The following is a 55,784-nucleotide window of genomic DNA, read 5'->3' as shown; positions in this document are numbered from 1 at the left end:
GCGCCAAGGGGTGCCAAATGCCCATCTCCAAGTAGGTGACCGGCTCGGCAAACTGCACCTGATCCCGCATCCCCGGCAGGTAGCGATCCGCCAGCATCAGCAAAAAGTTCTCCAGGTTCTCGCGGGATCCCCCCAGCCAGTACTGGAAGCTGAGCATGAAGTTGCGGGCATCCTGCGCCTTGTCGAAGGGCAGATACTTCAGCACCTTGGGCAGCGTCTGCAGCAGCTTCAGCATCCCCTCCTGGAAGTTGGATCCCTGCTGGCGCTTGCGCATAAACTGGGCGATGGCGCTCTTGGACTGGCCTAGCTGCGCCATGGAAAAGGATCCCATCTTGTTCAGGCGCATCACCTCCGGCATGGAGGGAAACACCACCACCGCATCCAGCCGTTCCCGCAGGGGCTCTACCGCCTGCACCACCTTCTGGGCAATGTCTTCGATAAAAATCAGGGATCCGATAAAGACATTGGCCGTTTCCAGATCCCGCCGAAAAGCCTCATAGCCCGCGGGATCCCGCAGCTCCTCCACCAGATAGCCGGACAGCTCCACCGCCAGCTTGGAGTTGTGGGCGTTGATGTGCTGCACTGCTGCGGTCAGGGCACTCTGATATTGCGGCTCCAACACCACATACACCACCTTCATCAAGCGGCGATCCCCCACCTCGGCAGGGGTAACGTGGCGGGTGATGGGCTTAACCAGAGTAAACATGCGGTCGCTCTCCGTCGTGCAATGCAAAAATTGGGTAAACCGGGGAAAGGATTCTGTCCTGCTAACGCGAAAGGACTCCGTCCCGCTGACGCGATAGGCAGGATCCCCTATTGTCTGTTTCCCGTTCTACCAGAGAAACGGATCCCTGCTGGGAGCATGGCGGCAGGGTCGTAATAATTCGCAATGATCGCTGAGGTACTGTAAAGGGGAAGAGGATCCCTTCCCCAGAGAGCGTCCCCTTCTAAGGATCCAATGGACTTCTCACCCCGCGCCCGCCTTTATTCAGCACATGGGTGTAAATCATGGTGGTTTTGACATCTTTGTGGCCCAACAATTCTTGGACGGTGCGGATGTCGTAGCCGTTTTGCAGGAGATGAGTGGCAAAACTATGGCGGAAGGTGTGGCAAGTAAACTACCCGACTCCGTACCGCTTTAGCGATACAGAGTAGGCTTTTAGTAGCCCTGGGCCTGCTCTGCTCTACCAGAGAACAAAACAGGCCCGAACCTCTAGGCTGGTTTACAGCAGCCCCAATCGACCGTTACCAGTGCCTTAAATAACCGTTTCTGGTGCCCGCAATGTTATTATAGCACAAGGCAAGTGAAGTCGCACATTCCTCCCGACACTGACTTTATGAGTACAGTGCGAGGCTCCTGCGATTTCTAGCTGACTTGCTCCAGGAGCTTTCTGGGTCTAGGTATAGGTGTGTTAATGCTCATTCAGCCAGATAAAAACCCTTTGGAGGTAATTATCGCTCAAAATGTTGACTATACAGACAAATTAGGGCAGCATTACACTAGGCGATGGACTAGGCGATGGAAAAGTCTGCTTCTTAGGTGATTATCAGTCATCTAGCTGCAGAAACACATGTTAGGCGACAGGGAGCTTTTAATGACGACCGAGTTGCTCTATCACCAACCAGTGGCACTGATCGCCATCGCGCTGCTTGCATGCACGGTGATCGCTGCGGGCTCGGGGTACAAACTCGGTCGCAGAGGACGCCAAGCACAAAACGAGCTGACGCGAATTCAGATCGGGAGCATTCAAGCGGCAACCCTGGGACTGCTTGCCCTTCTTCTTGGATTCACCTTCGCCATGGCGCCGTCCCGATTCGAGTACCGGAAGCTAGTTCGCAAAACGGCGGCGTTGTTTGCCGAGACGTTATGTGAAAGTGCGGCTCTGCATTCTACAAGTCAACAATTAATAATGTAATAATCTGAAAGGAAATCGCAATGCCATATCAAGCCGAAATTAGTCGAGCCAATCCGAGTTGTTTCTTGTTCCTCATTGACCAGTCGGGATCGATGTCAGACCCGTTCGGTGGTAGTGGGCCAAACAAAAGAAAAGCGGATGGTGTCTCCGATGCAATCAACAAGCTGCTTCAAAACTTAGTCATCAAGTGTGCCAAGAGCGATGGAGTTCGAGACTATTACTATGTTGGCGTAATTGGTTATGGTGCTTCAGTCGGTTCAGCCTTTATGGGCTCTCTCGCTGGCAAGGATTTATCACCCATTAGCCAAATCGCAAATTCACCGGCTCGAATCGAGGAGCGTAGCAAGAAAGTGGATGATGGAGCCGGCGGGCTCGTGGAACAGACTATCAAGTTCCCAATTTGGTTTGATCCCGTCGCTAACGGAGGAACTCCAATGTGCCAAGCATTAACGCAGGCCAAGACGATCGTTCAAGACTGGATTGCCCAGCACCCTTCCTGCTTTCCTCCCATTGTGATAAACATAACAGACGGTGAGGCGACAGATGGAAACCCTTCTGATGCTGCAAACGAAATCAAATCATTAGCGAGCTCTGATGGTAACGTTTTGCTATTCAATGTTCACTTGTCTTCTCAGAAGGCTAATCCTATTGAATTTCCAGACTCCGATAGCGGACTGCCCGATGAGTTTGCCCGCTTACTCTTCAGTATGTCGAGCATACTGCCAACACACATCCAGAATGCAGCAAAACAGGAAGGATATCATATCTCGGAGGCAAGCCGTGGGTTTGTTTTCAACGCTGATATCGTTTCGGTAATTCGTTTCTTGGATATTGGAACGCGTCCAAGCAATCTGCGCTAGTTTTGGAACCTATGAGACTCTCACTACACCATTTCTGGCTGCAAAAGCTTGGCAATGAAGAAGCCGATTACGAGGACGCTTTCGCCCCCAAAATAGATGGCATAATCGATCAGGAGACTTTTGCAATAGCTATTGCCGACGGTGCAACTGAGAGTTCTTTTGCATCCGATTGGGCTAAGATGCTCACTCGTGCTTTTGTCAAAGAACGCTTCACGAACATCCAGGCTCTGCAGGCCCGCACGGAAATATTATCGAAGCGATGGCACACTTTTGTAAACCGTAGACCATTGCCTTGGTTTGCAGAAGAAAAGGTTCGCCTTGGAGCCTTCGCAACGCTGCTCGGCGTCGAACTCACCTCAAACTCAAACGATTCAAACGAATCGGGATCTTGGTCAGCAATAGCAGTCGGTGACAGTTGTCTCTTTCAAGTCCGCAATGATGATCTTGTCCTCTCTTTTCCCATTTCCAGCGCAAGCGAATTTGGAAGTTCTCCGACTTTGCTTTCCACCAATTTGGCCCGCAATTCGCAACTCTGGGAGAAAGTCAAGCGCCAAACTGCAGAATGGCAATCAGGCGATCTCTTGCTACTTGCCACAGATGCCCTCGCGTGTTGGTTCCTCACCGAGCATGAGAACAATGAAAAGCCCTGGAACATTCTCTACGGTTTTACCGAGAATTCGTCGCCTCAGGAATCATTCAAAGCGTGGGCGAATGATGCGCGTCGTTCTACCCGCCTGAAAAATGATGACATCACCTTACTCTTAGTGAGGCTCTGAATTTGTTATGCGATTACCAAGAGGCGATGAATACTTAGCTGCAGTTCAAAACCCCAGCACAGCTTTCAGCGATCCGGAATTAAAGGTTTCCATCCCAGATACTGATCAGTTCGGAATTCCTAAGCCTTACTCCGGAGGGTTCACAACCACATTTCATCTCCGAAATCATTCGCAACATTGGGCAGTCCGCTGTTTCACCAGAACCATTCCAGATTTGCAGAGACGCTATGAAGCTATTGGGCGGTTCCTGCAAACCTGTACAGACGGTTTTTTTGTAAAGGCCATTTGTCTTAATGAAGGAATTAGAGTTGGCAACCAGTGGCATCCCATCATAAAGATGCAGTGGCTCGATGGCGAAACTCTGAACACCTTCATCGACCGCAATATCTCTACGCCTGGAGAGATTTCTAAGCTCATTCCAGAGTTTGTCGATTTGGTGAAACGTCTCGAAAGCCTCAAAGTAGCTCACGGGGATCTCCAGCACGGTAATATTCTCGTCAAGCAAGGGAAGCTCTACCTTATTGATTATGATGGATTCTACCTCCCCGAACTCTCCAGCCTTAGGACAAATGAGATCGGACATCTTAACTATCAGCATCCTTCAAGAACCGCTGCTCATTACAATTCAACGATAGACCGGTTTTCGGCCATCGTGATATATCTCGGTCTTTCAGCGGTCGCCGCTTCGCCCCCTCTCTGGCGCAAGTACGACAACAGCGAGAATATCCTATTTCGCTCAAATGACTTTGCAGATGTCGATTCATCTCCACTTCTCATTGACATTTCTAAAATCTCCCAACTTGCCCCTCTTGTGGAGAGATTCAGGGGCGTTTGCAGGCTCGAATTCGATAAAGTTCCGTCTCTTGATCAGTTCATTTCTGGCAACTTCACCTTTCCAAAGATCACAGTCCGCCCTCCCGCTCCAGCCGTTACTGTTCCCCAAAGGCGCAGCCAGTATCCAGTCATTGACGCTTCTCTTTCTGGCTCACTCTCAGAACATATCGGCGACCGGGTGGAAGTAATCGGACTGATTACCGATTACCATTCTGCACAAAATAAGCACGGACAACCTTACATATTCCTCAACTTCGGTTCTTACCCACACCAAACCTTTACACTTGTTTTGTGGTCTACTTCCCTGGCTGCGTTCCGCCGTGATAAAGTTGATCCTCTTTCTCTCGTTCACAAGTGGGTCAAAGTTACTGGCGTAATTGGTAGGTATCGGGACAGACTGCAGATGACAATTGAACTTCCGTCTCAAGTTCAAATATTGTCAGGCGAGGAAGAAGCTCGCCAATGGCTTGGAGTCAAGCCGTCTGTATCGCCATCTCCACAGATTCGACGCCCAATTTCACAACCTGACGAATCACTTTTTAATACTATCTATTCGGGCAAACGTGCTACTCCTAGTGGTACTCAGTCATCGACCACATCTCCGTCAAAGAAATTTGATTCTTCACTTTTTAATACTATCTATTCGGGCAAACGTGCTACTCCTAGTGGTACTCAGTCATCGACCACATCTCCGTCAAAGAAATTTGATTCTTCACTTTTTAATACTATCTATTCGGGCAAACGTGCTACTCCTGGTGGTACTCCGTCATCGACCACATCTCCGTCAAAGAAATTTGATTCTTCCCACGGCATCCTTGGCGGATTAATACTCGGAATCGTCGGTGCATTAGTTTTGGGTTTCTGGGGTTTCGTGGCAGGCGCCGTGCTCGGTTACCAAATTGGCAAGCGATTATGAAAGGACAACACACTCTATGAGCTGGCGATTCAGAAAAATCTTCCGTTGGGGTCCATTCCGCACCACTTGGACAAAACGAGGCTGGGAATCCTGATGCTTTTGGGGCTGATGGGTTACCCAACATAACAAGTCACTGCACCCGACTTGATGCTAATCTTTGAACAGTACCCAAACCTACTGGCGGCGGGTGAGTTTAGCCGTTAGCCAGCGCGACTTAATCTCAAGTGTAATAATATCCAACATCGAGGAGTTGGAAAGATGAACACAGTGATTACCATTCCTCTGGATGCAGATACAGCGAGACTTTACAGTCAAATTCCTGCTGACCTGCAAAGAAAGTTTCAGTTGTTACTTAACCTTTGGCTGCGCGACCTCATCGTACCACCGCGTCCCCTCCAGGTTGTCATAGATGAAATCAGCCAAAAAGCACAGGAGCGTGGCTTAACTCCTGAGATACTGGAATCTCTGCTGAATGTCGAATGAACCATGCTTTGTTTTTGATACCAATGTTGTTATCAGTGCGCTCCTGTTGAGATGTTCTGTCACTCGTCAAGTCTTTGACAGGGCAACACAGAGAGGCAAATTGCTTATCTCACGTGTGACCGTTGAAGAATTGAGCGATGTCCTGCGGCGCAAAGGATTTGAAAGGTATATAACCGAGGAAGAACGGATGGAGTTCTTGAGCACTTTTGTTAGAGATGGCGTCTTGGTGGAGATTGTAGAGCGCGTGGCGACGTGTCGTGATCCCAAAGACGACAAGTTTCTTGAACTGGCTGTTAATGGCAAGGCAAGATGTGCGTGCCGTTAGATGTACCCAGAGACAAGATAATGAGCAAGCTCAAATGCCCTCATTGCGGGAACCCAGGGATCCCTGTCCTCTGGAAGGTGTGCCTCGGCTCAACTGTGCCTGCGACCTGCAAAGCGTTATGAATCTTTGTTTGAGTCGTAATTGAGAGGAAATAGGTGAGCTATAATTCATAATGGACTTTTCTTTTCATTGCAGGTTGGGTAATGCAAAAGCAGGAAGTCCTTACATTACTGGCAAATCACCAGAACACTCTGAAGGACTTTGGCGTAAAGTCTCTAATGCTCTTTGGTTCAGTAGCAAGGGATGAAGCGCAAACAGACAGTGATATCGATCTGCTAGTAGAGTTTGACCGTCCAGTTGGATTGTTCACTTTTGTACGCTTGAAACGATATCTAGAGGAAATTTTAGAGAGTCCGGTTGATCTAGGTACGCCTGACTCCCTCAAGCCCTATCTGCAAGAATCCGTTCTCCGGGAGGTGGTTCGTGCCTTCTAGAGATTGGCAGAACAGAGTAAGATCGGAAATAGAGGCAATTAAGTTAGATGAGGATCCCTCTGGGCCAGGATATATGGTTGTTTCAGACTGCAGGAAAGCAACTTGGGGATCCCAGGTTCCCCTAGTCTGCTTTGGGAGACAGATAAGGGGTATGTTTGTGTTGGCCGGTTAGAGATCGAAGGCAGGGCAAATGTCCCAGACTTATTCGGAATGACTATCGCGAACGGAGCTATTGTACTGGCTACCGTCTCATCGCCATTTGAATTGACTATAAGTAAACACACAAGCTCTCAAGCACGGGGGGGCAACGGTGGGCATTGGATCCCGGGAACCAGGGATTCCAGCAAGCCGCTACAGGCATCCCAGAGCAGCTCGATCACGTAATGGAATCCAGCCTCACCCCCGTAGTAGGGATCCGGAACTTCTTCGTCAGAATGAGAGCGGCAATAGCTGCACATCAGGCGCACTTTCTCGGCATATTTTCCCTGGGGATCCAAGCTGAGAATGTCGCGGTAATTTTGTCGATCCATAGCCAGGATCAGGTCAAACTCGCGCAGGTCGGCAGGTCGAATCTGGCGGGCCTTGCCTTGTAGCTCTAGGCCATAGCATCGGGCTGCTTGTTGCATGCGCCTATCTGGGGGGCTGCCGATGTGATAGGCTGCCGTACCTGCTGAGTCGCAGATAATTGCTTCCTTATGGCCGCTGCTGCGCAAAAGGTGATTGGTGATGCCCTCAGCAGTGGGAGAGCGACAGATGTTACCCAGACAGACAAACAGAAGCTTTTGGCTCATGGCAACCTCCCCATCGGATCCCATGTGTGGGCCCACCACAGGATGTATCCGCCTGCAACAGCGGGACGGATTCCCTTTCTATTTTCCACCAAGAGCCGCTGCAATGTTTTGCCGGCGGCTATCGTAACATCGCAGATTTAATTGAACCGACAAGGGATCCCCAGGCATTGCTGCAGCAGCTTCAGGTATTCTTGTCCCTCCATGAGAAAGGCACCAAAACGGGCCAGGTGCGGGTTCATCAACTGAGCGTCGAATAGGCGAAAGCCCCGCTCCCGTAAGTGCTCCACCAACTTCACCAAGGCCACCTTCGAGCCGTTGGGGATGCGGTAGAACATCGACTCGCCGATAAACGCCGCTCCAAGGGCAATACCCAGGATCCCGCCTGCCAAGGTCTCTCCCTGCCAGGTTTCAAAGCTGTGGGCAAAGCCAGACCGGTGCAGAGCTGCGTAAATCTGCTTCAGCTCGGGGCTAATCCAGGTTTGGGGACGAGCGGCACAGCCCTCTACCACCTGCTCAAAAGCGCAGTTCAGCCGCACCTGAAAGCGACCGCTGCGCACCAAGGGCCGCAACGAACGGGGGCAGTGAAATCGCTCATCGAGGGGGATCACCGCGTGCCGGTCGGTGCCGTACCAGGCTAGGGATCCCGTCTTTTCGTCGGCCATCAGGAAGTAGCCTTGGGCATAGCCTGCCAGAATGGTGGCCAGATCCACCTGCATTGCCTCAGTTGCGCTCCTCAAGATTGCCATTCTGCAGAGAGGCTGGCAAAATCCCCCCCATTGGCCCTGGGGTGACAATCCACACAGGCGCTCACCCGCACAGGAGTGGGAAACTCCACTTGCAGATGCAGGGCACGGAAATAGCGAGAATCTGCCAAGCGATAGGGCACCTGTTCCCCTTGTCGCAGGAGCCGGGAGTTGGGCCGCAAATAGCCCCAGGCCAGTTGTAAAGCCACACCGCTCAGGGGCTGGATCTGCTGGCCATAGTGGTTGGGATCCTGCAGCAGCCGTCGCCAGGTTTCGGTGGGCAACACTTGGGCGGGCAACGCCACATGGCAACTGCCACAACTGCGCACATATTGAGCTTGCTCCAGTTGGGCTTGAGTCAGGCCCTGCTGCGCTTGTGCTCCCAGGTTCTGCGCTGATTCCGCCAGCAGGGATCCCATAAACCCGGACAGGATGACTACCATGCTCCAGATCCAAAACCGCCGGCGTCGTCGTTGCAAAGGAGCCATGCTCTCACACCCACTGCCCATGCTTTCCCACTCTAGATCAGGTGGCCGCTCGCCACAGTGGGACGGAGTCCATAAGATCCGGCCTCAACTGCTGGGATCGACTTGATCGACTTGGCCTATTTTTGGAGGAGCTTGAGAGATCGCGGATCTGATACATTTACGCTGAACACTGCTGAACATCACTGTTCAACTATGCAGCGATAGCATTCTGTTTGTTTCCATTCGCGTTAGCGGGACGGAGTCCAAACAGAATGGCGGTATCCCGCAAAGCTTTGAGTAGAATACCCAAAGCGCAGTTTCCGTGTCGTCTTACTACCAATTTTCTGCTTTGCTTTGGCTACCATGTTGGCAGACTCGAAAGTAAACAGAAAGATCAACTGGTAGTAATCCGTACTGAACATATTATACATTATTTTCAGTATAGTTGAGCTTATTATTGACTAGAGTCATGCTCCTGCTGCATTTTCCGCATTTCTTGAGGCATCTCCCGCAGCTCCTCTTGGGCTTGATCCGTGCAGCGCTCGATGGCGCGGGTGCGCCTGTCAAAGCCGGCGACGGTCAAGTTTTTGGATCCCTCTCTGGATCAACCTGGCCAGAACCAGAAGGGAATCTGTTTGGGTTTAAAATAGCGGGGCTGCAGACTTTCCCGCCAAGCGCTCATGAACCTACCCAGCTTACTCTGGCCGGATCCCGACGGGATCCCAGTGCCCTCTCAACCGGGGATCCTTGGCATTTTGGCTTCCGGCAATGGCAGCAATTTCGAAGCTATTGCCCAAGCCATTGAGGCTGGGGAACTGCAGGCCCAGATTGCTGTGGTCATCACCAACAATCCCAAAGCTTATGTGCGGCAGCGGGCCCAAAAGCGAGGGATCCCTTGCGTCTTGCTCGACCACCGAGACTACCCCTGTCGCGAAGATCTGGACGCCGCCATTGTCCAGGTGCTCTGGCAGCATCACGTGGAATGGGTGATCATGGCCGGGTGGATGCGCCTGGTTACCCAGGTGTTGTTGTCCGCCTACCCGGATCGCGTCTTGAACCTGCATCCCAGCCTGCTGCCCAGCTTCAAGGGCCTGCGGGCTGTTGAACAAGCCCTGAAGTGCGGCGTGAAAATTGCCGGCTGCACTGTCCATCGGGTCACCTTGGAAATGGACAGTGGCCCCATCGTGGCCCAAGCAGCCGTGCCGGTTCTGCCCGAAGATACTGTGGAATCCCTTTACCGGCGCATCCAGACCCAGGAGCACCGCCTCTACCCACTGGCCATCCGCCTCTGCCTGGCAGAGGGATCCCTGCTACCCAAGTCTTCGGGGAAGCTACACAATTGAGGTTAAGTCCAACGCTGGCGCATCCCATGGCCGAGATCCCGCCTCTCCTCGTCTTCGACAGCCCGGTGATCCTGGCCGGTCGTCTGGCTCTATGGCAAGAGTGGGCTCGATTTGGGGTGTGTGTGCTGCCACAGGCAGTGATGGCCGAGCTAGAACGCCTGAGCCGGCAGGCTATTGATCCCCAAGAAGAATCGACAGCCCGCGAGTTTTTGCGCCACTGGCCCAGTCTAGGGTTTGCCGTCTCAGAAGCCCGTGCCTTGGTGGGTGGCGCCGGTGCCGGCGATCAGTCCATGAGGGTACGTTTGGAAGAAGCGATTGCCGAATGCGCCTATGCCCTGGCCCAGCAGCAGCCGGGAACGCTGGTGGTTTTGGTCAGCAACGACCGGCCTTTGGTGGGGCGAATTCAGGGTCTGGGTCTCAACAACCTCTGTGCCATCTCTCTGGCAGAGCTGAACCGGTGGATGCGTCAGCAGCAGCGCCCTCAGGCTGTGGTTATGGCTTTGAATCGGTTACCAGGGCCACCCATTCCTGCCGCCCAGTTGACGTCCTCTACCCTCGCTCCACCTGCCCGTCCCTTGAGTTCCTCTCCAGCTTCCGGGAACCCCCCCGCCCAGGCGCGGCAGCGGTCTGGAGCTGCTCAGGTGGGGCCGAGCACAGCCCGCCTCTGGCCCTTTTTGAAAAGCCTACAGAATGCCCTTGCGTTGTTGCTGGCCCTGGTTTTCCTCTCGGCAACCGGGTTGCTGGCCTGGCGCCTGCTCGATCCAGAAGGAAGTGAAGGGATCTGGCAGCGGCTACCTCTCTCTCGGATCCCTTGGATTCGGGATCTATAGCCAGTTATTCCGAACCAACTTAAGACCCTTTCCGGTCTTCAGCCGGCCGCAGTCATTTTATAGTCGTTTCAGTTATTTCAGGTTAGGGTGAGACTCCTGGGCTGCTGATCGCGCCAGCGGGACGGAGTCCTTGAAAAGCCCTCTGGCCCTGTGCATTTAACGTTTGTTTTAGTGTTGTTTTAGGTGTGAGTGCAGTGTCCTAGTTGGAATGAAACGACCGTAATGAGGGATGAAACTGTTCCGTCGCATTGCCTGGGGGTGGTCGCGGAAGCGGCGTGGAAGGCTTGGGCGGCACCGCTGAGCAGCTGGGAAGCGTCTTAACCTAACTTGAAATGACTACAATGGGATCGACTCCAGCTCTTCTCCCAAGATGGGATCCCTGAAATACAAAGTTTGCTGCCAACCAGGATGAATTGGGTTTTGGCGCAGGTCAGCAGTGACGGGATGGCCAAAGTTACTGCTCAGCAATTGTAACGTTAAAGCCCTTATTTTTCAGGGTTTCCGCATGATAGCGGGCATATTCCAGTTGTTCAAATGCTGCCAACTGCACAAACTTCTGGCCATTCACATCTTTGACAAAGGCCCCATCAGAAACTTCTCGAGCACGTGCCAAGCTCTCTGCCCCTGAGTAGGTAGTGAGCACCAAGAAGGTTCCCTCGCCGCGGTTCGGCCCCAGAGAGTCTACGCTGTTGTCGCTTAGGGGCACCACGTTCTGGGATCCCGCAGAAGTAGGCGATGAAGGTTGGGACGGGCGCTCCAGGCTGGCTGCCAACTGCTCCACCGTTTGCAAGCTGGGGGGAGAGGGTTCCTTGGAAGCCAAGGCCAAGTCGGTCTGCAGGCTGTCCAGCAGGTTAGGAACGCCTTGAAGAGGATCCACCTGTACGTCCTTCAAGTCCGGGGTGGCCGTCAAGCCCAGCGCCAGCCGATCCGGATCCAAGCCACCGGAATAGAACTCCTCTCCCACCTGCCCTTCCACCGGTTCCAGTGGGATCAGGGGCAACTGGGCCAAATCCAGCTGGGCAGGGATCCCTTCTTCCGTCCTGTGGGCAGCGCTTTGGGGCAGGGACAGTTCTTCCGGCCAGATCAGCCAGCGCACCCCAAAGCCAATCCCCGCGCAGGAAAGCACCCACAGCAGCAAGACCCAGAGGGGCGAAAAGGCCCCGGAGGGCCGCGGCATCTCTTCCTCTTCCAAGTCTTCCACCACCTCTTGAATGAGTACAGGTGAAGGGCGCTGTACAGAGCTGGTATTCCCAAGCTGACCTGCTCGTGGGGGCGGGACAGAGTCCATGCGCTGCAAACGCTGCCAGAGGCGGAATCGCTCCAGTTCTTTCAGCACATCCAAATGCAGATGGCTCAGCGCCTCCTGAAGAGCAAGTTGAGGAACTGGATGTGAATGGGACTGCTGTGCCGGAGACAGGGGTTGGGTAGGGTCTGGGGGAAGCGGAGAAGGACTCATAGACAGCCCACACTCAACTTGATGTAAAGTCGGAGAGCAAACAATGCCGATCCACTGTTACAGCCGGAAACAGCCTAACAGGAGAACCCACCTTGGGAACAAGGATTGCCAGCGCCCCATACCTTGCCATAAACCACCATGCCACAGGGCTATGGCAGTCTTCTAGGGCTTTGCCTCCAGATAGAGGGCACGCACATCTGTCGGTAGGTTCTGAAGCAAGATCTGGCGGGCAGAGGCAACGATGGCATCCACGTCTTCTGGGGCGAGGTAATATCCGTCAGCCTTGAGTTGGTCGGCAATGCGAACCGGTGGCCAGCCAAAGCGATCCCGCAGCAGCAGAATGAAGCGCAGATCCCCCGGCAAGGTATCCAAACCAGCAGTCAAATAACAGGCCAGTGCCGGTGAAAGAGAGGACTTTGCCCCGCCTCTGGTGGAGTTGAGGCCGTGAGAAGCTTGAGGGTGGGTGGGGATCCCGTCAAGGGATTGAATCAGCTCACGGGTTTGCTCCGCCAGCCAGGGTCGCAGCACAGGATCCCCTTCGCCAGCCGCTTCTTCCACAAGGCTGTGGACATCTAGGCGCTGTAGGCGCAGGTAAAGCCGCAACCAAACCTGCTCTCGATAGGCAGCCCACTGCTCGGGCGGCAGATGTTCGGCAAGGATCCCGTCCACCCACTGGCAGTAGCGGCAAAACAGGCTGATGAAGTAGCGGGCCACCTCCGGCTGCCGTTGAAAGGCCCGCAGCAACTCCAGATCGCTGTAATGGGCCACCCCCCGCACGATAGGGGCGTTGCATTCCGGCCAAAAGGCGGTAGCTTCGGGCATGAGAATTTCTCCCGCAGAAAAATCCCTAGCTATTCTCCAGGATCTCCCGGCAGGCGGATAACAACTGCTCCTGCTCCGGCAGGGTGCGCAGGCCAATGCGCAGGTAGCGATCTCCCAGCTCGGGAAAACTCAGGCAATCCCGCACCAGAATCCGGTGCCGCTGCAGCAGCGCCCGCTGAATTTGCGTGGCAGAGCCAGGGCAGCGCACCAACACAAAATTGGCTTGACCAGGCCAGGGATCCCAGCCGGGCAGTGCTTGCAAACCCCTGAACAAATGCTCTCGGGCCACGGGTAGCCAGGCCAAGGTGCGCCGGCGGAAGTCCTCATCGGCCAAAGCTGCCGCCACTGCCACTCCCGCCAATCCGTTGACGCTCCAGGGATCCCGCCACTGTCGCCAGCGCTGCCAGTGATCCGGGTGCCCCACCGCAAAGCCAATGCGCAAGCCGGGCAGTGTGAAGAACTTGGTGAGGGAACGGATGACGATGGTGTTGGGGTGAGCCGCCAGGTGGGGGATCAAGGTTTGGCTGCGGGGCATTGCCGACGGGCTGGAGTTTAAGCTCAGGGTGGGCTCCCCCGGCAAAAAGTCCATAAAAGCCTCGTCCACCACCACCCGGTCGAACTGGGGCAGGAGAGGCAGGATATCTTGCTGCGGGATCAGCCAGCCCGTCGGGTTATGAGGGTTGTTCAGCCAGAGCACCCGGTTTCCCTTGCCTGCCACCGGAAGGGGTTCCTGCAGAAGGGTAAAACCGGCGGATCCCTGGCCGGGGAAAAAAGGCAGCGGCTTGATGGTTACCCCTGCTGCCCGCAGAGCCCGCGCATACTCCCCAAAAGCAGGCTGGGGCAGCCATACCTCCCGCCCTTGCGCATCCCGGGCTGCCCAGGTGAGCAACTCCGCTGCCCCATTGCCCACAAAGATCCACTCAGGATCGACGGCCCAATGGTTGGCCAAACAGATGCGCAAGTCCCGATAGTCGGGATCCGGGTAGCGGCTGATTACAACCGGGTCTGCTGCAGACAGCGCCTGAGTCAGAGCTTGCAAGACCGATTCCGGTGGGCCCAGCGGATTCAAGCTGGCCGAAAAATCCAGAATCTCCTGGGGAGAGCAGCCAGCGATTGCTGCTCCCCAAGCCCAATTGCCACCATGTCGAGGCTGCTCCACGCCCTACCCAGCAGCCGAGTCCCAACCCGGCGAAATTAAGATTTCCCCCCTGCTACTGCTTCGCGGAATGACTTGCCCACCCTAAAAGTGGGGACGATGCTCTCTGGGATCACCATTTTTTGGTTGGTTTTCGGGTTGCGACCTTCTCGCTCTTTGCGCTTGCGAGCCTCAAAGGAGCCGAAGCCCACCAGGGTCACCTTCCCCTTGGGTTCACCGTTTTCATCGCGGGATGCGACCTCTTCGACAATGATCTCCAGTGCGGCGGAAATGACAGCCTCCGCTTCTTTTTTGGTTACATTGGCGCGATGAGCGACGGCATCAACAAGTTCTGCCTTGTTCATCCTGATCTCCTTTTGAGTTAGGCAATAAAGTTAGAGCGTTCCCTGGATCGCGGATTTGCTCAGGCGTTGCAGAGCGGCCACGGCCCAGAGTGTTCTCAGTGTGTGGGAGCGGGGCTTGCCCTGCAATGCGCCAAGGCACCACTGGCGCGAATGGCAGGATTGTGGCAGTTGAGCTCCAAATCACTGACATATTCTACAGCTAAGTTAGGGCAGAAGCCTGCTGGGCAAGGGGTTTTAGGGGATCTTAACGCAATTTTCTGGGAGACAAGAGACTGCATATACCCAGTTGGCTCGGATCCGACAGAAAGCTAGGGCTCACGACTCGGGTCGGAAGTAGGCCCGCATCACCTCTCGAAAGATGGGAGCGGCCCGTGATCCACCCCCACCGCCGCTGTTTTCCAGAAAGACCACGACCACCAATTCGGGCCGGTCGTAGGGAGCATAGCCAACATACCAAGCGTGGGATCGCCGCGGCGGATCCTCTGCGGTGCCGGTTTTACCAGCCGTTGGGGGAAATCCTGGCCCCAGGTTGGCGTTGCCGCCAGTGCCGTAAACCACGACATCTCGCAGCCCCTGCTGCAGGATCTCCAGGGTGGCAGGGGAAAGACCTACCTTTTGGCGCAGCGGCACAGGGCTTTCCGGGATCACCTGGTGCGAGAGCAAGGGGCGCACCCGCCAGCCCCCATTGGCCACTGCCGCCGTTACCACCGCCATTTGCAGCGGCGTAGCGGTAATAAATCCCTGGCCGATGGACATGTTGACCGTGTCGCCCACATACCAGGGCTCGCGCCAGTGGCGCTGCTTCCACTCAGCATCCGGCACCAGACCCGCGGCTTCCCCTTTGAGGCCAATCCCGGTCAGTTGTCCCAACCCAAAGCGGCGCGACCATTCTTGCAAAGGGGCAGCCTTGGTGCCGAGGGCGATTTGGTAGAAAAAGGTGTCGCTGCTGTAGGCCATCGCCTGCCGGTAGTTCAGCCGCCCGAAGCCGGCCCGGTTCCAGTCCCAAAAGCGCCACCCTCCCACCTGGATGTAGGGGCCGGTCTGCAGCACCGTATTCGGGGGAAAGGCTCCCGACTCAATCCCGGCAGCGGTGGTGATGATTTTGTAGGTGCTGGCGGGGGGATAGGGCCGCAGGCCGCGGTTGAGGAAGGGAAAATCCTGCTGCTGCAGGCTCTCCCACTGGGCTTGGGTGATGCGGCTGGAAAAGAGGTTGGGATCAAAGGTGGGATAGCTGGCCATGGCCAGGATCGACCCATCGCTGGGATCCATGGCGATCACCGCTCCTTTTTGCTGGCCGAGGGCTCGCTCTGCCGCCTGCTGCAGCCGCACATCCAAAGTGAGCTGCAGGGTGTTGCCCGGTTGGGGCGCTTGTTCCCCCAGCACCCGCAGCACCTCTCCCATGGCGTCCACCTCCACCTGTCGCCCGCCCCATTGGCCGCGCAGATGGTTCTCGAACAATTCCTCCACTCCCATTAGGCCAACGATATCCCCCAGGCGATAGCTGGGATCCGCCCGCAGTTGTTCCTGCGAGATCTCGCCGGTATAGCCCAGCAGATGAGCGGCCAAGTCGCCGTGGGGATAAAACCGCACCGTCTCCGCCTCCACCATCACTCCCGGCAGCTCGCGGCTCATCTCCTCCAGTTGAATGACCACCTGGGGGCTGGCGTTGCGCAGGATGCGCACGGGAAACGGGGAACGATATCCAGCCTGTTCTAGCTTTTGGGCGATCTCCTCAGGGGCGATGTTCAAGTAGTCTGCCAACTTGGGGATCATCTCCTGCCAGCGCTGCCGAGACTGCACCAGAGGCCAGAGGAAGACCGAGTGGGACAATCGGCTGCCCGCCAGCAATACACCGTTGCGATCCACAATGCGCCCGCGTTCTGGCGGCTGGGGCAGCAGGCGAATGCGGTTGGTATCGGCCAACTGGCGGTAATACTGGGTGCGCGCCAACTGCAGGTAGGCCAGACGGGATCCTAGCCCTCCGAACAGCAGCAGGCTGGCCAGCAAGAGCAAGACAACGGCCCGATAGCCTTGCCCCACCGTTTTGGTCGGCAGGGATCCCAGCCAACGAGGACTACCGCCGTCCGGCGGGGGTGGGGGAAGCACCCGGCGAGGGGCAGGCGGCCTGGAATGGGGGGAGAACAGGGCTTTTGGATCCCGTCCGGTCAAGGTGTGGGGGCTTCGCGTGGCGTCGCTGACAGGGTAGAGTTTGGCCATGAACTTGCCACATGAACTTGCCAGAAGAATTGCAACCGATACACCCAAAATCGAGAGGAGATGCCCGCTCTCGGGCAGGCAGTCTCAGCATCCATCCAGTATCCCTGGCTGCGGCAAGCCTCGTCCAGGAGTGGCAGCGTGGATAGAGCAGAACAACAGCGGCTACGCCAGGCTGCCTGGCTGATGGTGGGCAATGGCCTGCGCCTGGGGTTGTCCGGGGCCTATTTCATCCTGTTGGCCCGTCTGTTGGGGCCGGAAGCCTTCGGGGTTTTCTCCGCCATCTTGGCCTGCAGCAACCTGGCCGCCCCGTTTGGCTATTTGGGCCAATCGGAACTGCTGATCCAGCGCCTCAGCCGGCAGGGATCCCCGACTTGCACCCAGGGGATTGGCCCCAGCTTATGGTTGGCGGGATTGGGCTGTGGGGGGATGGCGCTGGTGTTGTGGCCCCTCTTGAGCGTTTGGCTGGCCGGGACGCCAGCAGCGGTGGTGGGGGTATTGCTTTTGAGCGATCTGCTGTTCATCGCGGTGCCAGAGGTGTACAGGGGGATCCTGATCGGGAGAGAGCAGGCTGCTGGGGTAGCCCTCATCGACACGGGCATGGCGCTGGGGCGATTGGGGGCAGTGTTGTTGGCGGTGGCCTTGGGCTGGGGATCCCTGGCACAATGGGCCATTCTGTACAGCCTGATGGTGTTGGTCGTGCTGCTGCTGATCGCGAGGGGGATGGGGCGGTGGAGCGAGCCTTCTCCCCCCTTGGCCCTGAGCTGGCGAGATCTGCGGGAACGGCTGACAGCGGGCTGGGACTTTGCGGTGGGGCTGGCCGCGGTGAAAACCTTCACCGATTTGGACAAGCTGCTCTTGCCCCGTTTGGCCTCAGCAGCGGCGGGGGGTCTTTACAGCGCTGCCTATCGGGTGATCAACTTCTCGCAAACGCCGATGATTGCTCTGCTCACCAGCCATTTTGCCGAGCTGTGCCGCCAAGGCCAAAAAGGACTCCCACAAGGCTGGCGCTACGCCTGTCACCTTTTCCCTTGGGTGGTGGGCTACGGCAGTTTGGCTGCTCTGGGGCTGGCCCTGGGATCCTACGGGATCCCCTGGGTGCTGGGATCGGCTTACCGGGAAACGGCCCTCATCCTGCGCTGGCTCAGCCCGGTCATTTTGCTGGAAGGGATCCACCTTTTGCTGTCTCACCTGCTCACCGGGGCAGGGTTGCAAAAGCCCCGCAGCCGTCTGCAACTGCTGGCTCTGGGGCTGAATGGGCTTTTGAATGCGGTTTGGATCCCAAGGTGGGGTTGGCAGGGGGCGGCCCTAGCGACCTTGCTGTCGGAGATGGCCTTGGTGCTGGCTTTGCTGCTGTTGATTGGGGGGCGATTGCACGCTCTGCAGAGATCTGGGCCTAGGGAGCCTTAACAATTTTGTAGGTGGCTTTGGCATCGGGGCCAAAGGTGATCACATCCCCCGACTTGAGCTGGTGGGTGGTCAATTTCTGGCCGTTGATCAACAAGCCATTGGTGCTGGGGCGACCTTCCAGATCCCCATCCAAAATGCGGTAGCAATATTCTCCCTCTCGCTCGGCGGGAATCCGCAGCAGCATGGCGTGGTAGCGGGAGGCATACTGAGAGTTGAGACAGATGTCGTTCGCCAAGTCCCGACCGATGAAGTATTTGGCGGATCCCAGCACCTGGGTACGGCGGCCATCTCGGTCTTCCACGATCAAGATGTGCTGGTGGGTACCGGAAGGAGAAGGCACAGATTCAACCATACTTCCGCTGTCAATACCAGTGTTTAACCGTACCTCAAACTATACCGAAGTTTAGCCTTCTTCCTGCTATCGCTGGGTCTGCAGAATCGCTCATCCAGCGCCCCAGAACTCTCGACCGATCCAGTGGGCTAGCGAGGAACATTCTGGAGCAATGAGCCGACCCATCCGGGGAAGAGGGTGTAAGCTCCTACCGCCCATTGGGCCATGCCCACCACCACCTCTGACTTGGACTGGCGAGCGGCATCCCAAATGGCTTCGGCAACTTCTTCCGGCTGGCTGACCCAAAAACTCTCCAGCGCCTGTTGCATTTGCTCGCGGGCTTTGCCACCTGAGGTTTGGGCTTGGCTGTCGGGAGAGGACGCTGGCCCCACCTCATCCAGAAAAATGGCTCGCTTGAGGAAATTGCTGCTGACGATGCCCGGATGGACGCCAATTACCTGGATCCCTTGGGGTTGCAGTTCCAGACGCAGCGCTTCTGTCAGCCCACTGACCGCGTACTTGCTGGCACAATAGGCGCTCATCTGGGGCAGGGGCATTTTGCCGCCAATGGATCCCACGTTGATGATCTGGCCTTTTTTGCGCTTCAACATGTCGGGGAGCACGGCTCGGATGGTGTGGAGGTAGCCCCAAAAGTTGACCGCCATCAAAGCCTGCCAGTGTTCCAGGGTAGTTTGCAAAAAAGGGCCACTCATGCAGATGCCGGCGTTGTTGATCAGGCAATCGATGCGGCCATAGCGTTCCAGAGTTCTCTCCACCAGGTTTTGCACCTGTTCTGGCTGCGTGACATCGGTGGGAACGGCCAAGACCTCGGCGTTGAGGCTTTGCTCTAGGTCGATGGCCGTTTGCTTCAGGGTTTCGGCAGTGCGGGCAGCCAGCGCCAATCGGTAACCCCCACGGGCAAAGGTAAAGGCAGTAGCTCTGCCGATGCCTTCAGAAGCGCCTGTAATTAAAACAACATCGGCCATCCTGCTTCTCCGCAAATCTGGACTGGGATCCCTCTACCTGTTGTAGCTTCTCCGAGAGTTAGGGATCCCTGCTTGGCTGAGGGCTTAAGATACTGAACAATAGCGAGGATAGGGTGTATGGCCTCTACCTACTCATTTGACATCGTCAGCGATTTCGATCGGCAGGAACTGGTGAACGCTGTGGATCAAGCCCGACGGGAGATCAAACAGCGCTACGACCTCAAGGATACTCAGACGGAAATTGAGCTGGAGGAGGGATCCCTGACCATCACCACCGCCAACGACATGGCCCTCAACTCCATTCGGGATCTGCTTCTTACCAAAGCGGCCAAGCGGGGTCTATCCCTGAAGATCTTCGACTTCCAACCCCCAGAGAGCGCCGGCGGCAACCGAGTGCGCCAGGTGGTTCACCTGAAAAAGGGCATTGATGCCACGCTGGCCAAACAGATTGCCAAGCAAATCCGCGACAACTTTAAGAAGGTGCAGCCCGCCATTCAAGGGGATCTGGTGCGCGTTTCCGGCAAGGATAAAGACGAGCTACAGGCGGTCATTCAAATGCTTAGGCAGCAGGACTACCCGGTGGCGCTGCAATTTGTCAACTATCGATAGGGATCCTCTGAGCTTCCGTATCTTTCCCCTCAACCCCTCTTGCAAGATTAGAGATCTCAGGATCTGTGAAATGTTGGGTTTAATGGCTGCTGGAAATGGTGATGGCCTACGCTCCTCAAAGCTTGAGTTTTCGGCCAATTGGGATAGGGGGCTCTGGTGAGAAATCTTGTGAAAGTAACCGTCGGAATCAAGCCAGCAAGTCTCTGAGAATCTCATTGGAAAATAGCCAGCCATCGGGTGGGATCAGCCGCAGCCGACCCGCCTCGCAACTGGCCCATCCCTTCTCGAAATAGGGATCCAGCTTCTCCAAAGCTTGCTCGACCTTTGCCCGGCCAAAACGCTCTTGCAAATGGCCCAAATCCAGACCTTCCTGTAAACGCAGCCCCAACATCAAAGTATCCATCCAAACTTCCTCTGGAGATGCTTCAGGAGGGAGAGGGTGAACTCCAGCTTTCACCTGCTCAAAGTAGTGGTAAAGGGTTTTGGGCTGCTGAATGCGCCGTCCCCCCTCGTAGCCGACGGATCCCATGCCAAAGCCAAAGTAAGGGCGATTTTCCCAGTACACTCGGTTGTGGCGACAGGCGTAGCCGGGGCGGGCAAAATTGGAGATTTCGTAGTGGATGTAGCCCGCTTCGGTGAGCAGCTCCCGCGCCATTAGGTACATGGCAACTGTGGTTTCCTCGGTGGGCAAAGGCGCATCTCCCGGTCGGTACATCCGGCCAAATCGGGTTCCCGGCTCAATCGTCAGATCATAGACGGAGACATGGGTGGGGTTAATCTCAAGAACAGCTCGTAGAGACTGCTGCCAGTGTTCCAAAGTCTGGTAGGGCAGCCCAAAGATCAAATCCAGGTTGAAATTCTCAAAGCCCGCCGCCTGCAAGTCGGCCACGGCTTCGTAAACTTCCTCCACTCCATGCAGGCGACCACAAGCGGCCAGCAGCTCTGGCTGAAATGCCTGTACCCCTAGGCTGATGCGGTTGACCCCCAGCTCCCGGTAGCCCGCCAACTGCTCCCGCGTCAGGGTGCCGGGGTTGGCCTCCAGAGAAATCTCGCAGTCGGGATGAAACGGGATCCTCTCCCTCAATTGAGTCAAGATCCGCCCCAGTTGCTCCACCGTCAGCAGAGAAGGGGTGCCACCCCCGAAAAAAATGCTGGTCAACGGTCTGGGATCCCCGGCCAGATGGCGGTAGCGGTAGGCGCCGCCGATCTCCCGGCAGAGCATCTGCACGTAGGTTTCCATCAACTTGCGGGTGCCCAGGCCGGTGGCAAAATCACAGTAGTGGCAGCGTTGCCGACAAAAAGGGATGTGCAGGTAAGCCGCCTCAGGCCAATCAACCTGGTCGCGACAGGGTTGCGGAGCAGTACCGGTCGGAGTGGGATTGTGCAAAGCCGTTGCCACAGCCATGAGTCAGCTCAAACGGGATAGAACCACTATACTGATAGACTCCGAAACTCCTCACGAGAAGGGATCCCATGGGAGCTGTGCGCCTGGCGGTAATCGACTATGATGCCGGAAACTTGCATTCGGCTTGCAAAGGCTTGGAGCGTGCCGGGGCAGAGGTGCATCTGGTAACAGAGCCGGTCGGGCTGGAGCGTTTCGACGGGATCATCCTGCCGGGAGATGGGGCTTTTGATCCGGCCATGCAGCAGTTGCGAGAGCGAGGCTTTGTGGATCCCATCCGGGAGGCGGTGCAGCGGCAGCAGCCCTTCTTGGGCATTTGCATTGGTTTGCAGGTTTTGTTTGAGAGCAGCGAAGAGGGGGTGGAACCGGGGCTGGGCATTGTGCCTGGACGGGTGCAGCGCTTTCGACCGGAGCCGGGCTTGCGTATCCCCCACATGGGCTGGAACCAGTTGCACCTTACCCAACCCCAATCGCCTCTTTGGGCAGGGATCCCGAATCAAAGCTGGGCCTATTTTGTCCATTCCTATCACGGTGTGCCCAGCGATCCAGCCTGGGTGGCTGCTACCACCCAACACGGCAGCCAAACCTGTGTAGCCGCTATTGCCCGCGGCACCTTGTTTGCTACCCAGTTTCACCCAGAAAAGTCCGGCCCCTACGGCTTGAAGATGCTGCGCAACTTTGTCGAGTTTGTTGCCCGTTGCTCCCTTTTATCTGCTCCCAGAGCTTAGTGCCCCATGAACTACTGGCTGATGAAATCTGAGCCCAGCATCTATAGCATCTGGGATTTGCAGCGGGAGGGCCAAACCCTTTGGGATGGCGTGCGCAACTACCAAGCCCGCAACTATCTAAAAGCCATGCAGGTGGGGGATCGCGCCTTTTTCTACCACTCCAACGCCAACCCCCCTGGTATTGCTGGCCTGATGGCAATCCTAGAAACCCAGGTGGTGGATCCCAGCCAGTTTGATCCGACCAGCCCCTACTACGATCCCAAGTCCACTCCAGCAGATCCCCGGTGGTACACGGTGCGGGTGCAATTTTTGGCTGCTTTTGAAAGAGTGATCCCTTTGGCCAAATTGCGGGCCACCTTCACCCCGGAGGAGCTGGAGGTGGTGCGGCGGGGCACACGCCTGTCGGTGATACCTGTGGCTGCAGAGGTTGCGGAGCGCTTGCTCTCACTGGCAAACCTCTCCTCTTGATCTGGGGTAAGCTTCCCGACGGTCTCGCCCGACCATTTCCTCTCCGAGGCAGCTAGCCTCTACAGCGCCGACTCTGTTTTGCTGCCAATTTGACCTAAAACAAACATAAAGGGATTCAAAAAATAGGAAACTGGGCATTCAACGCCTGCCTAGACTTGAGGAAGGAACCCAGGGCGAGGTTACTGTGGCGCTGCACAACAACTATGCCCGCTGGAACCAAGCAATTGTTCAATGGGCAACGCTGGGAGTTCCTCACGGTACGCCAGTTTACCTCAGCGTAGATGAAGAAGTTTTAGCAAGTCTAGGCTTAGGCCCAGTTGAGGACTTTTGCCAAGCCGTGCGCGCCCAGGTGGTAGATGGCCAGCGAGTCCAGCTATCAACTCTGCAAAACCAAAGCTTGCCCGAACCAGCAGGAGTTGCCTTCTTGGCGCTGATGGTGCTCGCCGCCAACGACATGGTGAGGGATGAGGAGCTGGATGAGAGGGACTTCTTTACCCATTTTTGTCAACGATTGGGGGTAGGCGGCGACACTCGTCCCACTGGGATGAAAGCTGGAGATGAAGAAGGCCTATGGCAGGAGTGGAACCAATGGCTAGAGGTAAAGGGATGGATTGCCACCGCCGAGCCAGGGGAAGGCCCGCGCCGGTATTTGAATTACCCCATTTCCCAAACCCTGCTGCGGAAAGCGGACATCCAAAAGCTCTGTTGCCTGTTTTACGAGAAAAACTGGACTACCGCCCGCAGCGAAACTAAGTTACTGGTGGACTTGGCGAGCGAAAAAAACCTGAACCGCCATCTGGAAGAGCTGCTGGACGATCGCCAGCGACACGAGGTACTGGGCGCCGAAATCCTAGCCGTCCATCAGGAGTGGTTAGACGCACAATGCCCGAAACCTGAACAATTTAGCCGACGTCCCCCCACGTGCCTGATTGCAGGGCTGTATCGCACCGAAGATCGGTGGGGGAATCCAGAGTACTACCCTTACCCCAAAGTTCCGCGTCGTTGGCCAGTTGCCGAGGTGACCGTAGAAAACCTAGGTAGCTTGCGTTGTGAGCGCTCTGGTTGGTTTTTCCCTGTTGGCGCACCGCTTTCTGCTGCCGATCTAACAACGGGGAAGTCATGGCCGATTCGAGATCATGCCCACTTGCGGGAACTCCAGCTGCCAGCTCGAGACTTTTGGGTCTTGGTGCCCGATCCTGAGAACCCCGAGTCTAGTGCGCTGGCTAGTTGGGGAGCACCTAAATTGGGCAGTCATTTCACAGTGCTGTTTCGGGAAGCACTCTGGTTGGACTTGCAGCAGCTACGAGAAGAAAAGCTGCTGCAGTGGGAGGGCGATCGCCAGCTTGCCTTTGAAGTAACCTCTGGCTGGTGGGAAATCCAAGAATGTCAGGTGCTGGCGCCGGTATGGGACGGTTTGTTTTTACAACATCCTGAGCTGAAAGAGGCCTTACAACCACGCGATCGTCTGCACATTGCCTTGGGTGGAGGGCTACGGGTACCGCAAGGACAAGGTTGGCTCGAGGGTCACTTGCCAAAGGTGACTGTGTACGGGTTTCAGCCTACGGTAGCCGTGACTCTAACTGAAGTGCGTACCGGGAGCATATATCTTCCAGAAGACCATCGCTCTACCAACCAGCCTTGGGATTTGCCCGCAGACTTACCTCCCGGTACTTACCAAATCCAAGTACGGGGCGGAACTGCCCACCAGGAACGCTTTTTGAAGATCCTGAGTTGGGGTGATTTGTCATTAGCTTCCCTAGAGTAGAGGCATAACTCTATGTCGAAAAAATCTTCTCGGTCAGAGCAAACTTACTGGGGCTTTCGCACCCATACCTCCAGATACAAACCCCAAAAGTTGCTGAATTACTTACAAAAGCGGGTTACTCAAGAAAACTTGGCCGATGTTGTGTCTCATGTTCGTATTGAGAAGGGCATTAAGGAAAGAAGTAGGGGAGAGTATTACTTCTACTTGGGTATTAAGACAAATGCGCGCTCTGATTGGTCATCCACACAAAACACCCTTGAGCAACTGATTAAAACAGTGAGAGGTATCAGTATAGTTAGGATTGGAAGAGAAGGATTTTGCTGGGAAGATATTCGACACATGGTGGGTATCGCCTATGAGTTGGAACGGGATACCCAACCCATTGAGTATTTCCAAGTCAAGCGGCCACCTAAAGTCAACCCACTTGGTTTGGAAACACCTATAGCAGAGGCGGCAGGAAGCGATCGCTCCCAGCCGTGCGAACAGCTGCTTTGGTGGTTATCGGCAGCCGGTTCTGGTTCTTGGGAAACCTTTCAAGCCGTATGCGGTCACCTAGATCTAGTCCAACCGCGTCGGTTGTGGCGTCGGCTGCAGTTGTTAGGGCATCTTCTGGCAGCTCAGGATGGTCAACACTGGCAAATGCAGCCACCTTCCCTGCAGCCAGTGAGCAAAAATTGCTACGTGCTGTACGGTCAGCGAAACGCCAGCCTGCAAGAGTCTTTGCAGCAGTTTGGTCGCCTTGTGAAGATCCCTCAACCTCGAAGGGATGCTCCACCCTGTTGGCAGCTTGAGCTGCAAGCTGATGCTGCCACCGCAATTGCCGAGTTACGGACCAAATACCCTGCCCTAGCCATTCGTCCGGTCGAGGCCCCTCCTCCTTGGGCTGATTGGGTAGCTACGCTAAAGGTCGTCGATTGGGTGCCACTTCACCGCTATCGACTAAAGCGCTACGATGGGAGCAGCTTCGTAGATGTGCCAGACGCCGAGGAAACGGGTTTCTACGAGCTGTACGAGGAGGGATCCCAACGGCAACACGCTCTGTTTTACGACCGCGAGCAAAACACTTGGTACAGCAGCGAGTGGTACGGCCTGCGTTTTTTGGCTTTGACCTGTCTCCGGCCAGGAGAGTTGGTGGTCAATTACCACCCAAATTCTCAAGAGTTAACAATTCCCAGCAGCCAGCGCTGGCCGTTGGCGTACGAACGCTATTTGGTCATGCAATCGGGTTGTTTGCCTGACTACAATCCTGACACTGGAGAGCTGATTTATCGAAACATCACGCCGACTGTATGGCAATTAATTGGCGAGCGACTGCCACATCTCAGCGCAAGGGAATAGCAAATTTGTAGATTACAGTTGTACGGAACGCCAAGGAAAAACCATGTACGATCTCGTCGGTGCCTATCAACGGTTAGATTGGGTCTATCGGCTTTACATCAAGAGTGCTTTTCCCCTGCGGTATCCGGCTCTTAGCGCTGAGCGCGATTGCTGCTTGCAGTCCAGCCCTGAACATCCCTTGCTAAGCGTTCCTCCTTTGCTAGAGCCGACACCGGTCTATCCTTCTTCCGGCAAGACCCTTGAGGCAGCAGCACAGGCGTTACCTGATGGTTACGAAGATTTGGCACATCTTGGTCGGTCTTTGTTTCCAAATTTCCCTCTCTATGAGCATCAGTGGCGGAGCTTGGAAGCAGCCATCGTTCACCAGAAGGATATTGTGGTAACGACGGGCACCGGCTCAGGCAAAACCGAATGCTTTTTGCTACCAATTTTAGCCTATCTTGCTCGAGAATCCCGCACCTGGGATCCCATGTCCCCTCAGAGTGGCGATACGTTCTGGTGGCAGCAGGAAGACAATCCAAAGTGGGTACCACAGCGCCAAGGGCAACAACGACCGGCGGCGATACGGGCCTTGATTCTCTATCCTTTGAATGCTCTGGTGGAGGATCAATTGCGACGGTTGCGCAAGGTGTTGGACAGTCCGGAAACCCATGCCTGGCTCGATCGCGAGCGCGGCGGCAATCGCATCACCTTCGGTCGCTATACGGGACAGACACCCCTCCCCGGTCGTCAGATCCCTGAAAAGGTCAAAGAATTGGCCAAGCTATTGAGAGATCTTCAGGAGCAGCAGGGAAGAGTTGCTGTTCGGAGCAAGAATTCGGATAAAGATTCGGATTTAGTATTTTATTTCCCTCGCTTAGATGGGGGAGAAATGCGCTCACGCTGGGACATGCAAGAACATCCCCCAGATATCCTGATTACCAACTATTCCATGCTCAACATTATGCTGATGCGGCAAATTGAGGCTGGGATGTTCGAGCAAACGAAAGCGTGGTTGCAAGCGGATCGAGGTAATAAATTCTTGCTGATTGTGGATGAGTTACACACCTATCGCGGGACACCAGGGTCAGAAGTAGCTTATTTGCTGCGCTTGCTGCTGTACCGCTTGGGGCTAACAGTCAACTCAGAACAGCTACAAATTTTGGCGACCAGCGCCAGCTTGGAAGAGGGCGAGGCGGGCCGCCGGTTTCTCCGGGAGTTTTTTGGGCGCGATAACTTTGCGGTGATTGCTGGAGAACAAGTTGCTCCGGATCCCGAAGCCCCAGCGCGAGTGCGTCAGTATCAAGTTGCTTTTGCTCAATTTGCCAGAGATGTGCAGGCGGATCCCCTCCAGCCCCTGCGACCTCTCCCTATCCCCGAAGAAGCTCTGACCAAGCTGGTGCAAGAGCTGGGGGGCGATCCCAGCTCAAAACCACTGGAGCAGGCTTTGGGGGAGTGCCTCGAAGAACTCAAGGTTGGCGATGCCTTGCGGGAGGCCTGTCGGCAAGCTAGTGGCAGCGTGCGCGCCACCCCCATCCAAAAAGTTGACCAGCAACTGTTCCCGGGGGCGGCCGTGCCCCAAGGCGGTCTGGTCTCCGAGGCCTTGCGAGGATTGTTGATGGCGACGGCGGTAGCTCAGCGAGAAGACGGGCGATCGCCCCAGCCCGTGCGCGGTCACCTTTTCTTTCACAACCTGCAAGGTCTCTGGGCGTGCAGCAACCCTCACTGCAGCGTTGCGCAACGCTCTCCGGAGAACAACCAGCCGCCTTCACCCATTGGCGCTTTGCACAGCCAACACCGTCTCAGTTGCGACTGCGGGGCGCGTGTCCTGGACTTGATCGTCTGCGAAGTTTGCGGGGAGGTATTCCTGGGGGGCTATGCATACCAATCCGGCGAGTCCCTTATCCTCACTCCCGATCAACCTGACTTGGAAGGCATTCCTGATTTGGTGAACCTTACGCAGAGGTCTGGGAATTATCGCGTTTTTTGGCCCCTGCCCCACGACCCGGAACCTTGGGCGACCCAGCCGCAATATTTGGAGTGGACTGCTGGCAAGGCGAAGCGGGGGTGGGTTGAAGCCAAGCTCAACCCCGCTACTGGTGAACTCCGACAAGATAAAAGCCCCCCTAGAGAAGGCGAGGTTCCCGGCTGGGTGTACCAAGTGAAAGAGGGGGATGGGAATCAGCCCGCCTTGCCGAGCCGCTGCCCTCGCTGCGATACTGATCGCGCTCTCCGTGAGGCCTATCCCACTCCTTTGCGCGTGCACCGCACTGGATTCCAAAAAGCCTGTCAGGTGATTGCCGGAGCTTTGTTGCGGGAAATGCCAACACCGCAATCCCGCAAGCTGGTGGTTTTTTCCGATAGCCGCCAGGACGCAGCCAAGTTAGCCGCCGGTATGGAAATGGATCACTATCGCGATATGGTGCGCTTGCTGCTAGTGCGATCAGCAGAGGAGTATAGGCAAGACCTGCGGGCCTTTCTGCGCTGTGAGTTGCCCAGTCCAGAGGAACGACAGCAACGGTTGCGAGAATATCCCCGGTTGCTACAAGACGTTGAGGGGATGGCGGAGGATTGGGCAGCACGGGATCGCTTTCTTAATCGGCAAGGTGACATTGCTACAGAAGCTCTGCTTTGGACTCAAAACCGGCGACCTGCCAACGAGCAAGTTCGTGAACTGTGGCTCGAGATGCTCAAGTCTTACGGCGAGAAAGTTCCTCTCCTTGCCTTGCGGCGCACCCTGGCAGACCTGCTCTTACATTTGGGACTGTGCCCTGGCGGGATGTCCTTTAGCGCCCTTTACTATTCTAAGGATCGGCATCCCTGGACTGAGCTCTACAACTGGCAAAGTCAACCAGTAACACGAATTGCTGCCCGAACACCAGCGCAAAACACACACCTCGATGAACTCGATGCCTCTTTAGCTGATGAAATGATGTTTACGCTGTTTGCCCATGCGGTCAGAAACATCGAGTCTTTTGGACAGGGCTATGTTACAGCTCAAGTTCCTCCGGAACTGCAAGACGTTGCCAGCGCGGTTATCCGCCAATTGGGAATTCGCAAGCGGCATCGATACTCCAAATTCTACAGACTGGGTACTAGGCGGGAATTACCCCAGTACGTGGAGCGATACTTGAGAAAATTAGAGGAACAGGGCAAGCCAGACTTAAAATCCCAGATCGAGCGGGAGTTGGACAAAATCGGTACCGGTGGCGAGAACGGATTGGTTTTGGATCCAGATCGCCTCTACCTTGTGCCCGTCTCTCGCGAAGGTCTTCAAGGCTACCGCTGTCCTCAATGCGGGGCCTTTTACTTGCACACTGCGGGGGGATGGTGCCCAGAGTGCAGTGGCGGTCGCAACACCAGCAAACGCTCTGACCCGCAGGCCATCCGACTGCAGCCGAGCAGCTTGCCGCGCGACTTGGACTACTACGCCTACCTCTCCGACCCTGAAAACGAACCGTTTCGGATGAATGCTGCCGAATTGACAGGGCAAACCGACAAGGAGGATCGCCTCAAACGGCAGCGCTGGTTCCAGGAAGTGTTCCTAGAGGGAGAAATACCGCTGGCTCAGGGCATTGATTTGTTAAGCGTGACTACCACTATGGAGGCTGGCGTAGACATCGGCGGCCTGCTGGCAGTGATGATGGCAAACATGCCGCCCCGACGGTTCAACTACCAGCAGCGGGTGGGACGGGCTGGTCGGCGCGGTGCCGGGGTCTCCTTGGCAGTTACGTTTTGCCGGGGTCGCAGCCATGACGATTTTTACTTTCAGCGCCCTGAGGCCATTACCGGCGATCCGCCACCCCCGCCCTACATTGACCTGCGCAGCCTCACCATTGCTCGGCGCGTCGTCGCCAAAGAAGTCTTGCGGCAGGCTTTTCAAGATCTATCGGTTGCAGCGGATCTCGAAGATGCAACCAGTGTCCACGGCGAATTTGGCTTGGCCAAAAACTGGCGGCAAGTGGAACCGTCGGTTCGGGATTGGATTGACAACCATCCCCAAGACATTCGAGCTGTGATTGCCCAACTTTGCCAGCAGACTTACATTTCAGCCGAACAGCAGGAAGAGCTGTATCGCTACATCCGCGAGGAGTTGGTCAATAAAATTCGCGAGATTGCTGAGTCTGAAGCCTACAGCCAAGATCAACTTAGCGAACGTCTGGCCAATGCCGGCATTTTGCCCATGTTTGGCTTTCCCACACGGGTGAGGTTACTTTACACTCGCTGGTCTGCCAGCGAAGGCACCATTGATCGCGACTTGGATACGGCGATTGCACAGTTTGCCCCTGGCTCGGAAATCGTCAAAGATCGGGCAGTACACACCGCCTGCGGATTGGTGGAGTTGGTGCCTCGCCCAAGAGGCGTACAATCGCGTCCCGGCTTGGTGCCGCCCCTCGACAAACCCAATCGCTGGCTAGGTCTGTGCTGCAACTGTCAAGCCATGATAGAGGACTACCAGCCACAGCAGCCGCTTTGCTCTCCTCCCCCAGCTACCCACAAGCCGGCAAAGCAAGCCTGTCCGGTATGCCAGCAAACCACCCTCCGCTGCATTGATGCGCGGGAACCCAGGGGCTTTTTCACCAACTTGCAGCCGTGGGCTTTTGATGGTCAATTTGAGTGGCAACCCCGCGTCAGTCGGCCAACCTTGGGCGCGGACGGACTTAAGGCGGAAGCGACGACCGCAACGACCGGCAACGCTCACCTGCGGGGAGGCAGCGATGACGTTTTAATCGTCAATGATCGCGGCGGCGAGGGGGGGTTCCTGTTACAAGCGGATAAGAGGTGGCCAGGAGCTTATGTTTGTCCTGAAGTTCAGGGGAAACATTTCGAAGGAATAGGCCCTACCTATCGGATTGCCCTACTGTCTAAGCGACGCACTGACGTGCTGCTGGTCAGCCTTCAAACTTGGCCGCCTGGCGTGTTTGCTGACCCAACAACTGTGGAAGGGCGAGCAGCTTTGTATTCCTTCGCCTTCTGGTTGCGAGCGGCTGCCTGCACCTTTTTGGATGTCGATCCTGACGAGTTGCAAGCCAGCTTTCAGACGAAGGAAGAGGCTGGCCGAGTGGTGGGTCAGGCTTTTCTGTTCGACAAGCTGGAGAATGGCGCGGGGTATTGCCTCTACCTCGCTCAGCCGGAGGTCTTCTCGAAGCTGCTGGAACAAGAGGACTTGTCTCAACCCAACAGTTTGGCCTTCCGTTGGCTGCAGCACCAGCAGACCTGCGACACGTCCTGCAACAACTGCTTGCGCGATTACTCCAACCTAGCCTACCACGGGCTCTTGGATTGGCGACTAGCCTTGGATATGGCGCGCCTTCTGCGAGATGCTAGGGCACCGGTCGATTTGCAGAGCCCTTGGGGGGAAGAGCAGGAAAATCCCTGGCGGCGCTTGGTGGAGCAGGTACTGCCGCCACTGCTGGAAAACCTAGGCTTCCAGCAAGTGTCTCAGGATTTTCTCCTGCCGGTGTGGACGGGAAACCGGGGGCGGGAAGTGCGGATTGTGCGCCATCCTATTTGGACTGATGAGCATCCCATCTGGCAACAAACTGTTGAGCAAGTCCGTCAGGCCTATCCCCAGGCCCACATTCAGGCAATCAATCCTTTTTTGACGTTGCGACGACCAGGGGATGTCTTGGCAAAGTCAACAAAAACTACCCGCTCTAAGCGTCCTGGTGCTGCCTGACTTTATTTCGCTCAGTTTCTTTAGCCTGCGGTGGAAGAGGGCAGCGCGACTCAGTAGTCCAACACTGCCGACGCTCTCTCTACGGGCTAAACACGTTGGCAGAGGCGATTTCTTTCTATTCCAGGGCCTAATAGCCTTTCTATTCTCTGACTCTGAACTGCGCCAATCCCTACAGAGCTCCCTCCAATCCAGAGCCAAAAGCCGAGAGCCCCCACTGCTGCAAGCTATCGAAGGCCGCGTAGGCCGTTAGATCCGGCTGCAGGGGCGTAATCGACACATAGCCCTCAGCAACCGCCCGCACGTCCGAACAGGGATCCACCTCCTCTTCCACCACCTCTCCAGCTAGCCAGTAGTAGGCCTTGCCGCGCGGATCCACCCGTTTCTCGTAGAGATCTGTGTACTTGCGCCAGGCCAGGCGGGCCAAGACCATGCCGCGTATTTCAGCCAGCGCTAGGGGGGGCACGTTGATGTTCAACAGCATCGGCTCCCCCAGGGGTTTCAGGCTCAGTTTCTCCAGTAGCTTCAGCACCACCTGGGCCGCTGGTTGAAAATCCTGATGGGTAAAACTGGCCAAGCTTACTGCCAGGCTAGGGATCCCTTCCAATAGCCCTTCCATTGCCGCCGAGACGGTGCCGGAGTAGAGCACGTCGGTGCCCAGATTGGCTCCCTGATTGATGCCGGAAATCACCCAATCGGGAGGACGATCCAATAGCCCGTCCAGACCTAACTTGACACAGTCGGAAGGGGTGCCCGAACAGGCCCAGGCCTGCACTTCTGGAGGAAATCCCTCCCGCACCGGATCCACCCGCAGCGGCTTGTGCAACGTCAGGGCGTGGCCGGTGGCCGAGCGCTCCCGATCCGGACAGACCACCGTTACCTGGTGCCCCCCCAGCTGGGCCAGCGCTGCCGCCAAACACCGCACCCCTGCCGCCTGGATGCCATCGTCGTTGCTGATGAGAATATTCATCCCAGCCACCCCACACCCGCCCTTAGACATACACCAGTCTGACCCAATGATCTGCGCTGATCCCCCAGGTAGCCAAGTTCAGCGGCAGAATCTGAAAATTTACGGCTTCTTGGGGTTATTATTGGACGTAGCCTTTTGAACAATATCAGTAGGAACACAATGTCACCCTATGAGGTCAAGTGCCATTATGAAGCTAAGGTAAAGTAAACCCTGCGGTTTCCTTCCTCTTTGTATTTGCCTTCTTGTGTGTATCTTGCTGTTTCTCCGTCCCCATCTTCCTAAGACTCCGTCCCGTTGACGTGTAGGTGCTCCGCACCGCCGGCGCGAACGCGGAAGCGTTGCATAGCCTACAGCCGGGTAAAGCTGGAAAGTCTGTAAAACCCATCAGGTCGCTCGAGCGACAGGAAGTTGATCTCATGTCACTTGTTTCCATCACATCGGCAACAGAGGCTCAGGAATGGCGTGAGCTTTGCCAGTGGGCCGAGGAGCACTACCGCTGTCGCACCTTTCCCAAAGACGTGCGCATTCCCACTCGTCCGGGATTGGTGTACATCACCCAAGAGGGAGTGGTGCGCCTGGTCAGCCAAACTCCAGAGCGGCGGGAGGTCTTTGTTGGGTTCATCACGGCTGGATTTCCTTTTGAGCTGAGCAACCCAGAGCGCTTTGAGTTGAAAGCCTGCACCCACGCCGATCGCACCACGGTGATGTGGTTTTACTGGCAGGATCTGGAGCAGTGGCCCTATCTGCACCAGAAGATTCAGGAAAACTTCCGCCAGCAACTGCAACGGAAGCTGCTGTGGTTGGGAAATCTGGGCCAACGGCGCGCCATCGATCGCCTCAAGGGCTTCTTGAGCCTGTTGATCGAAGAGTATGGACAGCCCTGTGAACAAGGGATGTATCTCCCCTGGCCCCTTACCCATGCCCAGATTGGGGATGCCATTGGGGCCACCCGCGTGACGGTGACTCGTCTTCTGGGATCCCTGCGTTCGAAAGGGTTTGTGCAGGTGCTGGATCAAAACTTAATTTGCATTCCCAACGGGGTAAAGCTCCAGCCCACTCCGAAGAAGGCGGCCAGCGCCTAACCCTGCTGTCTAGATGCTATCCAGAGTGTTATGCCTACAGCAGTCGGGAACTGCACTGCTGACGCGATGGGCCTGCAGCTCCACTACCGTACTTGGGGAAAAGGGATCCCCTCCCTCCCAATCTTGATGCTCCACGGCCATCCGGGCAATGCCGACTGCATGGCGGTATTTGCAGAGGCAGTGGCGGGGATCCACCCCTGTGTGGCGCCAGATCTGCGTGGCTACGGGCATTCCCAGGTGACGGATCCCTTTGAGATGCAGGATCACCTAGAGGACTTGGAGCGGCTGCTGGATCGCCTGGGCTGGCAGGCGTGTCTGGTGCTGGGCTGGTCTTTGGGCGGGATCCTGGCCCTGGAGTTGGCTTTGCGGCTGCCGGAGCGGGTAAAAGGCTTGGTTTTGGTGGCCAGTGCCGCCTGCCCCCGCAGCAACCATCCCCCCACCGATTTTTGGGATCAGGTCAACACCGGCGTTGCCTCGCTGCTCAACTGGCTTTGGCCCGGCTGGGAATGGAACATCGAGACCTTTGGCCGTCGCTCCCTTTACCGCTACCTGATGCAGCAACAGACCCCAACGGCCTATCGGTATTTGGCGCACATGGCCTTGCCCGCCTATCTGCACACCTCCCCCCAGGCTCGCCAAGCTCTGCGCGCCGCTTTGCAACGGGGCTACAACCGCGAGGGAGATCTGCACCGAATTCGCATCCCGGTACTGCTTATGGCCGGCGAGCGGGATCGCCACATCACCGCCAACAGCAGCCTGGCCACAGCCCGCGCCCTGCCCCACTGCACCTGCATTGTCTATCCCAACGTGGCTCATCTCTTTCCCTGGGAGATCCCCGACCGGGTGGGACAGGATCTGCGCCGCTGGCTCAGCGCTCAAGACTGGGCAAGTGGGATCCCGGTGGTTGGCTCTTCCGCTTCCTCTGCAGACAAGGCGGCAGAAGCCTGACCCTGGGCCAACTTCCGCAGCCGGGCAAAGGCCTCTTCCTCTAGATGGATCTGCTGCTGCTGTTGTTCTTCTGGGGTGCGCAGGCGCTTTCCCAACGGCTGTTGCAGCGTGCCCAAGAGCAACGGCTCGGAAACTCCCGGCTCGGGATGGATGACGGTGCGGGCCCGCAAGGTGAACACCGGCGAACCAGTGGAGAAGCGGCCCGGGGATCCCAAATCGCTGGCCGCCTGCTTCAGGGTGAGGATCAGTTGCTCTGGGGTGATATCCGGGCTGACAGCAATAACCGCTCGATCCGCCCCTTGGTCATAGACGGTGGTGTAGGGGGCAGCACCGGGAATGCGGGAGCGAAAGATCGGCCCCAAGCTGAGGGCAAAACATCCCGCTGTTAAAACCAGCGCAAACGCCGTGTAGCCCACCAGCGCAAACTTCAAGGGCCAATTGCGGATCCAGGCCAGCAGGGTGAGCACAGCCAGCAAGCCTGCTAGACCTAGCCCAATTTGGGTGGCAGAGGCAAAGAAAGATTCCAAAGTTGCATCCATGATTCCCCAGTTTAGCGGCTAGAGCTTCATCTCTAGGATGCAGGATGAGCCCGATTCTGGCTGCCCTATCTAAGGACTCCGTCCCGCTGGCACCCTGCTCCAGAAGGGCTTGGCTGGTTCTATCACCAAACCCCTGTGAGAAGAGGCGAGAGGGATCAACCTACCAAACCCAGAAAGCAGCGAGCCTTACAGCTCGTCACAGCAGACTAAAAATCATGGGCAAGGTCGGATTCGAACCGACACGGTTTCCCGCCGCATTTTGAGTGCGGTGCGTCTACCAGTTTCGCCACTCGCCCGACTTGGAACCATTATCCTACTGAACTGGCGAAACCTCGTCAACCAATCCCCCGAACTCTATCGGCGGCGGTCTTTCTCCAGTTGCTGGGCCTTTTGCCGAAGCTGGCGGGTTTGCTCCATCACCTCCTCCAGATCCTCGTGGGATAGCCGCTCGACGTAGTTAATTTTGATCTCTTCCAGCAAGTCTTGCAGGAGAGAGCGAATTTCTTCCGAAGCATGCTCCTGGCTGAGTTCCCGTGCCAAGACCTCACCAAACCGCTGCATCAGTTGCGCTGCCAGCTTGGAGCCGACGGGATCCTCGAAACTGCCCGTCAGGGTTTTGTAGGTGGTGGTGGTCAGCTCGTTGGCCAGGCGCTCCGTCAGTTGGCCAGGCAGGGATCCCAGGCCGGGAAGCTGTTCTAGAGTTTGCATGGCAGGCAACTGCTTGAGCAGGCCATCCAGGTTGTAGCGGAGCAGTTGTTGCAATTCCGGTTGCACCTGGGGCAAAACGCGGTAGAGAACAATGCGAAAAACCAGGTTGGCAATCGCCTCCAGCTCGTTGGTGTTGTTGATATCAATGTAGTCGCGCTGGGTACGCGCTGCCGGCAGCAGGGGCAGGGATCCCCGCTGAATGGATACCTGGATTTGGTTGATCACCCGCACGACAATGACTTCCGTCAGATCCTCGGCGAAGTTGGTAACAAAGCCCTGGCTCACCTGGGCGCGTACCCGCTCCAGATCCAGCAACTGTGCTTGTCCCAGCCGGATGGTGACGGGGATCACCCGCAGCCAGCGCCAAAAGGGCAGCAGCAACAGCACATCGTACCAACGCCAGAGCATGGCATCCAGCGAATTGACGCCGGTGTAGCGGCGGCTGATGGCCACCGTGCGCAGCAAAAATTCCAGCCCAAACAGAAGCACGAAGGGAAAATCCAGCACCGGGAAAAAGTCAACAGGGTTACCGCTCTCGCCAATGGGGCGGAAATAGTTGGTCTCGAAGAGGGGGCGCAGCCGGGTCTGGAAAAATTCAATTCCATCTGCGGGATCGGCGCCGGCCAAGTACTCAGCAGTCCAAAAGCGGGCAAAGGCAGCTCTGGCGGAGTCGGCTTCTGGGATGTGCTCCCGCATCAAATTGAGGATACGCACAAACTGGCCAGTTTTGTTGGCGCCGTAAACTACCCGGCTCCGACCGCTAAGCGGTACGGAGCGGGCTTTCAGTAGCCCTGAGCCTGTTCTGCTCTACCAGAGAACAAAACAAGCCCGAACCTCTAGGCTGGTTTACGACAGCCCCCAAGAGCGCAATCACATTCGCACCATTCAAGTCCGCATCCCCTTCCCATCCACAGTGCCCACACTTGAACGACTTGCCACTGCGATAGGATTGCGCAGGGTCGGGATGAATGTGCAAACACCGGTGGCAGGTCTGCGACGTGTAGGCAGGCGGCACCAGAATCAAAGCAACCCCTGCACGCAGAGCCTTGTACTCCAAAAATTGACGGAGTTGATAAAACGCCCAACTGTTGGCCCTGCGCCGCTCAGCTTTGCTGCGTGGCTGTTGATTGACCCTTTCCCGGATCCCTGTCAAGTCTTCCAGAGCAATAGCGCTGTTTGTGGCTTTTGCCCTAGAGACAATAGCTTTGGAGATGCGATGATTGACCCACGCTTGAAAGCGTCTCTCCTTGCCAGACAGCCGTTGCAGCAGTTCTCTGCATCTGCGCCGCGAACTGCGTGTGCCCTTACTGGCTTTGCGTTGGAGTACCGCCCTCAACCGGGAGTAGTGGTCTCGGACTCTGTTCAACTGCTGTCCATTCCAGTTGTCCCCCTCTGACGTATGGGCGATATCCGTCCTGCCCAAGTCCACCCCGATCACCTTGTCGGTATCTTGTTGCTTGAGTGGCTTTTTCTCTACGCAAATCTGGATGTAGTAGGAGCCATCTTTGCGCTTGACCAGGGTGGCAGATTTGGGGTTGGAACCAGCCAGCATTCCCCTCTGGTAGTTACCAATGGCTAGCTCAAAGCGTTCTCTCCCTTCAACCGTGGTCAGCGACACCGTCCAGTCTTTCTCGCGGAATGAAAAGATACGTGCGTCGTAGGTAACGAACCTACGCTTGAACTCTTTAACCGGACGGTTGCGCTGTCTCGCCACTTTGCGAGCGCCTGCCACCCGTCTGCACACCTGTTGAGCCAAGTTACTGGACAAGCCGAACCGGGCTCGAATCTCGTAGTAGCAAAGGGATTGCAGTTTGACCGCGTTGACGATCTTCTCCGGCGTGTTCTGGTTGACCCAGTTCAAGGCTTGGCCAAAAGCCTCCATCGTCGCGTCCAATTTGGCGGCTTGCGACTGGGACGCCTTGAGCTTACAGGAGACGGTCAGGACTTGGCTCATAAGTTCATTGTACTTCATCAAAGCGCATTCCTCCCGACACTGACCCTACGGGTACAGTGCGGGGCTCCTGCGATTTCTAGCTGAGAATCCGTTGAGCAGCGTTCAAAGGACTCCGTCCTGGCCTTGGGTCAACCAGTTGGTTTGAGTCAGCCTTAGTCTACCACCCCTGGGGTGAGCCACCCTTGGCTTGAGCAAGCTGTAGTGCAACCTGGCCAAAATGCCGCCAAATGGCCTCTGCCTGTGGCCCCACCTGGCGCAGAATCCAACCCTTACAGATGGGATCCGGAGACTTGACCAGCCAGTATGGGGACTCCGTTCCGCTGATGTGAACGGTCAGCCAAGTGGGTTCCGGCCAATCCCCCAGCAAGTACAGGGATCCCCAACAGAGATGGGATCCCAGCACTGACGCGGCGGAGACCTGCCGATGGGGAAAGTGCAGATCCATGTGTTCCTGCAGCCAGAGTTTTCTCCCCTCGGGGGAGGATGGGATCCCAGCAGTGACCCAAACTTGCAAGCAGTTGGCAAGATGTTCAAACTGCCAGCGTTCGTCCATGGCCAGCCGTCCGGCAGTCCAGATCTCGGCATAGGCCAGGCGGGCTGTGGGATCCAGTTCGATCTGCACCTGCTGGCGAAAGTCTGCCCCTGCCCCCGGAATGGTCGGGTAAGGGATCCAGATCAACTGGCTGGTGGGGGCCAGCTTGACCTTGACCTGTTGCCGAATCAAGCCGGGATGCAGCCGCGTTGCCCCTTGGGTGCGAATTTCCAGTGCCGAGCCTGGCCCCAGCCCGATCTCGATCCGGTGGCGATCCCCACCCAGCAGGCCGCCGTTGGGGTTGCGCAGGTAGTACACAGGTGGCTCCCCAGGGGATCCCAGCCATTGCAGGGGAGCCTGAGAATACTCCCAAATACGGGTATGTTCGCCTCGGCGGGTTGCCTTCAAGATGGCCTTACCGAAGTTCACAGGCGGCTCACCGAGGGGGGGTCGGCCTTGATGGGCCGAAACAGCACCTCCCGCTCCAGCCAACTGAGAACCTGCTCCAGCCCCTCACCCGTGCGCAGGTTGGTAAAGACAAAGGGCCTATCTCCCCGCATGCGACGGGCATCCCGTTCCATCACCCCCAAGTCTGCTCCCACATAGGGAGCCAGATCGATCTTGTTGATCACCAGCAGGTCGGAGCGGGTGATCCCCGGCCCGCCTTTGCGCGGGATCTTGTCCCCTTCGGCCACGTCGATGACGTAAATGCAGGCGTCCACCAGCTCCGGGCTGAAGGTAGCTGCCAAGTTGTCCCCCCCCGATTCCACCAAGATGAGATCCAGGGGGCAAAAGCGGCGCTCCAGCTCCTGAATGGCGTCTAGGTTGAGGGAGGCATCTTCCCGAATGGCGGTGTGGGGGCAGCCGCCGGTCTCTACGCCAATGATCCGCTCTGCCTCCAGGGCCTTGGCCCGCACCAAAAACTCGGCATCCTCGCGGGTGTAAATATCGTTGGTCACCACCGCCAAAGACAGGTGGTCCCGCAGCGCCAAGCAGAGCTTTTCCACCAAAGCGGTTTTTCCGGATCCCACCGGGCCGCCAATGCCAACCCGTACCGGCTGGGAAGTTTGCGCAACTTTGCCCGACATCGGATACCTGCTCCTCTTTTTGGGCATTCTAGAACCAGATGCTTGCAAGGGATCCGAGTATGGTTCGGCTTTTGGTGGCAACTGCTGTGGTGCTGGTGGGATTTTTGCTGGTTAACCGCCTCTATCGCAACCCGCTGAGTTCGGAGCCGAGACCAGAGCAAGCCAGCCCAGAAGCTGCCCAGCAAGGGATCCCTCAAGGTGGGCCGCTGCAGATTTACCAATCTCGGGAACAGATCCAGCAAACCCTCAACCAAGGGGCTACCGCCACCCAGCAGCAGGTGGAAGCCGTTGAGCAATCCTTGGGCAATCCTTGACCCTTGACAAGTAAGAAGGGAGGCAGGTGCCTGGTTTCAGGCGGAGAAGGGATCCCTCCCCCAGACCGTGAAGCGCCCCTCAGGCTTGGGCGGATCCCCCAGACGCGCTAAAGTCGAGAATGCTGCAATTTTACAGACTGTCCATGCGGATCCCTCCTGTTACCCCAGAGAAAGCCGATAAGCAACTGCAAAAGGTTTACGAAAGCCTGGAAAAAACCTACGGCACCGCCCTCAACCCCCTGCAGGTGATGGCCCACAAGCCCCAACTGATGCGAGCCGTGATGAACCTCTACGGGGCGCTGCACACCCAAAACCCCAACTTGCCTGAAGAGCTGAAGGAGCTGGTCAGCATCCGCATTGCCCAAATCAACGGCTGCCGCCACTACTGCCTTCCCTACCACACCCTGCAGGCGCAAAAGTACGGCGCCTCCCCTGCCAAAATTGCGGCGGTGGCCCAGGCCCGCACCAGCACCCTCTACACCGAGGCGGAAAAGCTGGCCATCGAGTACGCTGAGCGGATGACCGTGCCCAGCATGGTGGTGACCGATAGCTTCTTTGCCCAGCTAAAAGCCATTTGGTCAGATGAAGATCTGGTGGAGCTATCGGCTTGGATTGGCTTTATGAACTTCTGGACTAAGGTGATTGCCGCCCTGGATGTGCCTTTGGATCCCATCTTTGCCGAGCAGCTTCACGTCTCATGAACAACCGGCAAACTCCCCTCTCTCAGGGGGGTAAGGGATCCCGACCCAAACCCTCCACTAGGCCCAGTCGTCTCGCGTGCTAAAGCTGCGGTCGTACACCTGGCCGCGGGCATGGATCTGGCGGGTCTGGGCGAACAGCTCTTCTTCGCTCAGGCCCCACTGTTCCAGGATTTGATCCAAATCCCGCTGCAGATCCCAGGCGCCGGGGAAGCCGTGGTAACGGATGCGCAAACGGGCGACTTCCGCCAGCACCCACTCGGAGAGGGGCCTCTCCTGGGCCTGCACCATCAGCTCATCGAGCGCAGCTCGGTCGGTGGCATATTGCGGATGTTGCTGCTCTCGTCGGGATGAGCCATTCGCGGGTGAACGGGATACAGCCATCGGCCTCCCTCCTTTTTTCTCACTCTAGCTGAGTTCCCCTGGAGACTTTCAATATCGAGGATTGGGATCCCTGATGGCATGGGATCCCGAGAAGGCAGAAGAAAACCGCTATACTGCAAATGTTGCAGACCATGAACATTCTTCAGTTGCGGAGGCGGCGGCTATGCCCATGCCCATGATCGAGACCCGTACCGACCGGATGTTGCTCAACTTTGGGCCGCACCATCCCTCCATGCATGGGGTTTTGCGTTTGCTGGTCACCCTAGATGGCGAAAACATCGTCGATTGCGAACCGGTGATCGGCTACTTGCACCGCGGCATGGAGAAAATCGCCGAAAACCGCACGGTGGTGCAATACCTGCCCTACGTCTCCCGTTGGGACTACGGGGCCGGCATGTTCAACGAGGCCATCACCGTCAATGCCGTTGAGAAACTGGCCGGGATCAGCGTGCCCAGACGGGCCAGCTACCTGCGGGTGATCATGTTGGAGCTAACTCGTATTACCAACCACCTGCTCTGGTTTGGCCCCTTCTTAGCAGATTTGGGCGCCCAAACCCCCTTCCTCTACGCCATGCGGGAGCGGGAGTGGATCCTAGACTTGTTTGAAGCCGTCACCGGCATGCGCCTGATCAACAACAACTATTTCCGGGTGGGCGGCGTGGCGGTGGACTTGCCCTACGGCTGGACGGAAAAATGCCTAGACTTTTGCGAGTATTTCTTGCCCAAAGTGGATGAATACGAGCGGCTGGTTACCGACAACCCGATTTTCCGCCGGCGGCTGGAAGGGGTGGGAGCCATCTCCAAGCAAGACGCCATCAACTGGGGTCTGTCGGGTCCCATGTTGCGGGCCTGCGGCGTCAACTGGGATCTGCGCAAAGTGGATCACTACGAGTGCTACGACGACTTCGACTGGGAGGTGGCCGTTTACCCCGAAGGGGATTGCCTGGCCCGCTATCGGGTGCGCATGAAAGAGATGCGCGAGTCCTGCAAGATCGTGCAGCAAGCCGTCAAGGCTTTGCCAGGAGGCCCCTTTGAAAACCTGGAAGCCAAGCGGATGCTGGAGGGGCCGAAGTCGGAGTGGAACAAAGGGGACTACCAGTTCATCAGCAAAAAGCCTTCCGCCAATTTCAAGATCCCCAAAGGGGAAGCCTACGTGCGGGTGGAGAGCGCCAAAGGAGAGCTGGGCATTTACATCGTGGGAGACGACAACGTTTGCCCCTGGCGCTGGAAGATCCGTCCCCCCGGCTTTGTCAATTTGCAAGTGTTGCCTCAGCTCATTCGCGGCATGAAGGTAGCCGACATGATCGCCATCCTCGGCAGCATTGACATCATCATGGGCGAGGTGGATCGCTAGGAATCGCTAAGATACTTACGGAAAGCGAGGACAAAGGCGATGGCCTGGGCGATCTTGGTTCTGCCGCTGTTGATTGTGTCTGTCATTGCTGCGGTTATCGGCCCCAAGCAATGGGCTAAGTACCAAGAGGAAAGGCGCCGCCGCGCGGAAGAGCTATCTGATGCTCGCCTTCAGGCCATCATCCAGCAGGAGCTACGCCGCCGCAACCGTCCCCCCCAATCGGATCCCAACGGGAAAACTTAGCTACAGGGATCCCAAACCCTACCCAACCCGCCATCTCTAGGGAGCTACTCACCCCCATGACAAACGCTGGTATCGACCTACAACTTGGCTTCGAGACTGCCCTACAGAACCTAGGCTTGGGAGCAGGCGCAGCCCATGCCCTCTGGATGCCCCTGCCCATGTTGCTGCTGATCATCGCCGCCACCTTGGGGGTGATGGTCATGACCTGGCTGGAGCGAAAAATCTCGGCAGCAGCCCAACAGCGGATTGGCCCCAACATGGCCGGCCCTCAGGGAGTGCTGATCCCGATTGCCGATGGCATCAAGCTGCTGACCAAAGAAGATGTTCTGCCCATCTTGGCCGACCCAGTCTTGTTTACGCTGGGGCCGATATTGGTTTTCCTGCCCGTCTTTTTGTGCTACCTGGTGGTTCCCTTTGGCCAGAACCTATTGATCTCCAACATTGCCATTGGCGTGTTTTTCCTGATCGCCACCTCCAGCGTGCAACCCATCGGTTTGTTGATGTCGGGCTACGGTTCCAATAACAAGTACTCCTTGCTGGGTGGGCTACGCGCGGCAGCTCAATCGATCAGCTACGAACTGCCGCTGGCCCTGTCAGTGTTGGCCGTGGTGTTGATGAGCAACGGTCTGGACACGGTGGGGATCGTCGAACAGCAGAGCGGCCTGGGCATTCTGAGCTGGAACGTCTGGCGGCAGCCCATTGGCTTTGTCATTTTCCTGATCTCGGCTCTGGCGGAAACGGAGCGGATCCCGTTCGATTTGCCGGAAGCAGAAGAAGAGCTGGTGGCCGGTTACCAAACGGAGTACTCCGGCATGAAGTTTGCCCTGTTTTATCTGGGATCCTACGCCAACTTGCTGCTGGCTTCTCTGATTGCGGCAGTGCTGTACTTGGGGGGTTGGTCGTTTGTGGTGCCGGTGGAAACGATTGCTGCACTTGCCGGGATTCCTTTGGATAACCCTTTCTTGCAGATCGGCGCGGCGGCCTTAGGCATTGTCATGACGATGGTCAAAGCTTTTATCTTCATCTTCTTGGCCATCCTGCTGCGCTGGACCTTGCCGCGGGTGCGCATTGACCAACTGCTGGACTTGGGGTGGAAGTTTTTGCTGCCCGTATCCTTTGTTAACTTGCTGCTGACGGCAGCCCTAAAGCTCGCCTTCCCCACCTTTTTTGGGGGTTGAATGAGAAGTAAAGAGGCCAGAGAGGGAGAACATAGACCATGACTTTTCTAAAGCGTGTCAAAGAATATGTGGGCGATGCCTTCCGAGCCGCCAAGTACATCGGCCAAGGGATGGGGGTTGTCTTCGACCACATGGGCCGGCGCCCGGTAACCGTGCAATACCCCTTCGAAAAGCTGATCCCCTCTGAGCGCTTTCGGGGACGCATCCACTTCGAGTTCGACAAGTGCATTGCCTGCGAGATCTGTGTTCGAGTTTGCCCAATTGACCTGCCGGTGGTGGATTGGGCCTACAACCCAGAGCTGAAGAAAAAGGAGCTTTACAGCTACAGCATTGATTTTGGGGTGTGCATTTTCTGCGCCAATTGTGTGGAGTTTTGCCCCACCAACTGCCTCTCGGTAACCGAGGATTATGAGCTGGCCGCTTACGACCGCCATGACCTCAACTACCATCAGGTGGCGATGGGCCGTCTGCCCTCTAAGGTTACCGAAGACCCGATGGTGACCCCCTTGCGAGAATTTGCCTATCTGCCCAAAGGGGTAATCGATCCCCACGACTTGCCTGCTGGATCCCAGCGGGCTGGCAAACGACCGGAGGAGATTCTGGCGGAAATGAGAGCGGCCAAAGCTGCTAAGGAAGCCGAAGCGAAAGCAGCCAAGGCTGCTGCGGAATAGCGTGACATACTCCCGCACTCATGCTGACGCAAAGCGCTCCGCGCCGCTGTCCGCCACCCCTAGCCCCTTTCCCAGGGGATGTGACTGTTTGAACTTGTGGGACTGCCTTCCAGCATCGCCCGCTGCCGCAAGGTGATGGCCAGAAAAAGCGTCGAGGCCGCGAAGTTGGAGCTGTCCTTAGTGGGAAGGAGATGCCTGGGGCGCAGAAATAAGGTCTTCTGAACCCTGCGATCTGCAATCAAAGATCTGAGTATGAGTATAGGTGTGGTGTCCTAGTCTGAACCAAAATGGCCATACGTGGGCAGGGCAGATGGCTGCCAGCCTTGGCTAACTTCAGGGGAAGGAAAACGTAAACCTACCCGCCAAGCCAGGGGATGTGGCCAAGCCGCTAAAAGTCTGCGCGACGTTTCCGCTCTTGCGAACCGTTACGGTAAAGGGAATGGGAGCAGTTGATTGGGAGCAGCGCCGGAACAATCTCACCTCGATGAAGTATGGCCCTGAGGGCGGGGTGGAAGCCCAAAAGACATTCTCCACAGCATTTTGGGTTACGGCAACACAGTCGGCATTGGCATCCACATCCAGCCGTCCTCCAGAAGGGACAATTCGGTTGTTAAAAAACACGGTCTGCTGCGTGGGATCCGTAACATACAGGTCAAGGTCATCGATGGTGTTCCAACTCAAGGTAACTTGAATGGGGCCGGTGCCCAATACTGGAGGTGTGGGGGTGGGAGAGGGTGTCGGTGCAGGAGTGGGGGTGGGAGAGGGTGTCGGTGCAGGAGTTGGCGTGGGCGCAGGTTCCCCAGTGACCCTCTGAGCAAAGTTTCCTTGGAAAGTATTGCCAGCCAGGTAGGCTGCGACTACCGCATCTGGGGTGCCGGGGGCCGCCTGAATTGCCACTCCTACGCCCTCGCCCCGAGCTAGGAACGTATTCCCGGAAATGGTGCGGGCCTGGGTTCCCTGCAAAATACGAATGCCGACACTGCCGGCTATCCTGCCCACGCCGATCCGGTTGGATTGAATGGATGGAATTGAGCCTGCCCCATCCAGCTGAATCCCGGTAGTGCCACTCGTACCTGCTTGCCGCGCCTGCAGTACCAAGCCGGCTCCAGCCGTGGGTGGATCCCCTTCGATTTGGTTGTTGCGGAAGATCCCGCCGGAGTTGTCACCATAGCGAACGGCCAAAGCCCCCAAAGCCTGCAGGAGAATTGTGTTGTTTTCAAGGATGGGATTGCTGCCCGGCACAGTGCCTATGCCCACCCCACCCGTTTTACTGACAATCGGCGAGACACGGCTGACCCGGCCATTCCCAGAGATCTGCACACAGGGATCCAAAAATTGCTGGCACAAAATCTCGGCCAATTGGTTCAAGGCTCCCTCTAGAACCGCAGCATTGCCGTTGACCAAGATGTTGGAGCGAGGGTCGTTGAGGGTGACCTTGCGCGGCTGAAAAGTGCCGTTGTTCACCTGCACCCGTCCACCCCCCAGCACCACATCTACCCCCTGCAGGCTGGTTTGGCCGGCTACAATCACGTCAAAGAGCCCGGTCAGGATCTCATAGGCGGTGGAGCTGGTGATGCGAATGCGACCGCCGTTGGTGCCATCGCCGCCATCCAGGGCCAGGTTGCTTTGCAAAGTTTCCCTGCCCGTCCCCAAAATCTCGATCAGCACCTCCAGGCCGGCTGTGGCAGTCTGAAGTCGCTGCGCCTCTGCAACTGCGTCTGCCAGTTTGGTAAAGGGGCCACTGGCCGGATCCACTCTCAGGATGATGGGCCCGCCACCTGGCGGAGGAAGAGGTGGAGAACTGCCGCCGCCACCCCCACAGCCGAGGGCAACCCCCGCCAACAGAGGCAGCAAGGCTGAACAGATCCCCCAACCAGATTTGGATACTTGGCCAAGCATAGGTGGAAAGCCCCTTACAAGCGCTTAGCGGTTAAGGTTGTTACAGCAACAAACAAGAGCAACAAACAACTGCCACGGGGTCAAGGTACAGATGGCCAAGCTGGGATCCAATGCCCTCAGCAAAAGCATCCTCTGATGGATCCTCTGTTTAGTCAAGGCTTCGCCAGGGATCCGCAATCAATCGGCAACAAAAATCTCAAAAATCTAGCGCTCTTCAGGTACTTCGAGGGTTCCGGCGAGGATGTCTTGCTTCACCGCTTCCACAGCAGCCACCAAATCCGCTGAGAGCAAGGCTTGGTTGTATTCATCCAGGGCATAGCCCACACCCTCGTTCTCCAGGCCAAAGGTTTGAATGCCGCCGACAAAGTTGCCTTAAAGTTGCCTTCCACCACGCTGCGAATCACTTCATAGGTGGCCATATCCACCCGCTTCAGCATCGAGGTGAGACCGTGGTTGAGGGTGGCAGGGTTGTTATCGGTATCCCCCAGGTAGTTTTGGTTAGCATCCACACCGATAAAGAACAGCGGACGGGTATCTCCGCTGCAGATGCTGGCATAATCGGCGGGTTTGGGCACTTCCGCAAAGGGATCTCGAATGAAACTCACCCCGGCGGGCAGCCCTGTAGGATGCTGTTGGGCCAGAGCAGCCCAAAGAGCAGCGAGGTAACATCATCTCCCGCCGTATCCGTGTCGATCAAAAAGCGTTGCACAGCCATACCCAGGCTAAGCCCAAATCAAGGTGTCATCTTAACCCTTGCAGGCAGTCTCAGGGCAGCCATTGAGCCGGTGTATCTTGAGAGGGGATCCGTGTAGGCTTGAGTCGATTGATGTCCTCTTCCATCCGCTCCATTACACCACAACAGATGGCCCAATACCTACAGGATCCCGAGGCCGGCCCTCTGCAATTGATCGATGTGCGGGAACCGGCAGAGCTGGAGCTGGTGAATTTAAATGCCCTGGGCTTTCGCAACTACCCCTTGAGCCAGTACGAGGAATGGAGGGAACGGATCCTCACAGAGCTGGATCCAGATCAGCCAACTTTTGTGCTCTGTCATCATGGCCTCCGCTCTGCTCAGATGAGCCGGTGGCTACAGGCCAACGGGTTCACCCAGGTTTATAACATCAGCGGCGGCATTCATGCCTGGGCCTGTGAGGTGGATCCCTCTTTGCCCACCTATTAAACCTGTTGAAGTTAAACCTGTTGAAGGGAGTTGAGAGGGCGAATAGGCGCCATGTTCCCCATTCTTCATTTGCACGGGGATCCCCAGCAACGAGGCCAACAGTATGGATCCCAGGCGGCCCAACTCATTCGCCACAGCATTGCTAGTTACGCCCGCCAATTTGCCTACCGCTGTGGTCTCACCTGGCAGCAGGCCCAGACCCAAGCAGAGGGATCCCTGCCCTGGCTAGAGCGCCACGTGCCCCACCTGCTGGAAGAAATCCAAGGCATTGCCGCGGGGAGTGGCTTCCGTTTTGCCGAGATTCTGGCCCTCAATTTGCGCACCGAGATTTTATCCAGATCGGTTGTCGGTGGATCCCATCCCGACTGCGCCGCTGCTCTGGAACACAATCTCCAAAACGGGGTGCCCCAGCACCCACCGGATCCTGCTCATGAATTCAAGGGGATTGATCTCATCGATCCAGCCCAAGCCAACCCGGATGGAGGAGAATGCACCACCCTGGCGGCCTTGCCCCAGGTTACCTCCACCCACCACACCTATCTGGCCCAAACCTGGGATTGGCTTGGGGAGCAGCGCAGGGCCTGTGTGCTGTTGTGCGTTCGCTCCGATACCCACCCTGCCTACCTCACCCTGACCGAAGCTGGGATCCTGGCCAAAATTGGCCTCAATCAAGCAGGGTTGGCCGTAGCCCTCAACCTCTTGCGCTCTACCCTAGATGGGCAAACCGAGGGAATGCCGGTGCATCTGCTGTTGCGCTTATTGTTCGAGTGCGAGGAGTGGCAGCAGGCTGTAGAGAGGGTGGGATCCTACCCCTACACCGCCTCCTCTTGTGTCAGCGTTGCCGGTATTACAGGACAGGCGACAGGCCTACAGCCCGCTAAGGCGACCAGCTTTGAAATCAGTCCACGAGGAATTGGCCTGCATCTCCCTCAAGGAGGGATCCTCGCCCACACCAATCATTTCCTGGATCCGGCCTTGCGAGAAGATGAGCTGCCCCCCCATATAGGATCCTCCACAAGGCTAGAACGGGCCTATCATTTGCTTCGCCAGAGCGCTCAAACCGGAACCCTAGAGGCGGTCACTCTTCAAAAAATCCTACAGGACCGGACGAATGCCCCCCACTGCATCTGCCGCTATCCGGATCCCCATCTGCCCGTCTGGGATCGCACCGAAAGCGTAGCGGCTGTGGTGATGGATCTGAACCAACAAATCCTGCATGTGGCCCCCAACATTCCCGATCACGTGGAGTTTGTACCGATTTCCGGGATTTTCTAGGTTTGGAAGATGCAGTAGGATCGAGCTGAAGAGAGAGGAGGGGCAGGCGATCGCGTCCTTGCTGTCGCCACCAGACAGCGGGATGAGGAAAGTCCGGGCTTTCAGAAGAACACACCGCTGGGGAAAGCCCAGTGCGGGTAACCGCGAGGATAGTGCCACAGAAACATACCGCCGATGGCTGGGATCCCAGCACAGGTAAGGGTGCAAAGGTGGGGTAAGAGCCCACCAGCAACGTCGTGAGGCGTTGGCTCGGTAAACCCCGGTGGAAAGCAAGGCCGCAGCCGCAGGACTATGGCTGTTCTTCGCCCCTGTCGGTTGCATCGAGGTCACGGTACCCAAAGTGGGGAAGGGTGCTCTCGATGGTGGTGAGCCGCTAGAGGGTGATGGTAACATCACTCCCAGATAGATGATCGCCAGTGCAACTCTGCACTACAGAACCCGGCTTACAACCTCCTCTCTTTTCTACTTGCACATCTACCTGTTTGCACATCTATTTGCACACAGAGAGAGTTTGTTCCGAGCTCACGGGAGTTCTGCAGGTTGCCGGGATCCCTGTGGTCTGGGGCTATTTATTGGCCGTAGTCAGTGTGTCGTTGGGAGAAGCTGTATCGCATGCCCACCTAGGGCACTTGGAGAGCCTTGTCCAATTGTGGGTGGCTGCGCTACGGCGTAGGTTCTGTCATTCTGGTCACGCCTGCCATCCACAGCTCCACGCAGGCTTGCAGGAGGGAGGGTATCCTGTCGAGTTCAGCGCTTTCTTCTGATTGTTTATCTGCCGGTTTCTCCTCATTCTGCTCCTCGACAGAGGGCTCCGCCCCGTCGGCGTGAACGGTGGGCAACTCGGCGGTTACTGCCAGCATGGCTGCTCCCAAAATCATCACATGCAAAACCCCAACGGCTGCATTAAGGCGATCTGGCTCGACAGATTGCAACTCAGAGTTGGGAAATCGCCGCAAATACTCTGTCAGTTGTTCTTGGGCCTGAGAAAAACCCAGCCGCAAGGCGCGACGATGCTCCTCAGAATAAAGGCCAGCCTCCCCGACCAGGGAGCGCACCAGCTCAGGATTGTCGGCCAAAGCCCGAAAACAGGTGTGGACATAGCGCAGGAGAATGGCTTGCAACCCAGAACCTTGAGAGGGGGCGGGATCCGCCTTCAGGGGCAGATCGGCTATGCCGGAAAAGACCCCCAGCTCCCCAAATACGGCCAGGAGTAACCCTTGCTTGGTGCCGAAGTGCCGAAACAGGGTGACCTCATTCACTCCGGCCAAATCTGCAATTTGACGGGTGGTGGTCTGGGTGATGCCCTGACGAACGAACAGCTCCCGAGCCGCATTCAGCAGCCTTTGCCGAGAAGAAGGACGTGCCATAGTGAGGAGAAAACGTAAACTACCCGGCTCCGACCGCTAAGCGGTACGGAGCGGGCTTTCAGTAGCCCTGAGCCTGCTCTGCCCTACCAGAGAACAAAACAGGCCCGAACCTCTAGGCTGGTTTACGGCAGCCCCCAAGAGCGCAATCACATTCGCACCATTCAAATCCGCATCCCCTTCCCATCCACAGTGCCCACACTTGAACGACTTACCACTGCGGTAGGATTGCGCAGGGTCGGGATGGATGTGTAAACACTTGTGACAGGTCTGCGACGTGTAAGCAGGCGGCACAAGAACCAGAGAAACCCCTGCAACCCTCGCCTTGTATTCCAGAAACTGGCGTAGTTGGTAGAACGCCCAACTGTTGGCCCTGCGCCGCTCGGCTTTGCTGCGTGGCTGTTGATTGACTCTTTTCCGGATCCCTGTCAGGTCTTCCAGGGCGATAGCGCTGTTGGTAGCTTTTGCCCTAGAGACAATAGCTTTGGAGATGCGATGATTGACCCACGTTTTTGCTACGCAACGCTGACGCGACTGAAAGCGTCTCTCCTTGCCAGACAGCCGTTGCAACAGTTCTCTGCATCTGCGCCGCGAACTGCGTGTGCCCTTACTGGCTTTGCGTTGGAGTGCCGCCCTCAGCTTGGAGTAGTGGTCTCGGATTCGGTTCAACTGCTGTCCATTCCAGTTATCACCCTCTGACGTATGGGCAATATCTGTCCTTCCCAAGTCCACCCCCAGCACTCTACCCGTGCGTTGCGGTGGGGATGGCTCCGTTTCCACACAGATTTGAATGGAGTAGGAGCCGTCTTTACGCTTGACCAGAGTGGCAGATTTGGGATTGGAGCCCGCCAGCCGTTCTCTCTGGTAGCGGCCAATCGCCAGCTCAAAGCGCTCCCGACCCTCCACCGTGGTCAGCGACACCGTCCAGTCTTTCTCGCGGAACGAAAAGATACGTGCATCGTAGGTAGCGAAGCCACCCTTGAACGTTTTGACGGGGCGGTTTTTCTGTCGGGCAACTTTACGGGCGCCGGCCAGCCGTCTGCAGACCTGCTGAGCCAAGTTACTGGACAAGCCGAACCGGGCGCGGATTTCGCGGTAGCACAGAGACTGGAGCTTAACGGCGTTGGCGACTTTCTCGGGTGTGTTTTGGTTGACCCAGTTCAAGGCTTGGCCAAAAGCCTCCAAAGTCGCGTCCAATTTGGCGGCTTGCGACTGGGACGCCTTGAGCTTGCAGGAGACGGTCAGGACTTGGGTCATGGTTCTATTGTAACCTCGCATTCCTCCCGGCACTGACCCTACGGGTACAGTGCGGGGCTCCTGCGATTTCTAGCTGAAGAATTGCGGCGGGCTGCAAGTGACGCTTGCATTTACGGTGGAATACCGCTAGGCTTAATGTCAAGCGAGAGGATGTCGGCAGCGTTGCCTCTGCTCCTCTTCTTCCTGTGTAGCCAAGTTCATCACAGCGGAGCACATAGCAAGTCACCGCTGGCTATGGCGGTGTCTTCAGGGGTTTGACTCCGTTTTCACGTTGGGCCGCTGTTATCCGGCGGCCTTAACTTGGGCTTTGTGTTTTGGCTCTTTCCTAGTCAGTCTAGTCTACTTCTTCTTCTGAGGTTTTGTGGGTTCATGACCACTTCTTTTTCTCGCCAATCGCTGAATCATCCCGCTCCGCTCAATCGGCCCGAGCCCCAAGAGTCCTTTCGGTTTGCTTGGGAACATGTGCTCTTCTTTGCCATTTTTCACGTGGTGGCTTTGGTGGGAGGCATTTTCTTCTTCTCCTGGCCCGCTCTGGGAGTAGCCCTATTTCTCCACTGGTGTTTCGGCAGCTTAGGCATCTGCTTGGGGTACCACCGCCTGCTCAGCCATCGTAGTTTCCAGGTGCCCAAGTGGCTGGAATATGTCTTCACGACTCTCGGTGCCCTGGCCGTTCAAGGGGGGCCGATCTTTTGGGTGGGCGGCCATCGTCAGCACCACGCCTTCACCGAAGACGAGGAGAAGGATCCCTATTCTGCTCGTAAGGGCTTTTGGTGGAGCCACATACTCTGGCTGATCTACCACCGCGAAGAATTTTTCAACCCTGAGAAGTATTCTGCCTTTGCGCCCGACTTGGCTCGGGATCCCTTCTACCGCTGGCTGGATAGGTATGCTCTGCTTTTGCAACTGCCGTTGGCTGCAATACTCTACCTGCTGGGGGGCTGGTCATTCGTCGTGTACGGTATCTTCGTGCGGACAGTGCTGCTACTGCATTGCACCTGGTTAATCAACTCGGCCAGCCACTTCTGGGGTTACCGGACTTTCGAGAGCAACGACAATGCCCGTAACCTTTGGTGGGCGGCCATTCTAACCTATGGTGAAGGCTGGCACAACAACCATCATGCCGACCCGAAGTGCGTTAAGGCCGGTTTGCGTTGGTGGGAGATCGACATGACCTACTGGGCCATTTGGCTGTTGGCGAGATTGGGCCTGGCTCGTAAGCTGCACCTGCCTGCCCAAGGCCAAGCTGCTCGCTGAACTGGTTTTTCCCAGACCTTGCAGAGGAATCATCCGGGGATCCCTATCCCTAGGGATCCCTTTTGGGTTGCAGAGAGAGCTAGTCTTCTAAGGGGCTATACTGCCACGCTCCATAGTGGTCAAGAATACGCTTAATTTGTTCTATGTCGGCATCGGGTTCTTGATGAATATGCAATGCCTCTATTTGGCTGTCTTGGTAGCGAAAGGTGGAGTTTTTTTTCCACTCCAGCTCCGTTTTCACCCCTGAAACACAAGCCAAATGGGCAGCCAATTCTCGATAAACCATCAGGGGCATAGAATCGTAGCGAACAGCGTAGCGTTTCAGCTTGGGGACGCTCACGTATGACAACCCAATCAACGTAGCTCAAAATAACTCAAGTATAGTCACTTCAAGTTAGATTAAGACGCTTCCTAACTACTCCGCGGTGTCGCCCAAATGCTCCGCATCACTTCCGCGAGCCCCCCAATCCCTCTCCCTAAGAGAGAGAAGAGCTAGAAAGCACTGCAACGGAACAGTTTCATTCCTCATTGAAATGACTATAACTTCTGGGCAATACAGTCACCAAAACCCCCCCGCTCAACACTCTTTGCTGGACACTTGACCGGCAAAATGGGATGGGACTAAGCAATTTTGTCATCGACCAAAGTGCAGCAGTTTACCTGATCCAGGCAAATCTTTCCCCATTGCAAGGCCCAGCGTACTAAGGCCACCCGATTTGCCGTTCGGGTCTTGCTCAAAATATTGCTGATGTGATTGTCAACAGTGCGCTTGCTGATCTCTAGGCGTTCCGCGATGTCCTGATTGGTCAGTCCTGCTGCAATCAACTCAATGACCTGCAGCTCCCGTTCGGACAACAAGTCTGCGGAATGATAGTCAGTACCCATCCCGAATGCCTGCTTAAGATGAACTGTAAAGATTACCTACCCCAATTCTAGGGGATCACCCCTGAGATGGATAGCCCTGCAGCAGGGAAATCTTGAGCGATTCTCGGCCAGATTCTGGCTGCGGGCCACTGACGCGAGCGTTTTCGGATAGGCTTCACAAGGGATCCAGGTGCTTCCGGGGCAGTTCCACCTGAACCCACAGCCCACCGGTTTGCGGGTGATTGCGCAGTTGGATGGTGCCCCCGTGAACTTCGACAATTTGTCGCACAATTGCCAGCCCTAGGCCGGTTCCGCCTTTGCTGCGGGCCCGCGCAGTGTCGGTGCGGTAAAAGGGCTGGAAGACCAACTCAAATTGATCCTCTGGCAGGCCGGGGCCGTGATCATACACCTCTAGCCGCACCTGGGATCCCTGCTCCGAAAGCACCACATGGATAGGAGAGTCGGGCTTGCCATACTTGACGGCGTTGTCCAAGAGATTGAGGATGAGGCGGTATAGGCGTTGCTCATCTCCCCAGAGGTAAATCTGGGACAATCCGCTCAGGTGCAGTTCCTGGTGGCGGGGTTTGGCCAACGGCTCCAAACTTTGCCAGGCTTCCTGCACCAGACTTGCCAGATCCACCCAACGCCATTGGGAGCGGGATGCGGCTCCCAAATTGAGGGCGCTGAGTTCGAGCAAGTCTTGAACCAAATGGCTCAGGCGCAGAGTTTCATTTAGCAATCGTTCCACCCAGACTGCTTGAGCGGCATCGACCCGGCTTTGTAAAGTTTCGGCCAGCAAGCGAATGGAGGTGAGGGGGGTTTTCAGCTCGTGAGCCACATCCGAAGCCCAGCGATCCCGCTGTTGGGCCAGCATTTTTGCTTCCAGCCGGTCTTCTAAAAAAATGGCCACGTGCGCTTGCGGCAGCAGCAGCCCCCAAGCCCGCAGCGGAATCGGTTTGCCATCCCCACCGGAAGGGTAGAAAATCCATTCGCGACTTTGGACAGGAGCAGCGGTCTCCTGTCGGCGGGTAGCCTCGATGAGCTGATCCAACTCGTAGGAGCGCACCCATTCCAGCAAGAGCTTGATGCCCGGCTGCCATTGGCTGATGCGCAGCAGGCGCTGGGCGGCAGGATTGCACTCCAGCACCACGTTGTTTTCGTCTACCCGCAGATATCCCCAAGGGAGCCGCTGACTCAGGTATTGCCAGTTTTGCAGTTGCTGTTTTTGGTTGGCCCAATCCAGATCTTGTTGGCGAAGATGACGGCTGAGCAAGCTGAGCATCTGTTCCAGGGAGTGGAGGGGCATGGCCAGATGCACCAGGGATCCCAACCGCTGCAATTCGCGTCTGAAACGGCGCCGAGTCTGCCACAGCAGGAGCAACGTGCAAAACAAACCCACTCCCAACCCGATCAAGATCCCGGCTTCCAGTCCCATGTTCCCACCACCTTTGCTGTCATTGTCGCTCAGGGAAGCAAGAGTGGAGGCGAAAGACCGGTTGCCGGCCTCTTATCGACGATGTACGAGGGTGGTACTGGCTTGGTCGGTGGGCACAAGCAAGATCTCGCTGATGTTCACGTGGGGGGGACGGGTTGCCGCAAACACCACCACTTCAGCCACATCCATCGCCGTCAAGGGGGTGAGGCCCTGATACACTGCTGCCGCGCGGGCGCGATCCCCACGGAAGCGCACTTGGCTGAACTCGGTTTCCACCAGGCCCGGCTGAATCTCGGTGACGCGAATGGGGGTGCCCAGTAAATCCAGCTTCAGCCCCTCGGAGATGGCCCGCACGGCGGCCTTAGAAGCGCAATACACAGCGCCACCTGGGTAGGTCTGCCGACCGGCAATGGAGCCGATGTTCACCACATGGCCTCGACCTCGCTCCACCATGCCGGGCAAAACGGCGCGGGTAACATAGAGCAACCCCTTGAGGTTGGTATCGATCATCTCTTCCCAGTCTTGCAAGGCCCCCATGTGGAGCTTGTCCAAGCCACGACTTAAACCTGCATTGTTGACCAAGATGTCGATGTTGTCCCACGGCGAGGGCAAAGATTGAAGCGCCTGCTGCACGGCTGCCCCATCCCGCACATCCAAAGCCAGCAGGTAGGAAGGAGTGCCGTAAGCCTGCTGCAATTCCCCAGCCAGTTCCTGCAGCCGATCCTGACGGCGGGCCACCAGAATCAGGCGGGCTCCAGAACGGGCAAAAAGGGTGGCACAAGCGGCCCCAATGCCGCTACTGGCTCCGGTGATGAGCACGATGGAGTTTTCAAGCATCATTTGCTAATTCAAATGCTGTGATTTCAGTTGGGTTGAGTCGGAGAAAAATGGACAGCCACCTTCAGCTTCCTCGTCAGTTCGAGGCTACAGCCATTCTAGAGTTCGAGCCACTTCCCCAGGGGGGAGCCTGGGATCCAGCAAACGAATCGTTTCTCTGCCGTTCGGTAGCGACCCTACCGCTCCCTGCAAGAGCCTAAAGAGCATGACTCTAGTCAATAATAAGCTCAACTATACTGAAAATAATGTATAATATGTTCAGTACGGATTACTACCAGTTGATCTTTCTGTTT

Annotated in this window: 54 protein-coding genes, 1 tRNA gene, 1 other RNA gene and 2 pseudogenes (1 of these 58 running past the window's edge); 28 read left to right on the top strand and 30 right to left on the bottom strand. The window is 56.6% G+C overall.

Annotated elements, in window-relative coordinates; genetic code table 11:
* A protein-coding gene (locus tag ACVWXE_RS01205; RefSeq protein ID WP_457489382.1) for a magnesium chelatase subunit H crosses the window boundary here: on the bottom strand, positions 1-706 show its start. It extends 3,281 nt beyond the left edge of the window; only the first 706 of its 3,987 coding nucleotides appear in the window; it begins with the start codon at positions 704-706; the stop codon falls past the left edge of the window.
* 241 nt (positions 707-947) lie between these two features.
* A pseudogene (locus tag ACVWXE_RS01200) lies at positions 948-1,115 on the bottom strand (tyrosine-type recombinase/integrase); the annotation flags it as partial.
* 480 nt (positions 1,116-1,595) lie between these two features.
* Between ACVWXE_RS01200 and ACVWXE_RS01195 the strand changes: the two are divergent.
* The 7 genes from ACVWXE_RS01195 (at position 1,596) to ACVWXE_RS01165 (ending at position 6,604) form a co-directional block, all read left to right on the top strand.
* Entirely contained in the window at positions 1,596-1,916 is a 321-nt protein-coding gene (locus tag ACVWXE_RS01195; RefSeq protein WP_457466771.1) for a hypothetical protein, read from the top strand.
* A 20-nt stretch (positions 1,917-1,936) separates the two neighbouring features.
* A complete protein-coding gene (locus ACVWXE_RS01190) occupies positions 1,937-2,776 on the top strand; it encodes a VWA domain-containing protein (protein ID WP_457402124.1) in 840 nt (279 codons plus the stop codon).
* A gap of 11 nt (positions 2,777-2,787) precedes the next feature.
* The gene (locus tag ACVWXE_RS01185; RefSeq protein WP_414388693.1) at positions 2,788-3,552 is read left to right on the top strand and encodes a protein phosphatase 2C domain-containing protein; all 765 of its coding nucleotides are present in this window, start codon (positions 2,788-2,790) and stop codon (positions 3,550-3,552) included.
* 7 nt (positions 3,553-3,559) lie between these two features.
* Positions 3,560-5,302, top strand: coding sequence for a hypothetical protein (locus ACVWXE_RS01180; RefSeq protein ID WP_457489381.1), 1,743 nt, complete (start codon positions 3,560-3,562; stop codon positions 5,300-5,302).
* 258 nt (positions 5,303-5,560) lie between these two features.
* Positions 5,561-5,785, top strand: coding sequence for a hypothetical protein (locus ACVWXE_RS01175; protein WP_414329510.1), 225 nt, complete (start codon positions 5,561-5,563; stop codon positions 5,783-5,785).
* Positions 5,775-6,110 carry a putative toxin-antitoxin system toxin component, PIN family gene (locus ACVWXE_RS01170; protein ID WP_414329508.1) on the top strand — a complete coding sequence of 112 codons (336 nt, stop codon included), beginning with the start codon at positions 5,775-5,777 and terminating at the stop codon, positions 6,108-6,110. The genes ACVWXE_RS01175 and ACVWXE_RS01170 overlap by 11 nt, the downstream gene beginning before the upstream one ends.
* Before the next feature lie 203 nt (positions 6,111-6,313).
* A complete protein-coding gene (locus tag ACVWXE_RS01165) occupies positions 6,314-6,604 on the top strand; it encodes a nucleotidyltransferase family protein (RefSeq protein WP_414329506.1) in 291 nt (96 codons plus the stop codon).
* A 290-nt stretch (positions 6,605-6,894) separates the two neighbouring features.
* On the opposite strand, the gene ACVWXE_RS01160 is transcribed toward ACVWXE_RS01165, so the two are convergent.
* The 4 genes from ACVWXE_RS01160 to ACVWXE_RS01145 form a co-directional block, all read right to left on the bottom strand.
* Positions 6,895-7,395 carry a low molecular weight protein-tyrosine-phosphatase gene (locus ACVWXE_RS01160; protein ID WP_011432541.1) on the bottom strand — a complete coding sequence of 167 codons (501 nt, stop codon included), beginning with the start codon at positions 7,393-7,395 and terminating at the stop codon, positions 6,895-6,897.
* A gap of 137 nt (positions 7,396-7,532) precedes the next feature.
* A complete protein-coding gene (aat, locus tag ACVWXE_RS01155; RefSeq protein ID WP_457489409.1) occupies positions 7,533-8,111 on the bottom strand; it encodes a leucyl/phenylalanyl-tRNA--protein transferase in 579 nt (192 codons plus the stop codon).
* A gap of 17 nt (positions 8,112-8,128) precedes the next feature.
* The gene (locus tag ACVWXE_RS01150) at positions 8,129-8,581 is read right to left on the bottom strand and encodes a hypothetical protein (protein ID WP_457489380.1); all 453 of its coding nucleotides are present in this window, start codon (positions 8,579-8,581) and stop codon (positions 8,129-8,131) included.
* 478 nt (positions 8,582-9,059) lie between these two features.
* Positions 9,060-9,188 (bottom strand): hypothetical protein, encoded by a 129-nt coding sequence (locus ACVWXE_RS01145; protein ID WP_414356470.1) that lies wholly within the window; start codon positions 9,186-9,188, stop codon positions 9,060-9,062.
* Between the two features lie 97 nt (positions 9,189-9,285).
* On the opposite strand from ACVWXE_RS01145, the gene purN reads away from it, so the two are divergent.
* A complete protein-coding gene (gene purN / locus ACVWXE_RS01140) occupies positions 9,286-9,948 on the top strand; it encodes a phosphoribosylglycinamide formyltransferase (RefSeq protein WP_414347221.1) in 663 nt (220 codons plus the stop codon).
* 26 nt (positions 9,949-9,974) lie between these two features.
* Positions 9,975-10,778: a PIN domain-containing protein gene (locus tag ACVWXE_RS01135; RefSeq protein ID WP_457405732.1), complete on the top strand. Its 804-nt coding sequence runs from the start codon at positions 9,975-9,977 to the stop codon at positions 10,776-10,778.
* A gap of 454 nt (positions 10,779-11,232) precedes the next feature.
* Here ACVWXE_RS01135 and ACVWXE_RS01130 read toward each other — a convergent pair whose 3' ends face one another.
* From ACVWXE_RS01130 to mrdA, 5 genes are all read right to left on the bottom strand, one after another.
* The gene (locus tag ACVWXE_RS01130; RefSeq protein WP_457489379.1) at positions 11,233-12,114 is read right to left on the bottom strand and encodes a hypothetical protein; all 882 of its coding nucleotides are present in this window, start codon (positions 12,112-12,114) and stop codon (positions 11,233-11,235) included.
* Positions 12,115-12,396: 282 nt separating this feature from the next.
* On the bottom strand, positions 12,397-13,056 hold the full coding sequence (locus tag ACVWXE_RS01125) for a hypothetical protein (RefSeq protein ID WP_457489378.1): 660 nt from the start codon (positions 13,054-13,056) through the stop codon (positions 12,397-12,399).
* A 25-nt stretch (positions 13,057-13,081) separates the two neighbouring features.
* On the bottom strand, positions 13,082-14,215 hold the full coding sequence (gene cobD, locus ACVWXE_RS01120) for a threonine-phosphate decarboxylase CobD (protein ID WP_457489377.1): 1,134 nt from the start codon (positions 14,213-14,215) through the stop codon (positions 13,082-13,084).
* A gap of 35 nt (positions 14,216-14,250) precedes the next feature.
* Complete coding sequence (locus ACVWXE_RS01115; protein ID WP_414352206.1) at positions 14,251-14,556, bottom strand: HU family DNA-binding protein; 306 nt, start codon at positions 14,554-14,556, stop codon at positions 14,251-14,253.
* Between the two features lie 315 nt (positions 14,557-14,871).
* Positions 14,872-16,773 (bottom strand): penicillin-binding protein 2, encoded by a 1,902-nt coding sequence (mrdA, locus tag ACVWXE_RS01110; protein ID WP_457387737.1) that lies wholly within the window; start codon positions 16,771-16,773, stop codon positions 14,872-14,874.
* 138 nt (positions 16,774-16,911) lie between these two features.
* On the opposite strand from mrdA, the gene ACVWXE_RS01105 reads away from it, so the two are divergent.
* Positions 16,912-18,180 carry a lipopolysaccharide biosynthesis protein gene (locus ACVWXE_RS01105; RefSeq protein WP_457489376.1) on the top strand — a complete coding sequence of 423 codons (1,269 nt, stop codon included), beginning with the start codon at positions 16,912-16,914 and terminating at the stop codon, positions 18,178-18,180.
* Here the strand turns inward: ACVWXE_RS01105 and ACVWXE_RS01100 are convergent.
* Together ACVWXE_RS01100 and ACVWXE_RS01095 are read right to left on the bottom strand one after the other, a co-directional pair.
* The gene (locus tag ACVWXE_RS01100; RefSeq protein WP_011432528.1) at positions 18,167-18,532 is read right to left on the bottom strand and encodes an FHA domain-containing protein; all 366 of its coding nucleotides are present in this window, start codon (positions 18,530-18,532) and stop codon (positions 18,167-18,169) included. The genes ACVWXE_RS01105 and ACVWXE_RS01100 overlap by 14 nt on opposite strands.
* Before the next feature lie 128 nt (positions 18,533-18,660).
* Positions 18,661-19,497, bottom strand: coding sequence for an SDR family oxidoreductase (locus ACVWXE_RS01095; protein WP_414416261.1), 837 nt, complete (start codon positions 19,495-19,497; stop codon positions 18,661-18,663).
* A 117-nt stretch (positions 19,498-19,614) separates the two neighbouring features.
* Here ACVWXE_RS01095 and ACVWXE_RS01090 point away from each other — a divergent pair, with 117 nt between their 5' ends.
* Positions 19,615-20,106 carry a YajQ family cyclic di-GMP-binding protein gene (locus ACVWXE_RS01090; protein WP_011432526.1) on the top strand — a complete coding sequence of 164 codons (492 nt, stop codon included), beginning with the start codon at positions 19,615-19,617 and terminating at the stop codon, positions 20,104-20,106.
* Positions 20,107-20,293: 187 nt separating this feature from the next.
* Here ACVWXE_RS01090 and hemW read toward each other — a convergent pair whose 3' ends face one another.
* Positions 20,294-21,511 carry a radical SAM family heme chaperone HemW gene (gene hemW / locus ACVWXE_RS01085; protein WP_457489375.1) on the bottom strand — a complete coding sequence of 406 codons (1,218 nt, stop codon included), beginning with the start codon at positions 21,509-21,511 and terminating at the stop codon, positions 20,294-20,296.
* A gap of 68 nt (positions 21,512-21,579) precedes the next feature.
* Between hemW and hisH the strand changes: the two genes are divergently transcribed.
* The 5 genes from hisH (at position 21,580) to ACVWXE_RS01060 (ending at position 31,466) form a co-directional block, all read left to right on the top strand.
* Complete coding sequence (hisH, locus tag ACVWXE_RS01080; protein WP_457489374.1) at positions 21,580-22,236, top strand: imidazole glycerol phosphate synthase subunit HisH; 657 nt, start codon at positions 21,580-21,582, stop codon at positions 22,234-22,236.
* Between the two features lie 6 nt (positions 22,237-22,242).
* Entirely contained in the window at positions 22,243-22,704 is a 462-nt protein-coding gene (locus ACVWXE_RS01075; protein ID WP_457489373.1) for an EVE domain-containing protein, read from the top strand.
* Positions 22,705-22,888: 184 nt separating this feature from the next.
* Positions 22,889-24,469 (top strand): hypothetical protein, encoded by a 1,581-nt coding sequence (locus ACVWXE_RS01070; RefSeq protein WP_011432522.1) that lies wholly within the window; start codon positions 22,889-22,891, stop codon positions 24,467-24,469.
* A 339-nt stretch (positions 24,470-24,808) separates the two neighbouring features.
* Positions 24,809-25,807, top strand: a complete 999-nt coding sequence (locus ACVWXE_RS01065) for a hypothetical protein (protein ID WP_457489372.1) — start codon at positions 24,809-24,811, stop codon at positions 25,805-25,807.
* A gap of 43 nt (positions 25,808-25,850) precedes the next feature.
* Positions 25,851-31,466 carry a DEAD/DEAH box helicase gene (locus ACVWXE_RS01060; RefSeq protein ID WP_457489371.1) on the top strand — a complete coding sequence of 1,872 codons (5,616 nt, stop codon included), beginning with the start codon at positions 25,851-25,853 and terminating at the stop codon, positions 31,464-31,466.
* Between the two features lie 169 nt (positions 31,467-31,635).
* Here the strand turns inward: ACVWXE_RS01060 and surE are convergent, their stop codons facing one another.
* Complete coding sequence (surE, locus tag ACVWXE_RS01055; RefSeq protein ID WP_011432519.1) at positions 31,636-32,433, bottom strand: 5'/3'-nucleotidase SurE; 798 nt, start codon at positions 32,431-32,433, stop codon at positions 31,636-31,638.
* A gap of 416 nt (positions 32,434-32,849) precedes the next feature.
* Here surE and ACVWXE_RS01050 point away from each other — a divergent pair, with 416 nt between their 5' ends.
* Together ACVWXE_RS01050 and ACVWXE_RS01045 are read left to right on the top strand one after the other, a co-directional pair.
* Positions 32,850-33,515: a Crp/Fnr family transcriptional regulator gene (locus tag ACVWXE_RS01050; RefSeq protein ID WP_011432518.1), complete on the top strand. Its 666-nt coding sequence runs from the start codon at positions 32,850-32,852 to the stop codon at positions 33,513-33,515.
* A gap of 30 nt (positions 33,516-33,545) precedes the next feature.
* The gene (locus ACVWXE_RS01045) at positions 33,546-34,463 is read left to right on the top strand and encodes an alpha/beta fold hydrolase (protein WP_457489370.1); all 918 of its coding nucleotides are present in this window, start codon (positions 33,546-33,548) and stop codon (positions 34,461-34,463) included.
* Here ACVWXE_RS01045 and ACVWXE_RS01040 read toward each other — a convergent pair.
* The 6 genes from ACVWXE_RS01040 to ureG form a co-directional block, all read right to left on the bottom strand.
* Entirely contained in the window at positions 34,391-35,002 is a 612-nt protein-coding gene (locus ACVWXE_RS01040; protein ID WP_414406945.1) for a Ycf51 family protein, read from the bottom strand. The two genes, ACVWXE_RS01045 and ACVWXE_RS01040, sit on opposite strands and share 73 nt — an antisense overlap.
* A gap of 216 nt (positions 35,003-35,218) precedes the next feature.
* Positions 35,219-35,298 (bottom strand) — tRNA-Leu (locus ACVWXE_RS01035).
* Between the two features lie 58 nt (positions 35,299-35,356).
* A complete protein-coding gene (locus ACVWXE_RS01030; protein ID WP_457489369.1) occupies positions 35,357-36,406 on the bottom strand; it encodes a hypothetical protein in 1,050 nt (349 codons plus the stop codon).
* Between the two features lie 64 nt (positions 36,407-36,470).
* The gene (locus ACVWXE_RS01025; RefSeq protein ID WP_457489408.1) at positions 36,471-37,664 is read right to left on the bottom strand and encodes an RNA-guided endonuclease InsQ/TnpB family protein; all 1,194 of its coding nucleotides are present in this window, start codon (positions 37,662-37,664) and stop codon (positions 36,471-36,473) included.
* 157 nt (positions 37,665-37,821) lie between these two features.
* The gene (locus ACVWXE_RS01020) at positions 37,822-38,625 is read right to left on the bottom strand and encodes an urease accessory protein UreD (protein WP_457489368.1); all 804 of its coding nucleotides are present in this window, start codon (positions 38,623-38,625) and stop codon (positions 37,822-37,824) included.
* Complete coding sequence (gene ureG / locus ACVWXE_RS01015) at positions 38,622-39,284, bottom strand: urease accessory protein UreG (RefSeq protein WP_011432513.1); 663 nt, start codon at positions 39,282-39,284, stop codon at positions 38,622-38,624. Before ureG ends, ACVWXE_RS01020 begins: the two co-directional genes overlap by 4 nt.
* A gap of 59 nt (positions 39,285-39,343) precedes the next feature.
* Between ureG and ACVWXE_RS01010 the strand changes: the two genes are divergently transcribed.
* Both ACVWXE_RS01010 and ACVWXE_RS01005 read left to right on the top strand, forming a co-directional pair.
* Positions 39,344-39,598: a hypothetical protein gene (locus tag ACVWXE_RS01010; RefSeq protein WP_041436298.1), complete on the top strand. Its 255-nt coding sequence runs from the start codon at positions 39,344-39,346 to the stop codon at positions 39,596-39,598.
* 143 nt (positions 39,599-39,741) lie between these two features.
* Positions 39,742-40,299 carry a carboxymuconolactone decarboxylase family protein gene (locus ACVWXE_RS01005; protein ID WP_414331869.1) on the top strand — a complete coding sequence of 186 codons (558 nt, stop codon included), beginning with the start codon at positions 39,742-39,744 and terminating at the stop codon, positions 40,297-40,299.
* Between the two features lie 57 nt (positions 40,300-40,356).
* Here the strand turns inward: ACVWXE_RS01005 and ACVWXE_RS01000 are convergent, their stop codons facing one another.
* Positions 40,357-40,680, bottom strand: a complete 324-nt coding sequence (locus tag ACVWXE_RS01000) for a DUF3288 family protein (protein WP_414424124.1) — start codon at positions 40,678-40,680, stop codon at positions 40,357-40,359.
* Positions 40,681-40,849: 169 nt separating this feature from the next.
* On the opposite strand from ACVWXE_RS01000, the gene ACVWXE_RS00995 reads away from it, so the two are divergent.
* From ACVWXE_RS00995 to ndhI, 4 genes are read left to right on the top strand one after another with little or no spacing between them, the layout of a single operon-like run.
* Positions 40,850-42,034 carry an NAD(P)H-quinone oxidoreductase subunit H gene (locus ACVWXE_RS00995; protein WP_041437160.1) on the top strand — a complete coding sequence of 395 codons (1,185 nt, stop codon included), beginning with the start codon at positions 40,850-40,852 and terminating at the stop codon, positions 42,032-42,034.
* A gap of 39 nt (positions 42,035-42,073) precedes the next feature.
* Complete coding sequence (locus ACVWXE_RS00990; protein ID WP_011432507.1) at positions 42,074-42,277, top strand: hypothetical protein; 204 nt, start codon at positions 42,074-42,076, stop codon at positions 42,275-42,277.
* Between the two features lie 56 nt (positions 42,278-42,333).
* Positions 42,334-43,455 carry an NADH-quinone oxidoreductase subunit NuoH gene (nuoH, locus tag ACVWXE_RS00985; RefSeq protein ID WP_414331864.1) on the top strand — a complete coding sequence of 374 codons (1,122 nt, stop codon included), beginning with the start codon at positions 42,334-42,336 and terminating at the stop codon, positions 43,453-43,455.
* A 38-nt stretch (positions 43,456-43,493) separates the two neighbouring features.
* Positions 43,494-44,126, top strand: coding sequence for an NAD(P)H-quinone oxidoreductase subunit I (ndhI, locus tag ACVWXE_RS00980; protein ID WP_414331863.1), 633 nt, complete (start codon positions 43,494-43,496; stop codon positions 44,124-44,126).
* 333 nt (positions 44,127-44,459) lie between these two features.
* On the opposite strand, the gene ACVWXE_RS00975 is transcribed toward ndhI, so the two are convergent.
* Positions 44,460-45,980 (bottom strand): right-handed parallel beta-helix repeat-containing protein, encoded by a 1,521-nt coding sequence (locus ACVWXE_RS00975; RefSeq protein ID WP_457489367.1) that lies wholly within the window; start codon positions 45,978-45,980, stop codon positions 44,460-44,462.
* Positions 45,981-46,229: 249 nt separating this feature from the next.
* A pseudogene (locus ACVWXE_RS00970) lies at positions 46,230-46,630 on the bottom strand (BMP family lipoprotein); the annotation flags it as partial.
* 221 nt (positions 46,631-46,851) lie between these two features.
* Between ACVWXE_RS00970 and ACVWXE_RS00965 the strand changes: the two are divergent.
* The 3 genes from ACVWXE_RS00965 (at position 46,852) to rnpB (ending at position 48,942) form a co-directional block, all read left to right on the top strand.
* On the top strand, positions 46,852-47,205 hold the full coding sequence (locus ACVWXE_RS00965) for a rhodanese-like domain-containing protein (RefSeq protein WP_457402089.1): 354 nt from the start codon (positions 46,852-46,854) through the stop codon (positions 47,203-47,205).
* 51 nt (positions 47,206-47,256) lie between these two features.
* Positions 47,257-48,480 (top strand): C45 family autoproteolytic acyltransferase/hydolase, encoded by a 1,224-nt coding sequence (locus ACVWXE_RS00960; protein WP_457489366.1) that lies wholly within the window; start codon positions 47,257-47,259, stop codon positions 48,478-48,480.
* 32 nt (positions 48,481-48,512) lie between these two features.
* Positions 48,513-48,942: RNase P RNA component class A (gene rnpB / locus ACVWXE_RS00955), an RNA gene on the top strand.
* Positions 48,943-49,142: 200 nt separating this feature from the next.
* Here the strand turns inward: rnpB and ACVWXE_RS00950 are convergent.
* Both ACVWXE_RS00950 and ACVWXE_RS00945 read right to left on the bottom strand, forming a co-directional pair.
* Positions 49,143-49,847 (bottom strand): TetR/AcrR family transcriptional regulator, encoded by a 705-nt coding sequence (locus tag ACVWXE_RS00950; protein ID WP_457489365.1) that lies wholly within the window; start codon positions 49,845-49,847, stop codon positions 49,143-49,145.
* 36 nt (positions 49,848-49,883) lie between these two features.
* Positions 49,884-51,101: an RNA-guided endonuclease InsQ/TnpB family protein gene (locus ACVWXE_RS00945; protein ID WP_457489364.1), complete on the bottom strand. Its 1,218-nt coding sequence runs from the start codon at positions 51,099-51,101 to the stop codon at positions 49,884-49,886.
* Positions 51,102-51,470: 369 nt separating this feature from the next.
* Between ACVWXE_RS00945 and ACVWXE_RS00940 the strand changes: the two genes are divergently transcribed.
* Entirely contained in the window at positions 51,471-52,355 is an 885-nt protein-coding gene (locus tag ACVWXE_RS00940) for an acyl-CoA desaturase (RefSeq protein ID WP_414523215.1), read from the top strand.
* A gap of 79 nt (positions 52,356-52,434) precedes the next feature.
* Here ACVWXE_RS00940 and ACVWXE_RS00935 read toward each other — a convergent pair whose 3' ends face one another.
* From ACVWXE_RS00935 to ACVWXE_RS00920, 4 genes are all read right to left on the bottom strand, one after another.
* Positions 52,435-52,695 (bottom strand): hypothetical protein, encoded by a 261-nt coding sequence (locus tag ACVWXE_RS00935; protein WP_414343320.1) that lies wholly within the window; start codon positions 52,693-52,695, stop codon positions 52,435-52,437.
* 281 nt (positions 52,696-52,976) lie between these two features.
* Positions 52,977-53,240: a photosynthetic electron transport-dependent transcriptional regulator PedR gene (pedR, locus tag ACVWXE_RS00930; RefSeq protein WP_011432496.1), complete on the bottom strand. Its 264-nt coding sequence runs from the start codon at positions 53,238-53,240 to the stop codon at positions 52,977-52,979.
* Between the two features lie 154 nt (positions 53,241-53,394).
* On the bottom strand, positions 53,395-54,654 hold the full coding sequence (locus ACVWXE_RS00925) for a sensor histidine kinase (RefSeq protein ID WP_457489363.1): 1,260 nt from the start codon (positions 54,652-54,654) through the stop codon (positions 53,395-53,397).
* A 72-nt stretch (positions 54,655-54,726) separates the two neighbouring features.
* On the bottom strand, positions 54,727-55,494 hold the full coding sequence (locus tag ACVWXE_RS00920; protein ID WP_457489362.1) for an SDR family oxidoreductase: 768 nt from the start codon (positions 55,492-55,494) through the stop codon (positions 54,727-54,729).
* Positions 55,495-55,784 lie beyond the last annotated feature (290 nt).

This window comes from Thermostichus sp. MS-CIW-41, from assembly GCF_054058915.1.
Note: the sequence above shows the minus strand (reverse complement) of the source record. Positions and strands in the feature narration are given on the sequence as shown.

Bases quoted from the DNA above. Each gene is read 5' to 3' on its own strand.
- ACVWXE_RS01195 (WP_457466771.1), top strand. From the start codon at position 1,596: ATGACGACCGAGTTGCTCTATCACCAACCAGTGGCACTGATCGCCATC.
- ACVWXE_RS01190 (WP_457402124.1), top strand. From the start codon at position 1,937: ATGCCATATCAAGCCGAAATTAGTCGAGCCAATCCGAGTTGTTTCTTG.
- ACVWXE_RS01185 (WP_414388693.1), top strand. From the start codon at position 2,788: ATGAGACTCTCACTACACCATTTCTGGCTGCAAAAGCTTGGCAATGAA.
- ACVWXE_RS01180 (WP_457489381.1), top strand. From the start codon at position 3,560: ATGCGATTACCAAGAGGCGATGAATACTTAGCTGCAGTTCAAAACCCC.
- ACVWXE_RS01175 (WP_414329510.1), top strand. From the start codon at position 5,561: ATGAACACAGTGATTACCATTCCTCTGGATGCAGATACAGCGAGACTT.
- ACVWXE_RS01170 (WP_414329508.1), top strand. From the start codon at position 5,775: ATGTCGAATGAACCATGCTTTGTTTTTGATACCAATGTTGTTATCAGT.
- ACVWXE_RS01165 (WP_414329506.1), top strand. From the start codon at position 6,314: ATGCAAAAGCAGGAAGTCCTTACATTACTGGCAAATCACCAGAACACT.
- ACVWXE_RS01160 (WP_011432541.1), bottom strand. From the start codon at position 7,395: ATGAGCCAAAAGCTTCTGTTTGTCTGTCTGGGTAACATCTGTCGCTCT.
- aat (WP_457489409.1), bottom strand. From the start codon at position 8,111: ATGCAGGTGGATCTGGCCACCATTCTGGCAGGCTATGCCCAAGGCTAC.
- ACVWXE_RS01150 (WP_457489380.1), bottom strand. From the start codon at position 8,581: ATGGTAGTCATCCTGTCCGGGTTTATGGGATCCCTGCTGGCGGAATCA.
- purN (WP_414347221.1), top strand. From the start codon at position 9,286: ATGAACCTACCCAGCTTACTCTGGCCGGATCCCGACGGGATCCCAGTG.
- ACVWXE_RS01135 (WP_457405732.1), top strand. From the start codon at position 9,975: ATGGCCGAGATCCCGCCTCTCCTCGTCTTCGACAGCCCGGTGATCCTG.
- ACVWXE_RS01125 (WP_457489378.1), bottom strand. From the start codon at position 13,056: ATGCCCGAAGCTACCGCCTTTTGGCCGGAATGCAACGCCCCTATCGTG.
- ACVWXE_RS01115 (WP_414352206.1), bottom strand. From the start codon at position 14,556: ATGAACAAGGCAGAACTTGTTGATGCCGTCGCTCATCGCGCCAATGTA.
- mrdA (WP_457387737.1), bottom strand. From the start codon at position 16,773: ATGGCCAAACTCTACCCTGTCAGCGACGCCACGCGAAGCCCCCACACC.
- ACVWXE_RS01100 (WP_011432528.1), bottom strand. From the start codon at position 18,532: ATGGTTGAATCTGTGCCTTCTCCTTCCGGTACCCACCAGCACATCTTG.
- ACVWXE_RS01095 (WP_414416261.1), bottom strand. From the start codon at position 19,497: ATGGCCGATGTTGTTTTAATTACAGGCGCTTCTGAAGGCATCGGCAGA.
- ACVWXE_RS01090 (WP_011432526.1), top strand. From the start codon at position 19,615: ATGGCCTCTACCTACTCATTTGACATCGTCAGCGATTTCGATCGGCAG.
- hemW (WP_457489375.1), bottom strand. From the start codon at position 21,511: ATGGCTGTGGCAACGGCTTTGCACAATCCCACTCCGACCGGTACTGCT.
- hisH (WP_457489374.1), top strand. From the start codon at position 21,580: ATGGGAGCTGTGCGCCTGGCGGTAATCGACTATGATGCCGGAAACTTG.
- ACVWXE_RS01075 (WP_457489373.1), top strand. From the start codon at position 22,243: ATGAACTACTGGCTGATGAAATCTGAGCCCAGCATCTATAGCATCTGG.
- ACVWXE_RS01065 (WP_457489372.1), top strand. From the start codon at position 24,809: ATGGTGGGTATCGCCTATGAGTTGGAACGGGATACCCAACCCATTGAG.
- ACVWXE_RS01060 (WP_457489371.1), top strand. From the start codon at position 25,851: ATGTACGATCTCGTCGGTGCCTATCAACGGTTAGATTGGGTCTATCGG.
- surE (WP_011432519.1), bottom strand. From the start codon at position 32,433: ATGAATATTCTCATCAGCAACGACGATGGCATCCAGGCGGCAGGGGTG.
- ACVWXE_RS01050 (WP_011432518.1), top strand. From the start codon at position 32,850: ATGTCACTTGTTTCCATCACATCGGCAACAGAGGCTCAGGAATGGCGT.
- ACVWXE_RS01045 (WP_457489370.1), top strand. From the start codon at position 33,546: ATGCCTACAGCAGTCGGGAACTGCACTGCTGACGCGATGGGCCTGCAG.
- ACVWXE_RS01040 (WP_414406945.1), bottom strand. From the start codon at position 35,002: ATGGATGCAACTTTGGAATCTTTCTTTGCCTCTGCCACCCAAATTGGG.
- ACVWXE_RS01030 (WP_457489369.1), bottom strand. From the start codon at position 36,406: ATGCGGGAGCACATCCCAGAAGCCGACTCCGCCAGAGCTGCCTTTGCC.
- ACVWXE_RS01025 (WP_457489408.1), bottom strand. From the start codon at position 37,664: ATGAGCCAAGTCCTGACCGTCTCCTGTAAGCTCAAGGCGTCCCAGTCG.
- ureG (WP_011432513.1), bottom strand. From the start codon at position 39,284: ATGTCGGGCAAAGTTGCGCAAACTTCCCAGCCGGTACGGGTTGGCATT.
- ACVWXE_RS01010 (WP_041436298.1), top strand. From the start codon at position 39,344: ATGGTTCGGCTTTTGGTGGCAACTGCTGTGGTGCTGGTGGGATTTTTG.
- ACVWXE_RS01005 (WP_414331869.1), top strand. From the start codon at position 39,742: ATGCGGATCCCTCCTGTTACCCCAGAGAAAGCCGATAAGCAACTGCAA.
- ACVWXE_RS01000 (WP_414424124.1), bottom strand. From the start codon at position 40,680: ATGGCTGTATCCCGTTCACCCGCGAATGGCTCATCCCGACGAGAGCAG.
- ACVWXE_RS00995 (WP_041437160.1), top strand. From the start codon at position 40,850: ATGCCCATGATCGAGACCCGTACCGACCGGATGTTGCTCAACTTTGGG.
- ACVWXE_RS00990 (WP_011432507.1), top strand. From the start codon at position 42,074: ATGGCCTGGGCGATCTTGGTTCTGCCGCTGTTGATTGTGTCTGTCATT.
- nuoH (WP_414331864.1), top strand. From the start codon at position 42,334: ATGACAAACGCTGGTATCGACCTACAACTTGGCTTCGAGACTGCCCTA.
- ndhI (WP_414331863.1), top strand. From the start codon at position 43,494: ATGACTTTTCTAAAGCGTGTCAAAGAATATGTGGGCGATGCCTTCCGA.
- ACVWXE_RS00965 (WP_457402089.1), top strand. From the start codon at position 46,852: ATGTCCTCTTCCATCCGCTCCATTACACCACAACAGATGGCCCAATAC.
- ACVWXE_RS00960 (WP_457489366.1), top strand. From the start codon at position 47,257: ATGTTCCCCATTCTTCATTTGCACGGGGATCCCCAGCAACGAGGCCAA.
- ACVWXE_RS00950 (WP_457489365.1), bottom strand. From the start codon at position 49,847: ATGGCACGTCCTTCTTCTCGGCAAAGGCTGCTGAATGCGGCTCGGGAG.
- ACVWXE_RS00945 (WP_457489364.1), bottom strand. From the start codon at position 51,101: ATGACCCAAGTCCTGACCGTCTCCTGCAAGCTCAAGGCGTCCCAGTCG.
- ACVWXE_RS00940 (WP_414523215.1), top strand. From the start codon at position 51,471: ATGACCACTTCTTTTTCTCGCCAATCGCTGAATCATCCCGCTCCGCTC.
- pedR (WP_011432496.1), bottom strand. From the start codon at position 53,240: ATGGGTACTGACTATCATTCCGCAGACTTGTTGTCCGAACGGGAGCTG.
- ACVWXE_RS00925 (WP_457489363.1), bottom strand. From the start codon at position 54,654: ATGGGACTGGAAGCCGGGATCTTGATCGGGTTGGGAGTGGGTTTGTTT.
- ACVWXE_RS00920 (WP_457489362.1), bottom strand. From the start codon at position 55,494: ATGATGCTTGAAAACTCCATCGTGCTCATCACCGGAGCCAGTAGCGGC.